The sequence below is a fragment of the Sphingobium sp. LMA1-1-1.1 genome (genome assembly GCF_040676365.1).
Lineage (GTDB): Bacteria > Pseudomonadota > Alphaproteobacteria > Sphingomonadales > Sphingomonadaceae > Sphingobium.
Window position 1 is genome coordinate 396,252 of the sequence record NZ_JBEGHS010000034.1, and the last position, 54,197, is coordinate 450,448.

Annotated in this window: 55 protein-coding genes and 1 pseudogene (2 of these 56 cut by a window edge); 28 read left to right on the plus strand and 28 right to left on the minus strand. The window is 64.7% G+C overall.

Going from position 1 to position 54,197, the window contains the following annotated elements:
• Both purT and purL read right to left on the minus strand, forming a co-directional pair.
• Window positions 1-662 carry the 5' portion of a formate-dependent phosphoribosylglycinamide formyltransferase gene (purT, locus tag MRBLMA1_RS15980; protein WP_363738003.1) on the minus strand. Its footprint begins 508 nt before the window's first position, so 662 of the gene's 1,170 nt are visible here — the first part of the coding sequence; it begins with the start codon at window positions 660-662; its stop codon lies off the left edge, out of view.
• Window positions 663-733: 71 nt separating this feature from the next.
• On the minus strand, window positions 734-2,911 hold the full coding sequence (purL, locus tag MRBLMA1_RS15985; RefSeq protein WP_363738004.1) for a phosphoribosylformylglycinamidine synthase subunit PurL: 2,178 nt from the start codon (window positions 2,909-2,911) through the stop codon (window positions 734-736).
• Window positions 2,912-3,025: 114 nt separating this feature from the next.
• Here purL and MRBLMA1_RS15990 point away from each other — a divergent pair, with 114 nt between their 5' ends.
• Entirely contained in the window at window positions 3,026-3,445 is a 420-nt protein-coding gene (locus MRBLMA1_RS15990) for a DUF805 domain-containing protein (RefSeq protein ID WP_363738233.1), read from the plus strand.
• 164 nt (window positions 3,446-3,609) lie between these two features.
• Here the strand turns inward: MRBLMA1_RS15990 and MRBLMA1_RS15995 are convergent, their stop codons facing one another.
• Entirely contained in the window at window positions 3,610-3,990 is a 381-nt protein-coding gene (locus MRBLMA1_RS15995) for a hypothetical protein (RefSeq protein ID WP_133653286.1), read from the minus strand.
• Between the two features lie 168 nt (window positions 3,991-4,158).
• Here MRBLMA1_RS15995 and MRBLMA1_RS16000 point away from each other — a divergent pair, with 168 nt between their 5' ends.
• The 6 genes from MRBLMA1_RS16000 to aat all read left to right on the plus strand — a co-directional run bounded on the left by MRBLMA1_RS16000 (window position 4,159) and on the right by aat (window position 8,705).
• The gene (locus tag MRBLMA1_RS16000; RefSeq protein ID WP_133653287.1) at window positions 4,159-4,419 is read left to right on the plus strand and encodes an exodeoxyribonuclease VII small subunit; all 261 of its coding nucleotides are present in this window, start codon (window positions 4,159-4,161) and stop codon (window positions 4,417-4,419) included.
• Window positions 4,420-4,445: 26 nt separating this feature from the next.
• Entirely contained in the window at window positions 4,446-5,366 is a 921-nt protein-coding gene (locus MRBLMA1_RS16005; protein WP_363738006.1) for a polyprenyl synthetase family protein, read from the plus strand.
• Between the two features lie 4 nt (window positions 5,367-5,370).
• Window positions 5,371-5,883: a pantetheine-phosphate adenylyltransferase gene (gene coaD, locus MRBLMA1_RS16010; protein WP_363738008.1), complete on the plus strand. Its 513-nt coding sequence runs from the start codon at window positions 5,371-5,373 to the stop codon at window positions 5,881-5,883.
• Window positions 5,884-5,978: 95 nt separating this feature from the next.
• On the plus strand, window positions 5,979-6,746 hold the full coding sequence (locus MRBLMA1_RS16015) for a peptidylprolyl isomerase (RefSeq protein WP_363738010.1): 768 nt from the start codon (window positions 5,979-5,981) through the stop codon (window positions 6,744-6,746).
• Window positions 6,747-6,773: 27 nt separating this feature from the next.
• A complete protein-coding gene (queA, locus tag MRBLMA1_RS16020; protein WP_363738012.1) occupies window positions 6,774-7,808 on the plus strand; it encodes a tRNA preQ1(34) S-adenosylmethionine ribosyltransferase-isomerase QueA in 1,035 nt (344 codons plus the stop codon).
• Between the two features lie 132 nt (window positions 7,809-7,940).
• Window positions 7,941-8,705, plus strand: a complete 765-nt coding sequence (gene aat / locus MRBLMA1_RS16025) for a leucyl/phenylalanyl-tRNA--protein transferase (RefSeq protein WP_363738014.1) — start codon at window positions 7,941-7,943, stop codon at window positions 8,703-8,705.
• 35 nt (window positions 8,706-8,740) lie between these two features.
• On the opposite strand, the pseudogene MRBLMA1_RS16030 reads toward aat, so the two are convergent.
• The 4 genes and pseudogenes from MRBLMA1_RS16030 to MRBLMA1_RS16045 form a co-directional block, all read right to left on the minus strand.
• Window positions 8,741-9,160, minus strand: a pseudogene (locus MRBLMA1_RS16030) (DUF2155 domain-containing protein); the annotation flags it as partial.
• On the minus strand, window positions 9,139-9,537 hold the full coding sequence (locus MRBLMA1_RS16035) for an NADH:ubiquinone oxidoreductase subunit NDUFA12 (RefSeq protein WP_363738016.1): 399 nt from the start codon (window positions 9,535-9,537) through the stop codon (window positions 9,139-9,141). The pseudogene MRBLMA1_RS16030 and the gene MRBLMA1_RS16035, both read right to left, overlap by 22 nt.
• Window positions 9,538-9,586: 49 nt before the next feature.
• A complete protein-coding gene (locus MRBLMA1_RS16040; RefSeq protein ID WP_363738234.1) occupies window positions 9,587-10,096 on the minus strand; it encodes a DUF192 domain-containing protein in 510 nt (169 codons plus the stop codon).
• Between the two features lie 83 nt (window positions 10,097-10,179).
• Entirely contained in the window at window positions 10,180-10,704 is a 525-nt protein-coding gene (locus MRBLMA1_RS16045) for a regulatory protein RecX (RefSeq protein ID WP_363738018.1), read from the minus strand.
• Between the two features lie 150 nt (window positions 10,705-10,854).
• On the opposite strand from MRBLMA1_RS16045, the gene MRBLMA1_RS16050 reads away from it, so the two are divergent.
• Together MRBLMA1_RS16050 and MRBLMA1_RS16055 are read left to right on the plus strand one after the other, a co-directional pair.
• Window positions 10,855-12,615, plus strand: a complete 1,761-nt coding sequence (locus MRBLMA1_RS16050) for a fatty acyl-AMP ligase (protein WP_363738019.1) — start codon at window positions 10,855-10,857, stop codon at window positions 12,613-12,615.
• Window positions 12,616-12,771: 156 nt separating this feature from the next.
• Entirely contained in the window at window positions 12,772-15,072 is a 2,301-nt protein-coding gene (locus tag MRBLMA1_RS16055; RefSeq protein WP_363738021.1) for a putative bifunctional diguanylate cyclase/phosphodiesterase, read from the plus strand.
• A 72-nt stretch (window positions 15,073-15,144) separates the two neighbouring features.
• Here MRBLMA1_RS16055 and MRBLMA1_RS16060 read toward each other — a convergent pair whose 3' ends face one another.
• The 4 genes from MRBLMA1_RS16060 to cysS all read right to left on the minus strand — a co-directional run bounded on the left by MRBLMA1_RS16060 (window position 15,145) and on the right by cysS (window position 19,497).
• Window positions 15,145-15,894 carry a ParA family protein gene (locus MRBLMA1_RS16060; RefSeq protein WP_363738022.1) on the minus strand — a complete coding sequence of 250 codons (750 nt, stop codon included), beginning with the start codon at window positions 15,892-15,894 and terminating at the stop codon, window positions 15,145-15,147.
• Between the two features lie 163 nt (window positions 15,895-16,057).
• On the minus strand, window positions 16,058-17,428 hold the full coding sequence (locus MRBLMA1_RS16065; RefSeq protein ID WP_363738023.1) for a class II 3-deoxy-7-phosphoheptulonate synthase: 1,371 nt from the start codon (window positions 17,426-17,428) through the stop codon (window positions 16,058-16,060).
• A 91-nt stretch (window positions 17,429-17,519) separates the two neighbouring features.
• Window positions 17,520-17,837: a Rap1a/Tai family immunity protein gene (locus tag MRBLMA1_RS16070; RefSeq protein WP_363738024.1), complete on the minus strand. Its 318-nt coding sequence runs from the start codon at window positions 17,835-17,837 to the stop codon at window positions 17,520-17,522.
• A 124-nt stretch (window positions 17,838-17,961) separates the two neighbouring features.
• Window positions 17,962-19,497, minus strand: coding sequence for a cysteine--tRNA ligase (cysS, locus tag MRBLMA1_RS16075; RefSeq protein ID WP_363738026.1), 1,536 nt, complete (start codon window positions 19,495-19,497; stop codon window positions 17,962-17,964).
• Window positions 19,498-19,817: 320 nt separating this feature from the next.
• Between cysS and MRBLMA1_RS16080 the strand changes: the two genes are divergently transcribed.
• The 3 genes from MRBLMA1_RS16080 to MRBLMA1_RS16090 all read left to right on the plus strand — a co-directional run bounded on the left by MRBLMA1_RS16080 (window position 19,818) and on the right by MRBLMA1_RS16090 (window position 22,372).
• Window positions 19,818-20,510 (plus strand): Bax inhibitor-1/YccA family protein, encoded by a 693-nt coding sequence (locus MRBLMA1_RS16080; RefSeq protein ID WP_363738236.1) that lies wholly within the window; start codon window positions 19,818-19,820, stop codon window positions 20,508-20,510.
• Between the two features lie 6 nt (window positions 20,511-20,516).
• Window positions 20,517-20,789 carry a zf-TFIIB domain-containing protein gene (locus MRBLMA1_RS16085; protein WP_363738028.1) on the plus strand — a complete coding sequence of 91 codons (273 nt, stop codon included), beginning with the start codon at window positions 20,517-20,519 and terminating at the stop codon, window positions 20,787-20,789.
• 122 nt (window positions 20,790-20,911) lie between these two features.
• Window positions 20,912-22,372: a mannose-1-phosphate guanylyltransferase/mannose-6-phosphate isomerase gene (locus tag MRBLMA1_RS16090; protein WP_363738030.1), complete on the plus strand. Its 1,461-nt coding sequence runs from the start codon at window positions 20,912-20,914 to the stop codon at window positions 22,370-22,372.
• A 142-nt stretch (window positions 22,373-22,514) separates the two neighbouring features.
• On the opposite strand, the gene polA is transcribed toward MRBLMA1_RS16090, so the two are convergent.
• From polA to aroQ, 7 genes are all read right to left on the minus strand, one after another.
• Window positions 22,515-25,301, minus strand: coding sequence for a DNA polymerase I (gene polA / locus MRBLMA1_RS16095; RefSeq protein WP_363738032.1), 2,787 nt, complete (start codon window positions 25,299-25,301; stop codon window positions 22,515-22,517).
• Between the two features lie 379 nt (window positions 25,302-25,680).
• Window positions 25,681-26,901, minus strand: coding sequence for a cytochrome P450 (locus tag MRBLMA1_RS16100; RefSeq protein ID WP_166666371.1), 1,221 nt, complete (start codon window positions 26,899-26,901; stop codon window positions 25,681-25,683).
• 129 nt (window positions 26,902-27,030) lie between these two features.
• Entirely contained in the window at window positions 27,031-27,759 is a 729-nt protein-coding gene (locus tag MRBLMA1_RS16105; RefSeq protein WP_363738034.1) for an alpha/beta fold hydrolase, read from the minus strand.
• 293 nt (window positions 27,760-28,052) lie between these two features.
• Window positions 28,053-28,397: an arsenate reductase (glutaredoxin) gene (gene arsC / locus MRBLMA1_RS16110; RefSeq protein ID WP_363738036.1), complete on the minus strand. Its 345-nt coding sequence runs from the start codon at window positions 28,395-28,397 to the stop codon at window positions 28,053-28,055.
• Window positions 28,398-28,410: 13 nt separating this feature from the next.
• Window positions 28,411-29,763, minus strand: coding sequence for an acetyl-CoA carboxylase biotin carboxylase subunit (gene accC / locus MRBLMA1_RS16115; RefSeq protein WP_133653305.1), 1,353 nt, complete (start codon window positions 29,761-29,763; stop codon window positions 28,411-28,413).
• A gap of 14 nt (window positions 29,764-29,777) precedes the next feature.
• The gene (gene accB, locus MRBLMA1_RS16120; RefSeq protein ID WP_363738038.1) at window positions 29,778-30,257 is read right to left on the minus strand and encodes an acetyl-CoA carboxylase biotin carboxyl carrier protein; all 480 of its coding nucleotides are present in this window, start codon (window positions 30,255-30,257) and stop codon (window positions 29,778-29,780) included.
• 84 nt (window positions 30,258-30,341) lie between these two features.
• A complete protein-coding gene (gene aroQ, locus MRBLMA1_RS16125) occupies window positions 30,342-30,782 on the minus strand; it encodes a type II 3-dehydroquinate dehydratase (protein WP_133653307.1) in 441 nt (146 codons plus the stop codon).
• A gap of 110 nt (window positions 30,783-30,892) precedes the next feature.
• Between aroQ and thiS the strand changes: the two genes are divergently transcribed.
• The 5 genes from thiS to MRBLMA1_RS16150 all read left to right on the plus strand — a co-directional run bounded on the left by thiS (window position 30,893) and on the right by MRBLMA1_RS16150 (window position 35,839).
• Window positions 30,893-31,894 (plus strand): sulfur carrier protein ThiS, encoded by a 1,002-nt coding sequence (gene thiS / locus MRBLMA1_RS16130; protein WP_363738041.1) that lies wholly within the window; start codon window positions 30,893-30,895, stop codon window positions 31,892-31,894.
• A 131-nt stretch (window positions 31,895-32,025) separates the two neighbouring features.
• The gene (locus MRBLMA1_RS16135; RefSeq protein ID WP_363738043.1) at window positions 32,026-32,736 is read left to right on the plus strand and encodes a CoA transferase subunit A; all 711 of its coding nucleotides are present in this window, start codon (window positions 32,026-32,028) and stop codon (window positions 32,734-32,736) included.
• Window positions 32,736-33,371 carry a CoA transferase subunit B gene (locus MRBLMA1_RS16140; RefSeq protein WP_363738045.1) on the plus strand — a complete coding sequence of 212 codons (636 nt, stop codon included), beginning with the start codon at window positions 32,736-32,738 and terminating at the stop codon, window positions 33,369-33,371. The genes MRBLMA1_RS16135 and MRBLMA1_RS16140 overlap by 1 nt, the downstream gene beginning before the upstream one ends.
• A 108-nt stretch (window positions 33,372-33,479) precedes the next feature.
• Window positions 33,480-33,920, plus strand: coding sequence for an HIT family protein (locus MRBLMA1_RS16145; protein ID WP_363738047.1), 441 nt, complete (start codon window positions 33,480-33,482; stop codon window positions 33,918-33,920).
• A gap of 269 nt (window positions 33,921-34,189) precedes the next feature.
• Entirely contained in the window at window positions 34,190-35,839 is a 1,650-nt protein-coding gene (locus tag MRBLMA1_RS16150; protein WP_363738049.1) for a beta-3-deoxy-D-manno-oct-2-ulosonic acid transferase, read from the plus strand.
• Between the two features lie 42 nt (window positions 35,840-35,881).
• Here MRBLMA1_RS16150 and MRBLMA1_RS16155 read toward each other — a convergent pair whose 3' ends face one another.
• Together MRBLMA1_RS16155 and modB are read right to left on the minus strand one after the other, a co-directional pair.
• Window positions 35,882-36,490, minus strand: coding sequence for an ATP-binding cassette domain-containing protein (locus MRBLMA1_RS16155; protein ID WP_363738051.1), 609 nt, complete (start codon window positions 36,488-36,490; stop codon window positions 35,882-35,884).
• Window positions 36,480-37,178 carry a molybdate ABC transporter permease subunit gene (gene modB, locus MRBLMA1_RS16160; RefSeq protein WP_363738053.1) on the minus strand — a complete coding sequence of 233 codons (699 nt, stop codon included), beginning with the start codon at window positions 37,176-37,178 and terminating at the stop codon, window positions 36,480-36,482. Before modB ends, MRBLMA1_RS16155 begins: the two co-directional genes overlap by 11 nt.
• A 122-nt stretch (window positions 37,179-37,300) precedes the next feature.
• Between modB and MRBLMA1_RS16165 the strand changes: the two genes are divergently transcribed.
• Window positions 37,301-38,047 carry an HAD-IIB family hydrolase gene (locus MRBLMA1_RS16165; RefSeq protein WP_363738055.1) on the plus strand — a complete coding sequence of 249 codons (747 nt, stop codon included), beginning with the start codon at window positions 37,301-37,303 and terminating at the stop codon, window positions 38,045-38,047.
• A gap of 38 nt (window positions 38,048-38,085) precedes the next feature.
• Here the strand turns inward: MRBLMA1_RS16165 and modA are convergent, their stop codons facing one another.
• The 3 genes from modA to MRBLMA1_RS16180 all read right to left on the minus strand — a co-directional run bounded on the left by modA (window position 38,086) and on the right by MRBLMA1_RS16180 (window position 40,832).
• Window positions 38,086-38,859 (minus strand): molybdate ABC transporter substrate-binding protein, encoded by a 774-nt coding sequence (gene modA, locus MRBLMA1_RS16170; RefSeq protein ID WP_363738057.1) that lies wholly within the window; start codon window positions 38,857-38,859, stop codon window positions 38,086-38,088.
• Window positions 38,860-38,962: 103 nt separating this feature from the next.
• Entirely contained in the window at window positions 38,963-40,138 is a 1,176-nt protein-coding gene (locus tag MRBLMA1_RS16175; RefSeq protein WP_363738059.1) for a glycosyltransferase, read from the minus strand.
• Window positions 40,139-40,268: 130 nt separating this feature from the next.
• Window positions 40,269-40,832 (minus strand): helix-turn-helix domain-containing protein, encoded by a 564-nt coding sequence (locus MRBLMA1_RS16180; protein WP_133653944.1) that lies wholly within the window; start codon window positions 40,830-40,832, stop codon window positions 40,269-40,271.
• Between the two features lie 96 nt (window positions 40,833-40,928).
• Between MRBLMA1_RS16180 and MRBLMA1_RS16185 the strand changes: the two genes are divergently transcribed.
• The gene (locus MRBLMA1_RS16185) at window positions 40,929-41,381 is read left to right on the plus strand and encodes a DUF6456 domain-containing protein (protein WP_363738061.1); all 453 of its coding nucleotides are present in this window, start codon (window positions 40,929-40,931) and stop codon (window positions 41,379-41,381) included.
• A 124-nt stretch (window positions 41,382-41,505) separates the two neighbouring features.
• Here MRBLMA1_RS16185 and MRBLMA1_RS16190 read toward each other — a convergent pair whose 3' ends face one another.
• Entirely contained in the window at window positions 41,506-42,276 is a 771-nt protein-coding gene (locus tag MRBLMA1_RS16190) for a CsgG/HfaB family protein (RefSeq protein WP_363738063.1), read from the minus strand.
• A gap of 188 nt (window positions 42,277-42,464) precedes the next feature.
• Between MRBLMA1_RS16190 and lepA the strand changes: the two genes are divergently transcribed.
• The 3 genes from lepA to MRBLMA1_RS16205 all read left to right on the plus strand — a co-directional run bounded on the left by lepA (window position 42,465) and on the right by MRBLMA1_RS16205 (window position 45,618).
• Complete coding sequence (gene lepA / locus MRBLMA1_RS16195; protein ID WP_363738065.1) at window positions 42,465-44,270, plus strand: translation elongation factor 4; 1,806 nt, start codon at window positions 42,465-42,467, stop codon at window positions 44,268-44,270.
• Between the two features lie 104 nt (window positions 44,271-44,374).
• Window positions 44,375-44,761, plus strand: a complete 387-nt coding sequence (locus MRBLMA1_RS16200) for a PH domain-containing protein (RefSeq protein ID WP_044660367.1) — start codon at window positions 44,375-44,377, stop codon at window positions 44,759-44,761.
• Between the two features lie 173 nt (window positions 44,762-44,934).
• Window positions 44,935-45,618: a hypothetical protein gene (locus tag MRBLMA1_RS16205; protein WP_363738237.1), complete on the plus strand. Its 684-nt coding sequence runs from the start codon at window positions 44,935-44,937 to the stop codon at window positions 45,616-45,618.
• An 83-nt stretch (window positions 45,619-45,701) separates the two neighbouring features.
• Here the strand turns inward: MRBLMA1_RS16205 and MRBLMA1_RS16210 are convergent, their stop codons facing one another.
• The 3 genes from MRBLMA1_RS16210 to rnd form a co-directional block, all read right to left on the minus strand.
• A complete protein-coding gene (locus MRBLMA1_RS16210) occupies window positions 45,702-46,091 on the minus strand; it encodes a DUF1801 domain-containing protein (RefSeq protein ID WP_363738067.1) in 390 nt (129 codons plus the stop codon).
• A gap of 338 nt (window positions 46,092-46,429) precedes the next feature.
• On the minus strand, window positions 46,430-46,726 hold the full coding sequence (locus MRBLMA1_RS16215) for an I78 family peptidase inhibitor (protein ID WP_363738069.1): 297 nt from the start codon (window positions 46,724-46,726) through the stop codon (window positions 46,430-46,432).
• 12 nt (window positions 46,727-46,738) lie between these two features.
• Window positions 46,739-47,905 carry a ribonuclease D gene (rnd, locus tag MRBLMA1_RS16220; RefSeq protein ID WP_133653938.1) on the minus strand — a complete coding sequence of 389 codons (1,167 nt, stop codon included), beginning with the start codon at window positions 47,903-47,905 and terminating at the stop codon, window positions 46,739-46,741.
• Between the two features lie 128 nt (window positions 47,906-48,033).
• Here rnd and aspS point away from each other — a divergent pair, with 128 nt between their 5' ends.
• From aspS to MRBLMA1_RS16250, 6 genes are all read left to right on the plus strand, one after another.
• Window positions 48,034-49,818 carry an aspartate--tRNA ligase gene (gene aspS, locus MRBLMA1_RS16225; RefSeq protein ID WP_363738071.1) on the plus strand — a complete coding sequence of 595 codons (1,785 nt, stop codon included), beginning with the start codon at window positions 48,034-48,036 and terminating at the stop codon, window positions 49,816-49,818.
• 108 nt (window positions 49,819-49,926) lie between these two features.
• The gene (locus MRBLMA1_RS16230) at window positions 49,927-50,736 is read left to right on the plus strand and encodes an APC family permease (protein ID WP_363738073.1); all 810 of its coding nucleotides are present in this window, start codon (window positions 49,927-49,929) and stop codon (window positions 50,734-50,736) included.
• A complete protein-coding gene (locus tag MRBLMA1_RS16235; RefSeq protein WP_363738074.1) occupies window positions 50,691-51,305 on the plus strand; it encodes a hypothetical protein in 615 nt (204 codons plus the stop codon). Before MRBLMA1_RS16230 ends, MRBLMA1_RS16235 begins: the two co-directional genes overlap by 46 nt.
• Complete coding sequence (locus MRBLMA1_RS16240; RefSeq protein WP_363738076.1) at window positions 51,302-52,084, plus strand: polyphosphate kinase 2 family protein; 783 nt, start codon at window positions 51,302-51,304, stop codon at window positions 52,082-52,084. Before MRBLMA1_RS16235 ends, MRBLMA1_RS16240 begins: the two co-directional genes overlap by 4 nt.
• A gap of 86 nt (window positions 52,085-52,170) precedes the next feature.
• On the plus strand, window positions 52,171-53,484 hold the full coding sequence (locus tag MRBLMA1_RS16245) for a methyl-accepting chemotaxis protein (RefSeq protein ID WP_363738239.1): 1,314 nt from the start codon (window positions 52,171-52,173) through the stop codon (window positions 53,482-53,484).
• 67 nt (window positions 53,485-53,551) lie between these two features.
• A complete protein-coding gene (locus tag MRBLMA1_RS16250; RefSeq protein ID WP_133653934.1) occupies window positions 53,552-53,737 on the plus strand; it encodes a hypothetical protein in 186 nt (61 codons plus the stop codon).
• 41 nt (window positions 53,738-53,778) lie between these two features.
• Here the strand turns inward: MRBLMA1_RS16250 and greB are convergent, their stop codons facing one another.
• A protein-coding gene (greB, locus tag MRBLMA1_RS16255) for a transcription elongation factor GreB (protein ID WP_363738077.1) crosses the window boundary here: on the minus strand, window positions 53,779-54,197 show its 3' portion. 67 nt of this gene lie beyond the right edge of the window; the window shows 419 of its 486 coding nt (coding positions 68-486); the start codon falls outside the window, past its right edge; it ends in the stop codon at window positions 53,779-53,781.

Sequence of the window (54,197 nt, forward strand, 5' to 3'; positions counted from 1 at the left end):
TCGCCGCGCTCCTGCCGGTGGCCGATCGGCGGGCAGAAACTGACGCCTTCCCGGCTGCGCACGGTCAGCAGCGTGATCTCATAGTCGAAGGCGATGAACTCCTCGACGATGACCCGGCTGCGGTCGCCGCGCATATTGGCGACGGCATAGTTCCAGGCGGCCTTCAGCTCCTCCGGCGCGCGAACCGTGCTCTGCCCCTTGCCGGAAGAGGACATGACCGGCTTGATGACGCAGGGAAGGCCAGTGTGCTCGGCGCCGGCCAGCACTTCCTCCAGCGTCTCGGCGTAGCGATAGCGCGAGGTGCGCAGCCCCAGTTCGACCGCCGCGACTTCACGGATGCGATCGCGGTTCATGGTCATGATCGTCGCACGGGCGGAAGGCACGACGGTGACGCCGCGGGCCTCGAAATCGGCTAGGACTTCGGTCCTGATCGCCTCTATTTCGGGCACCACGAAATCCGGCTGGTGCTTCTCGATGGCCTTGGCGAGCAGGTCGGCATCCAGCATCGAGAAGACTTCATGCCCGTCCGCCACCTGCATGGCCGGCGCTCCTTCATAGCTGTCGCAGGCGATGACCTGGGCACCCAGCCGCTTGGCCGATATCACGAACTCGCGACCCAGTTCGCCTGAGCCAAGGAGGAGGATCTTCGCGGTGAAAGCCATGGGGTTTCCTCAACAGCCAACGACAAATGCCGTCATGCTCCTGCCCGCGCAGGAGCATGCGCAATGCATCTTTAAAGTTCAGCGTCCATCAACGCCGGGAAGAAGCCCTCATGGGCGCCGCGCAGGTCGGTCAGGGGGACGCCCGCAACCCTGTCGCCGCCCGTTGTGCCGATCTTCGCAGCGCCCGGAATATCGACGCCCCCAGCGGCGGTCACGATGTAGCGGCCCTGATCCTCGCCAAAGGCGCCTGCCGTCGTCAGGGCGATGCTCAGTTCTGCCCCGATGCCGCTGGCCAGCGCCATTTCTGCCACCGCGACCAGCAGGCCGCCGTCCGAAATGTCGTGTACTGCGTTGACCTTGCCTTCCGCGATCAGCGACCGGACGGTTTCGGCATGGGCGCGCTCCGCCGCCAGATCGACCTTCGGCGCCTCGCCCGCCTCCCGGCCGGCGATTTCACGCAGCCAGATCGACTGGCCGAGATGGCTGCCTTCGCCGCCGATCAGCCAGATCGCGTCGCCTTCATTCTTGAAGGCCACGGTCGCCATTCCATCGATGTCCTTGAGCAGGCCGATGCCGCCAATGGCGGGAGTCGGCAGGATGGCGGAGCCGCCGCCGGTCGCCTTGGATTCATTGTAGAGGCTGACATTGCCCGACACGATAGGGAAATCCAGTGCGCGGCAGGCCTCGCCCATCCCATCCAGGCAGCCGGTGAACTGCGCCATGATCTCCGGACGCTGCGGATTGGCGAAGTTGAGGCAGTTGGTGACGGCGAGCGGCGTGGCGCCGACCGCGCTGATGTTGCGATAGCATTCCGCAATGGCCTGCTTGCCGCCCTCATAGGGGTCGGCATAGCAATAGCGCGGGGTGCAATCAGTGCTGATCGCGATCCCCTTCTGCGATCCGTGGACCCGAACCACCGCCGCGTCGCCGCCTGGGCGCTGCACCGTGTCGGCGCCGACCATGTGATCATATTGCTCCCAGATCCAGCGGCGCGAAGCGATGTCGGGCGATCCCATCAGCTTGACCAGATCCGCGCCGATATCGGCACTTTCGGTTATCTCGCCCAGAGGCTGTACGCCGGACCAGACCTTGTACTCGTCCCTCGCCATGGCCGGGCGGTCGTAGAGCGGCGCATCGTCCGCCAGCGGGGCGAGCGGAATGTCGCACACCGTCTCGCCCTTGTGGACCAGCACCATGCGGCCCGTATCGGTCACATGGCCGATCACCGCGAAGTCCAGTTCCCATTTGCGGAAAATGGCTTCGGCAAAGCCTTCCTTGCCTGGCTGGAGCACCATCAGCATGCGCTCCTGGCTTTCCGACAGCATCATTTCATAGGCGGTCATGCCGGTTTCGCGCTGCGGCACCTTGTCCATGTCGAGCTGGATGCCGACGCCGCCCTTGGACGCCATTTCCACCGAGGAAGAGGTCAGGCCGGCCGCGCCCATGTCCTGAATCGCGACGATCGCGTCGGAGGCCATGAGCTCGAGGCAGGCTTCGATCAGCAGCTTTTCGGTGAAGGGGTCGCCAACCTGCACGGTGGGGCGCTTCTCGTCCGAATCCTCGCCGAAATCTGCCGAGGCCATGGTTGCGCCGTGAATGCCGTCACGACCCGTCTTGGAGCCGACATAGACGATCGGATTGCCGACGCCCGAAGCCGCCGAATAGAAGATCTTGTCTGTTTCCGCGACGCCCACGGTCATCGCGTTGACCAGGATGTTGCCGTCATAGGCCGGGTGGAAATTCACCTCGCCACCCACGGTCGGCACGCCCACGCAATTGCCGTAGCCGCCAATGCCACGCACCACGCCGCTGATGAGGTGCTTCATCTTCGGGTGATCGGGCCGCCCGAAACGCAACGCGTTCATGTTTGCCACCGGCCGCGCGCCCATGGTGAAGACATCGCGCAATATGCCGCCCACGCCCGTCGCCGCGCCCTGATAGGGCTCGATATAGGACGGATGATTGTGGCTCTCCATCTTGAAGATTGCTGCCTGACCGTCCCCGATGTCGACCACGCCGGCATTCTCGCCGGGACCGCAGATCACCTGCGGCCCTTCGGTCGGCAGCTTCTTCAGATGGATTCGCGAGGATTTGTAGGAGCAATGCTCCGACCACATCACGGAAAAGATGCCAAGTTCGGTGAGATTCGGTTCCCGGCCGAGTGCGTTCAGGACGCGATCATATTCTTCCGGGGAAAGCCCATGGTCAGCAACGACCTGGGGCGTGATCTGGGATGCGGTGCTGGACATGTGCGCGCCTTTAGCGGGGGAGCGTCCGATAGACAATGCTGAGGCTCGCGCGTGCGCGAAAACATGATAGCTTTGCCGGGCTGGTCGACATGAGGAAGCTTGCCTGTGGAATGGATGCTGTTGCCGTTGCGCCGCTACGCCAAATTCTCTGGCCGGGCGCGACCCCGGGAATATTGGATGTTCGTTCTGTTCCTGCTGCTCTGCTACGTGGCTATCGCGATCGTCGAAGGCGCGCTGGGCCTTGGCGCGACGCATCGCTGGTTCCAGCACGGCCCCTGGTGGGCGGCTGCCGGTTACAGCACCCGTGGCGGTCCGCTGACCGGGCTGTTCACGCTGGCGATGATCATTCCCCATGTCGCGCTTTCGGTCCGCCGGCTGCATGACACGGACCGCAGCGGCTGGTGGCTGCTGATCCTCTTCTTTCCCATCATCGGCAGCATCGTCCTGCTCATCTTCTTCATCATGGGCGGCACACGCGGACCCAATCGCTTCGGCCCCGATCCTGTCGAGGTGGGTGAGCCCGAATTCCGCTGAGGGCATTGTTTGGGCAGAAGGCGGGGATGCGGGATGCCGGACGGAAAGTGCGCCCTGCTGCTGCCGGTGAGCGCCGATGCGCCGCCTGATCGGCATCGCCAAAGAAAAGGGCCGGCCTTCCGCAGGGGAAGGGCCGGCCCGGATGTGCAGGAAAATGAAAGGTGTCAGGCCTTGCAGCTCAGCGCGCTCTTGCCCGGCAGGGTGGCGGTGATCTGCTTGCCCGTGCCCTCGACCTTGAAGCCGCCGCCTTCGAAGGGCTTGCCGGCTTCGGCCGCCGTCAGCTTGGTGGGGGCGCCATCCTTTTCGGTGCGCACGTTGACCGTCTTGTCGTCGCTCATGAAGTCGACGAAGATCAGGCTGTTGTCCTTGCAGCGATATTGATGGCTTTCCTTCACCATCGGCGGCAGCTCGACGGGAGCGGCGTTCGCCAGCTTTTCGGCCATGGGGTCGGCGGGGCCGCCCACGACTTCAGGTTCGTCATTCTTGTTGCAGGCGGAAAGCAGCGCAAGCGCCGCCACGGGGATCAGGGGGAGATAATGTTTCATAGCGGTCCTTCTATGTGCACTAGCCATGCCCAGCGTCAACGCAAAACTGCCACAAGTCCGCCAGCCTGTGGCGCGACGTCATGACGTTTTTATGAACAACCGCCGGAATCGGCCGCCGCGGGCCCATGCGGGCTTGACCGGGCGGACGGGGGCCGCCAATGCAGGGACATGGCGCAAGACAGCATGACCCAGCAGGGCGATCCGTTGCAGATGTCGTTCGAAGATGCGTTGCGCGCGCTCGAATCGATCGTCCGTCGGCTGGAGAGCGGGGATGTGCCGCTCGACGAATCCATTTCGCTCTATTCGCAGGGCGAGGAGTTGCGGAAACGCTGCATGGAACGGCTTCAGGCGGCCGAAGCGCGGATCGCCAAGCTGACCATCGATGCCAGCGGTGCGGTGACCGGCGCCCAGCCCTTCGGTTCGGACTGAGCGTGCAGCGTGCGGGAGAGGCGGCCATGAGCGGAGCCGACTCCGTCTTGCCCCCGGCGATCGGCCTGGTGGCTGACCGCGCCGCGGCGGTGGCGGCCGACATCGACCGGCTGTTCGACCTGCTGCTGGCGGTTCCCGAGGATCCGCGCGCGCGCCTGTACGAGGCGATGCGCCATGCCGCCATGGGCGGGGGCAAGCGGCTGCGCCCGCTGCTGGTGCAGGCGGCCAGCGACCTGTTCAACATCTCGCGGGTTTCGGCGCTCCGCGTCGGCCTCGCGGTCGAGTGCATCCATGTCTATTCACTGGTGCATGACGATCTGCCGGCGATGGACGATGACGATCTTCGCCGGGGAAAGCCGACCGTGCACAAGGCGTTCGACGAGGCGACGGCGATCCTGGCGGGCGATTGCCTGCACGACCTGGCCTTTGAAGTGCTGGCGGATGAGGAGACGCATCCCGACCCCTTTGTCCGGGTGGAACTGGTGAAGGCGCTGGCCCTCGCCAGCGGCACCAGCGGGATGGCGGGCGGCCAGATGATGGACCTGGAGGCGGAAAAGACCAGCTTCGACCTGCCGACCGTCACCCGGCTCCAGCAGTTGAAGACCGGCGCGCTGATCGGCTTTTGCGTGGATGCGGCGGCGATCATGGCCCGTATCCCGCCGGAAGGGCGGACGCGCCTGCACGGCTATGCGCGCGACATCGGCCTTGCCTTCCAGATCGCGGACGACCTGCTTGATGTGGAGGGGGACGCTGCGCTGGCCGGCAAGGCGCTGGGCAAGGACGCGGCGGCGGGGAAGGAAACCTTCGTCTCGCTGCTGGGGGTGGATCGGGCGCGGGAACAGGGACGCCTCCTGGTCGAACAGGCAAAGGCGCATCTGCACGGATTCGGGCCGGAGGCCGATCTGCTGCGCGCCATCGCCGACTATATCGTGGAAAGGGATCGCTAGGGGCATGAGCAGGCAGAGGGTGGGGGTCTATCCCGGCACATTCGATCCGATCACCTTGGGTCATATGGACATCATCCGGCGGGGCGCGAAGCTGGTCGACAAGCTGGTGATCGGCGTCACCACGAACATCTCCAAATCCCCGATGTTCACCGACGAGGAACGGTTGGAGATGGTGCGGCGCGAATGCGCCGACATCGACACGGAAATCGTCGTCACCGGCTTCAACTCGTTGCTGATGGACTTTGCCGAATCGCAGGGGGCGAGCGTCATCATCCGAGGCCTGCGCGCCGTCGCGGACTTCGAATATGAATATCAGATGGCGGGGATGAACCAGCAGATCAACGGCCGGGTGGAAACCGTTTTCCTGATGGCGGACGTTTCCTTGCAGCCGATCGCATCCCGCCTGGTCAAGGAAATCGCGCTCTATGGCGGGCCGATCCACAGGTTTGTCAGCCCCGCCGTGCGCGCGGAGGTGGAGGCGAGGGTTGCCGCCATCGGGCGGAAAGGGCAGGGCTGAAGGCTCCACTCAGCCTTCGTTCAGTTGCCAATCGCGAAGAGGGCGCTATCAGGGGCAACTCAGCACCTGGGCAAAATTTGAGGAAAGCTTCATTCATGCGGTTCACGTCGGCGCTCAAGACCGTGGCGATCGGATTCGCCCTCTATGCATCGAGCGGCGCGGCGCTGGCCCAGGGCGGCGGGCGCAATGCCGAGGAAATGAAGAAGGAAGAAGCGGCCGTACGTGCGGAGCAGACCGCCAAGCAGCTCGGCTTGGACCCCGCGTCCAAGCTGCCGCCGGCCACGGTGCCTGTCGACCCCCAGAATATATGGGATCTTGACCTGTCGAGCGGTGGCCGCGTGCGCATCCAGTTGCGTCCCGACATCGCGCCGGCCCATGTCGAGCGGATCAAGGAGCTGACGCGCCAGGGTTTCTATAATGGGCTGAAGTTCCACCGCGTCATCCCCGGCTTCATGGCGCAAGGCGGTGATCCCAAGGGCGACGGGACCGGCGGTTCGACGCTGCCGGACCTGAAGGCCGAGTTCAACCCGATGCCGCATCTGCGCGGCACCGTCTCCATGGCCCGCGCCCAGAGCGAGGACAGCGCGAACAGCCAGTTCTTCATCGTCCTTCTGCCGCGCATGCAACTCGACAAGAAATATACGGTGTTCGGCCGGGTGATCGAGGGCATGCAATATGTCGACGCCATCCATGAGGGCGAGCCGCCCGCCGATCCGACGATCATCCTACAGGCCTCTATCGAAAGCGACGGCAAGCCGCCGGTGACGGCACTGCCGACGCCGCCCGCTCCGCCGGTGCCGTCGATCATCGCGCCCCCGGCCAAGGCGCCCGCGAAGAAGCCGGTGGCGCAGAAGAAAAAATAACTCTCCCCGTCCGGCGGGGCATCAACCATGCGCGTAGACCTGTTCTATTTCGACCTGCCGCCCGATCGCATCGCGCTCCGGCCCGCCTCTCCGCGCGATTCGGCCCGGCTGCTGCTGGTGTCGGGCGATGCGCCGTTCCAGGACCGAATCGTGCGCGATTTGCCGGACCTGTTGCGTGCTGGCGATGTGCTGGTGTTCAACGACACCAAGGTCATACCGGCCCAACTGGAAGGCGTGCGCGGTCAGGCGAAGATTGGCGCGACGCTCCACAAGCGGCTTGGTCTGCGCCAATGGCAGGCCTTTCTGCGCAACGCCAAGCGGGTGCGGGACGGCGACCGGATCGATTTCGGCAACGGCGTCAGCGCTGTGGCCGGCCCGCGCGATGAGGAGGGCGGCGTCACGCTCCGTTTCGAGGGGGATGAGCCGGTCGAACTGTTGCTGGAACGGGCAGGCCGGATGCCGCTGCCGCCCTATATCGCCAGCAAGCGCCCCACCGACGAGCGTGACCGCAGCGATTACCAGACCATGTTCGCGCGGGAGGACGGCGCGGTCGCCGCCCCCACGGCGGCATTGCACTTTACGCCCGAACTGATGGCGGCGGTGGAGAAGGTGGGGATCCGGACTGAAACGCTGACCCTGCACGTCGGCGCCGGCACCTTCCTGCCGGTCAAGGCCGAGGATACGGACGATCACCGGATGCACGCCGAATGGGGACGGATCGACCAGGCGACGGCTGACCGCCTCAACGCGGCGCGGGCGGCTGGCGGCCGGCTGATAGCGGTCGGCACCACCAGCCTTCGCCTGCTGGAAAGCGCAACGGGGGAAGATGGCATCGTCCGTCCCTTCGCCGACGAGACCCGGATATTCATCACACCGGGCTATCGTTTCCGGGCGGTGGACGGGCTGATGACCAATTTCCACCTGCCCAAATCGACCCTGTTCATGCTGGTCAGCGCCTTGATGGGCACGGAAAAGATGCAGTCGGTCTATCGGCATGCCATCGATGGGGATTATCGTTTCTACAGCTATGGCGATTCCAGCCTGCTTCTGCCAAAGCGCTGAGGACGGCGGGCTGGCTGTCGACGCGATGCAGCCCCGTTCCTCCGGCGGGCACGATTTTCTGCGGCGCCGCATTGTTGAACCCTTGAAAGTCGCACTGGCGCGCTGCCATGTCTGGCGTTAAGCTTTTCCTTGATGACGATTGACCCGCTGGTGCTGTTGCAAGCTTACGCGATCGGCGTGTTTCCCATGTCCGATGATCGCGAGGCTGACGAGGTTTACTGGATCGAGCCAAAACAGCGGGCGATCATGCCGCTCGATGGCTTCCACATTTCCCATTCACTGGCCAAGACGATCCGGCGGGAGCGGTTCCGGGTGACCGCCAATCGCGATTTTGCTGCCATAGTCAGGCTCTGCGCCGAAGCCGCGCCGGATCGGCCCTCCACCTGGATCAATCATCCGATCGAGCGGGCCTATCGCCATCTGCATGAAATTGGTTTCGCCCACTCCGTTGAGGTGTGGGAGGGGGAGGAACTGGTCGGCGGCCTGTATGGCGTGGCGCTGGGACGGGCGTTTTTCGGGGAAAGCATGGTGTCGCGGCGCACCGACGCGTCGAAGGTGGCACTCGCCTGGTTGACCGCTCGCATGCGTTTTGGCGGTTTCACCCTGCTGGACTGCCAGTTCATGACCGATCATCTGCGGTCATTGGGCGCGATCGAGATCAGCCAGCGCGACTATCTTCAATCATTGGCCGGCGCGTTGGACGGGGTGGCGCTGGGGGCTGGGCGGGGCGTGCTGGCGACTGGCTCCGGCGTCTGGGCAGAGCTGGCATTCTCCCCGCTGGCGGGGGACGCATTGGCGCGCGCGCCGTCGGGCACGTCACCCTTGTCGCCCAGCTTCACCGTATCGGGGCCGGTTTCGGGCCACGACATCGTGCAGCTCCTGACCCAGACGTCATAGATCGGGTGCTGCACGACGTTGCGGTCCGGTCTTTCCCGGAACAACCAGCCGGAAAAATTGCGGCGCCATTTATTGTCGGCCGTGCTGCGAACGTCGAGCTGAACGAAGGCACCCGTTTCCTTCACATTTTCCCAGGGCGCTGTGGTTTCGCAGGCTTGCAGCCGAACAATGGCATCGCCCACGCGCAGCGCTTCGCCCGGCTTCATCGTCAGGTCGGTGGTGATCCCGTTGCGCTTGTTGAGCAGGCCGATCACCGCCACCCGCTCGTTCATCGGCGTACCGGTGAGGGGAGACTCGTCGCCATTGCGGATTTTCTGCCCCTCGATGCGAACAGGACCGCTCTGGTTCTGTGTCGGCAGGTCGTCGCCGCCGCAACCGGCCAATATCAGGGTACAGCCGAGAATCGGCAGGAAACGTCCCGCCGGGCGCCGCATCATGGTGCGTCGGGGCTCCATGCCTCGTAATCGCCGGTGGCCTTCTGGCGCAGGCCGCCCTTTTCCAGCGCGCCGCTGGGGCGATAGGCCTGGGCGGTGCCGGTGGCGTTGGGGGTGAAATCCTTTTCCCAGATGCGCGGCGGCGGCAGGAAGCTTTCCGGCGCGCCCTCGATCGAATGGTGCAGCCAGCCATGCCATTCGGCCGGCACGCGGCTGGCATCGTTCGCGCCATTATAGATGACCCAGCGACGGATCAGTCCATTGGGGTCCGTACCGCCTTCATAATAGACATTGCCCTGATGGTCCTCACCCACCTTGCTGCCCTTGCGGGAGGTGTAGAGCGCGGTGCCGATGGTCGCGCCATCCCACCAGGTGAAGATCTTGCCAAGGATTCCCATGGGCCAAGCGCTTAGCCGTTGCTGCCAGCGCTTGGCAAGGCGGTTCTGGTCAGCGGGGGCAGAAATTGAGGGGGGTTGCGGGCAGGGACACGGTGCAGTCGCCCCATTGCACATGGTCGCCCTCCCTGATGCCCAGTTCCGCCGCCCTGCCGCCGCGGAGTTCAAGGACGGCGGCGACCGGGATGCCAGCGGAGACCGGCTCGCGGGAATAGGGGGCGGCGTTCGCCTTCAGGAAAGCGATGCTGCCGTCGGTGTGGATGAACAGCATATCGAGTGGGATCAGCGTGTCCTTCATCCAGAAGCTGGCGGTACGCGGTGGGTCCATCGGGAACAGCATGCCAGCGTCAGGAGCGATCGATTGCCGGAACATGAGGCCGCGTTCCTGCTGTCTTTCGGTGAGCGCAACCTCCACCGTGAAACGGTGCGAGCCATCGGCGGTGCGGATGGTGAGGGGCAGGGCGCTGATCTGCCGGGCAGAGGAGGTGTTTTCCGCCTTGGGAGCGTTTGGGGAGCATGCGGCCAGCAGCGTTGCGACAAGGAGAAGGGAAAGGCGCTTCATGATCGGGGAGTAGCGCAGCTTTGCGTTTGAAAACAACATGACTGTCTGGCGGCCGCATGCAAAGCCTGGCTGGTCCGTGCAGCTTATGTCTCCGCTTCCGGTACTTCCCCCGGCGCGGCGTCGACCCAGAGCCGGGCGGTGGCATAATCATGCCCCGCGCGCAGGAAGGCGGCGATCCATTTTTCCCGCTGCCCGGGGTCTGGCCGCTCCTGCGCATAGGGTCCGATCCGCTTGCGGCGGGCAAAGCGGTCGGCGGCGGACCAGCTCTCCTTTTTCGTCTCGGCGTCGGCTTCTTCGCGGTCGGTTTCTGCTATGCCGTCGGCGCGCAGGGCTTCCGCGACCCTGCGCGGGCCATAGCCGCGGCGGCTGAGTGCGCCGCTTTTCATCACCGCATAGCTCGCATCGTCGACATAACGCAGTTCGCTCAACCGATCGACCAGCGCCTGCGGATCGGCGGGCGCCTCTCCCGTCCAGCCGCGTTCCCTGATCTTGCGGCCGAGATAGGCGAGCAGCTTCGCCCGGCTCGTGGCGAAGCGCCCGACATAGCGCAGCGCCAGTTCGCGCAAGGTCTCTTCATCGAGCGGGGGAGGGGAGCGTTTATCGGCCATGGCAATGCTTCATGCCTCCGCCGCCTTGATTATGCCACAGTCGGGCCGGAATTTTACCGCCCCTTATACGGTAAAAGCCCAGGCTGGAATGCAACTATCCGGTGCAAAGAGGCTTGAAAGCTGTTAGCGGCGCGCCGGAATATGACAAACATGACATTGGGTGACACCAATATGACGGGTTCGCAAAGCATGATGGCACCGACGCCGACCACCGACGACCTGCCCCGCCGCTTCTCGGATTTCGAGACGCTGGGGGAAGCGCTGGATTATGCTGCGATCGGGCGGCGGGGTCTGAATTTCCACGATGCCCGTGGAAATCTGGCTCGGCCCTATCCGTTCAGCGAACTGCGGGCCGATGCCGTCGCCTGCGCGCACCGGCTGATCGCCCATGGGGTGAAGCCGGAAGATCGCGTGGCGCTGGTCGCAGAAACGGGCGCCGATTTCGCGCAGCTTTTCTTCGGCATCGTCTACGCCGGCGCCTGGCCCGTGCCGTTGCCGCTGCCGACCAGCTTCGGCGGCAAGGAAAGCTATATCGACCAGCTGAATGTTCAACTGTCAAGCTGTGACCCGATGCTGTTCCTCTTTCCCAAGGAACTGGAGGAGATGGCGGGCGAGTCCGGTCGGCAGAAGAATGTCGAGAGCATCGCCTTCGAGGATTTCATCGCGCGGGATGTCGTGCCCTGCGACCTGCCGCAGGCGAAGGGCGAGGAGATCGCCTATCTGCAATATTCGAGCGGTTCGACCCGTTTCCCCCATGGCGTCGCGGTGACGCATCATGCGCTGCTCAGCAATCTTGCCGCGCATAGCCATGGCATGGAATTGCAGGACAGCGACCGCTGCATCAGCTGGCTGCCCTGGTATCATGACATGGGGCTGGTCGGCTGCTTCCTGTCCGTGGTCGCCAACCAGGTGTCGACCGACTATATGAAGACCGAGGATTTCGCGCGCCGTCCGCTGGCGTGGCTGGACCTCATCAGCCGCAATGAAGGCACCTCGATCAGCTATTCGCCGACCTTCGGCTACGACATCTGTGCGCGCCGCATGTCCAGCCAGACCAAGGCGCAGGATCGCTTCGACCTGTCGCGCTGGCGGCTGGCGGGCAATGGCGCGGATATGATCCGCCCCGACGTGATGCAGAGCTTCGTCGATGCATTCGGCGACGCGGGGTTCAGCCCCACGGCCTTCCTGCCGAGCTATGGCCTGGCCGAGGCGACGCTGGCCGTCACCATCATGCCGCCGGGCGAGGGGATCATCGTCGAACTGGTCGAGGAAACCGACCTCTCGGGCGGCGACGCGACCGAGGGCCGTCCGCAGCGTTTCCGTTCCATCGTCAATTGCGGCAAGCCCGCGCGCGGCATGATCGTGGAGATTCGGGACGAGGATGGCGGCCTGATGAACGAGCGCCAGATCGGCAAGGTGTGGACCACCGGCCCGTCGCTGATGGTCGGCTATTTCCGCGATCCTGAAGCGACCGAAGCCTGCATGGTCGACGGTTGGCTGGACACGGGCGACATGGGGTATCTCAGCGACGGCTATCTCTACATCGTTGGCCGCGCCAAGGACATGATCATCATCAACGGCAAGAATCATTGGCCCCAGGACATTGAATGGGCGGTGGAGCAGCTCCCCGGCTTCAAGCAAGGCGACATCGCGGCCTTCGCGATCACCACGCCGGGTGGTGAGGAAGCGCCCGCGGTGCTGGTGCATTGCCGTACCTCCGACAATGACGAACGCACGCGGTTGCGCGACCAGATCCGTGAACGGGTCCGCGCGATCACCGGCATGAACTGCGTTGTGGAGCTGGTGCCGCCGCGCACTTTGCCGCGCACCAGTTCGGGCAAGCTCAGCCGGTCGAAGGCGCGCAACCTCTATCTGACCGGCGAAATCCGGCCGTACGACATCGCAGCCTGAACCCTTGCGCGGCAGCGCTGGCGGTATCGCTTTTTTCGCCTTCCCGTGCGCCGCTGTTACGGATTGCTAACTGCTTGCTGCTAATCCGACCGGGTGAAACGCGGGCAAGGGCCATCTTCTGAACCGATTTCTCGGGAGCGGATATCGCTTCGAGCCATGATGGGTCTCGTCATTGTGCCGGGCGACGCCGCCGAGCGCGTGCTCGCCGCACAATTGCGCTCGGCCGATGATGTTGCGCTTCTCCGGCAGGCAATGAACGTCTTTGGCCTGCTGTTCCTCTGGCAGGTTTTCGGCCATCATGGATCCGTGCGGGGGCTGACGCTGTGGAGCGCGGCCTTGCTCTTCTCCATGGTCACCGGCGCCTTTTTGCGGCGCAGACGGAATGGCGCGGCCGCAAGCGTTGCCGATCTCCGGCTCCATGGCTTTACCGGGCTGCTTCATGGCCTCATCTGGGCGACCTGCATGATGACGCTTTCCTCGGGGCACGGTGCTTCCCTGCTGGTGGCGCACTGGACGCTGATCAGCTGCATCATGGTTTGCGGCGCGATCAGCTATGCGGCCACTCCGCTGGCGGCGACAGGCTTCCTGCTGCCCTGCATCGTCGGCCTCTGTTTTCTCTTCGATGCGCGGGATCAGACGCCGCTGCTTGCCCTTGCCACCAGCTACGCCCTGTCGCTTCTGGTCGGCTGCTTTCTTTATGCGCGGACTTTCGCCCGGCAGCATAGCGCCAGCGTGCAGTTGGAGGAAAAGAGCGAGGTCGTCAGCCTGCTGCTGCGCGAATATGAGCATGGCGCGTCCGATTGGCTGTGGCAGACCGATCCGGCGCGGCGGTTGAGCGACGTATCGCCGCGCCTCGCCGAAATGCTGGGCCGTACCCCGGCCGAGGTGGAAGGGTTGTTGCTGGTGCAATTGCTGGCAGGCAGTGCGTGGGAGAGCGGCCTGTTCCCCACCGAGCTGCATGCGCTGGCGGGCCATCTGATGCAGCGGGAAAGCTTCAGCAATATCGTGCTGCCGGTTGAGCAGGATGGCGCGGTGCGATGGTGGGAACTGTCCGCCTCCCCACGTTATGACGAGGGCGGTGCCTTTCTCGGTTTTCGTGGTGTCGGCTCCGACATTACCGAGCAGCGGGAATCGGCGGATCGGATCGCGCAGCTCGCCAGGTTCGATCCCCTGACTGGCTTGCCGAACCGGACTCATCTGCGCGACGTGCTCGATCAAAGCATGAGCGGCGCGGCATCACGGGGGCCGGTGCGTGCTGGCTGCTGCGCTTTCCTGATGATTGACCTCGATCGGTTCAAGGCGGTGAACGACACCTTGGGTCACCAGATCGGCGACCAGCTGCTGACCCAGGTCGCGCGCCGGTTGCGATATATTTGTTCCGGCGCGGAATTTTGCGGGCGGGTCGGCGGCGATGAATTTGCCGTGGTCATCACGCAATTGGGAGACAATCAGGACGTCGAAAAGCTGGCTGCCAGGATCATCAATGGCCTTTCCGCCCCCTATCAGGTCGACGAACATACGCTTTACGTGGGCGCGTCTGTCGGATCGGCGGTGTCGCCGCAGGACGGTCATGAATCAGAAGCGCTGATCCGGAGCGCGGACCTTGCCCTTTATCGGGCGAAAGGCGACGGGGGCGGCGTGCATTGCCCCTATGAACCGCAATTGCATGCCCAGGCGGAGGAGCGGCGCCAATTGGAATTGGCGCTGCGGGATGCGCTGGAAAAGAATCAACTGCATGTGCTGTTCCAGCCGGTGGTGGAAGCGCGGCAGGGGAGTGTCGTCGGGTTCGAGGCGCTGGTGCGCTGGACCCACCCGGACATGGGACCGATCTCACCGGCAAAGTTCATTCCGGTCGCGGAAGAGGCGCGGCTGATCGGACCGATCGGCGAATGGGTGCTGCGGACCGCATGCAAGGAAGCGGCATGCTGGCCTGAGGACATACGGATCGCGGTCAATGTCTCGGCCCAGCAGCTTACCCATCCCAGCTTTGTCGGCGCCGTGGTGTCGGCGCTTGCCCAAAGCGGCCTGGAGGCGCGGCGGCTGGAGCTGGAAGTGACCGAAAGCGTGTTCGTCAACGCTGATACCGGAGCGCTCAAGATCCTGGACCAATTGCGAGGGTTGGGCGTCCAACTGTCGCTCGACGATTTCGGCACTGGCTATTCCTCGCTCGGCTATCTCAGCCGAACGCGGTTCGATACGATCAAGATCGATCGCAGCTTCGTGGTGGGCGCATCGAACAACAAGGCCGAGAGTCTCGCGATCATGCGCGCGGTGGTCACGCTGGCCGAAAGCCTGGACATGGCGACCACCGCGGAGGGTGTCGAAACCGAGGCCGAACTGGCGATGGTCCGTGGTTTGGGCTGCCACAAGATTCAGGGCTTCTATTTCGGGCGGCCCATGCCGGCGGCCGAAGCGGCGGCGCTCTTTCCGGCACGTCAGGCACGGGCCAGCGCCTAGAGCGATTTTCGAGCGATCGGAACCGATTGCTGGTTAAAAGCGCGGAAAACAAGCGAACCTGCTCTCAACCTCCTAACGTTTCTGAACCTGCCGCTCGATCATCGTCCAAAGTCCCGCAAAGGCCTGAGCGGGCGGGGACGAACTCGCAAAAGCGCCAAGCGGCTTGCGACGAACAGCCATTTGCTCAACCGCGCTGGCCATGGGAATGGCTGGCCAGCCGGGTTGCGCTTCCAGCGCAGCGCGGTGCAGCGCGCGGCGGCGATCGACCATGGAATAGACCGGCATGATCGGTGGGTGGTTGCCGCCGCGCTGCACCAGATAGCGGGCGACTTCTCCCATGGCCCGCTGGGCCAGGGGAGAGGGGATGACGGGAATAACGATCATGTCGGCCGCCCGCAACACCTGCTCGCTGGTTTCGGTCAGGCCGGGCGGACAATCCAGGATGATGCGGTCATAATCCTTGCCCAGGCTCTCGATCAGCTTGGCGAGACGTTTCTTCTTGTCCATCTCCCGGAACAGATGGTCGAGGCTGCGCAGCGAGGTGTCCGCGGCGATCAGGTCCAGGCCCGGCACGGTGGACCGCTGGATCAGCTTGCGAACCTCCACATTCTTGCTGAAGATCGCGTGCGCGGCATCGCGGCTTTCGTTGTCGGTGGAGATCAGCCAGCTTGACGCGGCTTGCGGATCGAGATCCCAGAGCAGCGTTCGCCGCTTCGAGATGCTGGCCGACGCCCAGGCGAGGTTGATCGCGAAGGTGGTTTTCCCAACTCCGCCCTTCAGGCTGTAAACGGCGATGGTCGCCACTTGCGGTTCCTTTGCCATGTGCGGAGGCTATCTTGCTGCACCGCCAAAGCAAGGGCTGAATCACGGCAATGTTACAGCGTCGTGACAGGGTGGGTCATGTCCGACGACACGGCGGCGACGGCATGAAAAATCCCGCCGCGCGGCAAAGGCACGGCGGGATAAGATGGTTCGTTGCGAAGGATCAGGCAGCCGCCCGGCGTTCCTTCAGCTCCTCGTTCAGCATTTCCGCGAGCAGGAACGCGAGTTCCAGGCTCTGCGCGGCGTTGAGGCGCGGGTCGCAATGGGTGTGATAGCGGTCGGCCAGCCCCTCGTCCGTGATGGCGATCGCTCCGCCGGTGCATTCCGTCACATTCTGCCCGGTCATTTCGGCATGGATGCCGCCGCCGAAGCTGCCCTCCGCCCGGTGAACGGCGAAGAAGCCACGCACTTCCGCCAAAATGCGGTCGAACGGCCGCGTCTTGTACCCGTTGGCTGCCTTGATGACATTGCCGTGCATCGGATCGCAGGACCAGACCACCGGATGACCTTCGCGAAGGACAGCGCGGACCAGTTTGGGCAGGCCGGCTTCGATCTTGTCATGACCATAGCGGGTGATGAGCGTGATGCGACCGGCTTCCCGGCTCGGGTTCAGCACGTCCAGCAGGCGGATCAGCGCATCCGGCTCCAGGCTGGGGCCGCATTTCATGCCGATCGGATTGCCGATGCCGCGCAGATATTCGACATGCGCCGATCCTTCGAACCGGGTGCGATCGCCGATCCACAGCATATGGGCGGAGGTGTCGAACCAGTCGCCGGTCAGCGAATCCTGCCGGGTCAGCGCCTGCTCATAGGGCAGCAGCAGCGCCTCGTGGCTGGTATAGAAGCTGGTTCCGCCAAGCTGGGGCACGGTGTCGGGCGACAGGCCGCAGGCGCGCATGAAATCGAGCGCCTGGCCGATCTGGTCGGCCATCGCCTCGAATTTCGCGGCCCAGGGGCTGCGACCCATGAAATCCAGCATCCAGCCATGGACCCGGTCCAGGCTGGCATAGCCGCCGGTCGAAAAGGCGCGCAGCAGGTTTAGCGTCGCCGCAGACTGGTTGTAGGCGCGGATCATGCGCCCTGCGTCGGGTTCGCGCGCCTCCGCCGTGAAGGCGATGTCGTTCACATTGTCGCCGCGATAGCTGGGCAGTTCCACGCCGCCGATCGTCTCCGTATCGGAGGAACGCGGCTTGGCGAACTGGCCCGCCATGCGGCCGACCTTCACGATCGGCAGCTTGGACGCGAAGGTCAGCACCACGGCCATTTGCAGCAGCACACGGAAGGTGTCGCGGATATTGTTCGGGTGGAACTCCGCGAAGCTCTCCGCACAGTCGCCGCCCTGCAGCAGGAACGCCTCGCCTGCGGTCACCTTGGCAAGTTCGGCCTTCAGGCTGCGCGCTTCGCCGGCAAAGACGAGCGGGGGAAACTGGCTGAGCTGCGCCTCCACGGCGCCAAGCGCCTGGGCATCACGATAGACGGGCATCTGAATGCCCTTTTGGCTGCGCCAGCTTTCCGGCGTCCACTTCGCCGCCACGTCGAGTCTCCCAAAGATCGTAAAATAGGGGCCGCACCTACGCGCAACCAGTGGCCAACGCAAGTTTATAGCAGTTGTGGGCCGGGGGGCGTCATTTCTGGCAAGGATAATGTTCGTTGAGCGCCACGCTGACAAGGACGGAGGCGGGCGCCTGGCGTTGGTCGGGGTAGCGGGCGAGATAGGCCAGGACGATACGCTTCACTTCCTGCGCATCCATTTGGGCTGGCCAGCAATTGGGCTGAGCCCGGCCGATGAACACGTCTTTCTTGATGCCGTCCACCGCACCGACAATATAGGCGGTGCAGGCGAGCGCATATTCCGGCGCCTTGTTGCGGCATTTGGCGAGCAGGGTCGTGCCCGTCTCGAACATATAGCTTTGCGCCGGGGCAACGGGGGGCATTGTCGCCATGGCGCCAATCCCCATGAACGCTGCGGTTGCGGCTTTTAGCATGGGCGGAATATGCCCGCTTGCCTGACATAAGTACAAACGGGCGGGCTGATCCGCCGCACGCTCTGCCTCAGTGGTTGGAACCTTAAGCCGCCTCGAGTGTCAGGCGCCAGTCCCAGCGCAGCGGATCGCCGTCCATGACCTCCACCCCCCGCTCTATCAGGGCGTCGCGTATCCCGTCCGACAACGCGAACTCCTTTTCGGCGCGAGCCTGCTGGCGGCGATCCAGTTCGGCCTCGATCTCTTCGGGCATGATCGCCGCATCCCGGGGCCGGATCCGCAGGTCGGCGCGCCCGATGGTCAGCAGGTTGAGGCCCAGCGCCTGATCGAAAGCCGCGATAAGGCAGAGCTTTTCGTCCACCGGCACCTTCTTCATGGCGATGGTTTCCTCCAGCAGCGGCAGTGCGCGGGGCGTCATCAGGTCATCGCTGATCGCCGCGTCGAACTGTTCGAGCAAAGGCGCGAGCCTGGGATGCAGATTGGCGCGCAGCCAGTCGAGCCGCAGCGACTGCCATGTCACGCCCTCGGCCCGCGCCTTCAGATTTTCCACGCCCATGACAAGGCGTTTCAGGCGGGTGAGCGCGGCGCCGACATTGTCCGCGCTGAACTCCAGCTCGCTGCGATAATGCGCGCCCAGGCAAAGAAGGCGATAGGCGAGCGGATGGACGCCCGCGTCGATCAGCGAGAAGAGGGTGGTGAAGCCGCCCTTCGACTTGCTCATCTTTCCCTGTCGATCCACCAGGAAATTGTTGTGCATCCACCATTTCGCACCGGTGAAGCCTGCGGTCGCCGCGTCCGCTTTGCCGCAGCAGCTGCGGAATGCCTGGTTCTGCGCGATTTCATTGGGATGATGGATTTCGCGATGGTCGATGCCACCGGTGTGGATATCGAACGGATGGCCAAGCCGGGCTTCGCTCATGACCGAACATTCCAGGTGCCAGCCCGGCGCGCCCCTGCCCCAGGGTGAATCCCATTCCATCTGGCGCTGCTCGTCGGGTGGCGATTTGCGCCAGATGGCAAAGTCGCTGGGGTTGCGCTTTCCTGCGACCGGATCGATCCGGGCATGCGCCGCGTCGTCCCGGCCCCCGGCCAGCGCGCCATAATCGGGCACGGTGCTGCTGTCGAAATAGAGGCCCGTTTCCAATTCGTAGCAATGGGCCGGGGCGATCTTCTCCGCAAAGGCTATCATCTGCGGGACATAGTCGGTGGCGACCGTCCATTCGCTGGGAGGGATGATGTTGAGATCGGCGATGTTCTGCTTGAACGCCTGGGTATAATGGGCCGCTATGTCCCAGATGCTCTTGGCCTGGGCACGGGCCGCGGCCTCCATCTTGTCGTCGCCGGCGTCCGCATCCGACGTCAGATGGCCGACATCGGTGATGTTGATGACATGGGTGACGGTGAGCCCCTTCCACTGCAGCGTGCGGCGCAGCGTGTCGGTGAAGACATAGGCGCGCAGGTTGCCGAGATGGGGATAGTTGTAGACGGTCGGGCCGCAGCTGTAGACGCGGGCGTGGTTCGGCTCGATCGGGGCGAAGGGCTCCACGCTGCGCGTCAGGCTGTTGAACAGGCGCAGGGACGCGTCGGCATGCTGCTGGGCGGGGGTGAACTGGTCGCTCATGCGCGCAGCCATGCGGCGATCGGGCCAAGGCGTCAACTGGCCTTGGCATTTGTAATAAATTGTTGCTGGCACGCCCTCCCTCCGCGCCATCCCTTGCATTGGTGCGTCTGCCCACCGATATTGCTGATGCGGGCCGGGCCCCTCTGGTGGTTGGATGATGTGACATCCAGCCGCGATGTCGGACCGCATCGAGTGTGCTCGGTGCAGGTTCGTGTGCCTTTGCCCCCCTCTGACGTTGCACGAAGACCGCGCCGGGCCACTCGATCCGTCAAGACTGGTTTTTTGGATGGAGTGATAACGCCGTGAACAATCGCGTTCCTATGCCGGGCTATGGTGCGAGCCAGACGGCGCAGACCGATGCCGGGCTGCGCGCGCACATGCTGGGCGTTTTCCGCAACATGGGCCTAGGCCTGGTCATCACCGGGCTGGTCGCCGCTTTCATCGGCAATACGCCGGCGCTGGCCGCCGCGATCTTCGGCACGCCGCTCAAATGGGTGGCGATCTTCGCGCCGCTGGCCTTCGTGTTCTTCTTCAGTTTCCGCATCGAAAAGATGACGACCACGGGCGCGCGCATGGCCTTCTACGCCTTTTCGGCGGTGATGGGCGTGTCGCTCGCCAGCATCTTCGTGGTCTTTACCGGCGGATCGATCGCGCAGGCCTTCTTCTCCGCCGCGGTGATGTTCCTGGCGATGGCGCTGTGGGGCTATACCACTGGGCGCGACCTGTCTAAATTCGGATCGTTCCTGATCATGGGCCTGATCGGCATATTGGTCGCGAGCCTGATCAACATCTTCATCGGCTCCTCGGCCATGGCGATGGTGATCTCGATCATCGGCGTGGTGGTGTTCACTGGTCTGACCGCCTGGGACGTTCAGCGCATCAAGTCGGAATATTTCTATTACGCTGGCCATGAAGTGGCGCAGAAGATGCAGGTGATGGGTGCGTTGTCGCTCTACCTGAACTTCGTCAACCTGTTCCAGATGCTGCTCAGCCTGACCGGCGAGCGGGAGTAACAGCCAATGCGGGACCAGGCCGCTGTGTCGGCCATGCTCTGCCCGGTCTGTCATGTGGGGCTCTCCATGACGGACCGGCAGGGGGTGGAGATCGATTATTGCCCTCAATGTCGCGGCGTCTGGCTGGACCGGGGTGAACTGGACAAGATCATCGAGCGTTCGTCAGGCGGCATCCCGGCTCCGCCGGCAAGCTACCGCCCGGACCGGGGCCGCCAGGACGATGGCCGATATTATCAGAAAAAGCGGAAGAAGAGCTTTCTGGAAGAGCTTTTCGACTGACAGAAGCGGCCCTGGTTGCGGACCGTTTTTTTCGGGGCTGCGCCATAGGTGCTTTCATGGAATGCCGCTAAGAGGTCGGATACGGTCCCATCACGACGGATCGCCTTGTTCGAGTGAGTTGCATGCCGCGTATTGACGAAAAGGAATTTCAGCAGGTTACGCCAGTCATATTGGCCGGTGGATCAGGGACGCGGCTTTGGCCGCTTTCGCGCAAATCCTATCCCAAGCAGTTCGTGCCTTTGCTGGGCGAGGAGACGTTGTTCCGCTCTGTCGTGCGGCGACTTTCGGGGGAAGGGAAGGGTTTCTCCTTTGGCCGCCCCGTCGTTCTGACCAACGCGGCCTTCCGCTTCATCGTTGCGGAGCAACTGGCGCAGGAGGGCGCCGATCCGCGGGCCATCATGATCGAGCCTTCGGTGCGCAACACGGCGCCCGCCATATTGGCGGCCGCGCTGCACCTGATGGCGGGCGATCCGGAGGCGGTGATGCTGGTCGCACCCTCCGACCATGTGGTACCCGACGCAGAGGCCTTCCGCGCGGCGGTGAGTCAGGGGCTGGCGGCGGCGCGTGCCGGTGATCTGGTGACTTTCGGCATTCAGCCGACGCGGCCGGAAACGGGCTATGGCTATCTGCAGGTTGTCGCCCGGCCGGATGGATCGGGTGAACCGATCAAGTTGGCGCGCTTTGTCGAAAAGCCGGACGCGCTGCGGGCGGCCGAGATGTTGGCGAGCGGCGATCATCTCTGGAATGCGGGGATTTTCCTGTTCGCGGCGAAGGATCTGATCGCCGCCTTCGAGGTGCATGCGCCTGACGTGCTGGCTGCGGTGCGGCCGGCGGTCGAGGCCGCGGAGGGCGATCTGGGCTTCCTGCGGCTGGCGGCGGAGGCGTGGGACGGCGCGCCGGATATTTCCATCGACTATGCCATCATGGAACGGGCCGACAATCTGTCGGTCGTGCCCTATGGATCGGCATGGTCGGACCTGGGTGGCTGGGACGCGGTGTGGAGCCATGCCGGCCCGGATGCGGTCGGCGTGACGCTAAGCGGCGGCGCGACGGCTATTGATTGCAGCGATACGCTGTTGCGGTCGGACAGCGAGGGCATGGAACTGGTCGGCATCGGGCTCAGCAACATCATTGCGGTGGCGATGAACGACGCGGTGCTGATCGCGGACAAGGCGCGCGCGCAGGATGTGAAGCTGGCCGTCGAGGCGCTGAAGCAAAAGGGCGCAGCGCAGGCAGAGCGCTTTCCCAAGGATCACCGGCCCTGGGGCTGGGTGGAAGGTCTGCTGGCCGGCGATCGTTTCCAGGTGAAGCGGATTGTGGTGCAGCCAGGGCAGTCGTTGAGCCTGCAGAGCCATTTCCATCGGTCGGAACATTGGATCGTCGTCGAAGGAACCGCCAAGGTCACGGTGGACGACGACGTGACGCTGCTGACGGAAAACCAGTCGCTTTATGTCCCTGCGGGCGCGAGGCATCGAGTGGAGAATCCGGGCAAGATACCCGTGGTCTTCATCGAGGTGCAGACCGGCACCTATTTCGGGGAGGATGACATCGTGCGGTACGAGGATCGATACGCGCGGAAGTGAAGTTCACCCGTCATCCCGGCTTGCGCTGGGACGACGGGTCGGGAAAGGGACTTCGGAGTATTTTTCAAGTTGACCGTTTACGGCCAACGGCTCGGGAAATGCGGCATCAAAAGACTGGAGCGTTTCCTCTCACAGGGAAGCTTTAATGCGCTGCGCCCCAGCTTGGGCCATGGCCGATTTCCACCCCCAGCGGCACGCTGAGCTTCACGATCGGTTCGGCAGCAGTCTCCATCACGCGCTGGATAATGGCGCTCGCCTGCTCCACGTCGCTTTCGGGCAGTTCGAAGACCAGTTCGTCGTGAACCTGCAGCAGCATCTTGACCTGGTGCAGCCCTTGGGCCGCGAGCGCCGGTCCCATGCGGGCCATGGCGCGCTTGATGATGTCGGCGCTGGTGCCCTGGATCGGCGCATTGATCGCGGCGCGTTCGGCGCCCTGGCGCTCGTGCTGGATGGATGCCTTGATGCGGGGGAACCATGTCTTCCGGCCGAACAGCGTCTCCGTATAGCCTTTGGAGCGCGCCTTTTCGATCGTGTCGGTGATGTAGAGGCTGATGCCGGGGAAGCGTTCATAATAGCGGCTGATCATGTCCTGCGCCTCGTCGGCGCTGATCTCCAGCCGTCCGGCGAGGCCCCAGCGGCTGATGCCGTAGAGGATCGCAAAGTTGATGGTCTTGGCCCGGCCGCGCGTGTCGCGATTGACCTCTCCGAAAAGTTGCTGCGCGGTGGCGGCATGGATGTCCTCGCCGTTCGCGAACGCCTCCTTCAGCGCGGGTACGTCCGCCATATGGGCCGCAAGGCGCAGCTCGATCTGGCTGTAGTCCGCCGCCAGAATGACATTGCCCGGCTCTGCGACGAAGGCGTGGCGGATTTGCCGGCCGACTTCGGTGCGGATCGGGATGTTCTGGAGATTGGGGTCGGTCGATGACAGGCGGCCGGTCTGCGCGCCGGACAGGCTGTAACTGGTGTGGACGCGGCTGGTGTCCTTGTTGATCTGCGCCTGGAGCGCGTCGGTATAGGTGGACTTGAGCTTGGAAAGCTGCCGCCAGTCGAGGATCCTGCCCGCGATTTCCGCGCCCTGGGCCTTGAGCTGCTCCAATATGGTGACGTCGGTCGAATAGGCGCCGGACTTGCCCTTCTTCCCGCCCTTGTAGCCCATCTTGTCGAACAGGATCGCGCCCAGTTGCTGGGTCGATCCGATGGCGAAGGGCTGGCCCGCGAGGCCATGGATCTCGCCTTCCAGCTTTGCGATCTCGGCGGTGAATTCCGTTGAGAGACGGGAAAGGGCCTCGCGGTCGACCTTGATCCCTTCATGCTCCATCTTCGCGATCACCGCGACGAGCGGGCGGTCCACCAGTTCGTAGACGCGACTGGCGCCTTCGTTCGCGACGCGGCTCTTGAACAGCCTCCACAGGCGAAGCGTGACGTCGGCATCCTCCGCCGCATATTCAGTCGCCTTGTCGAGCGGGACTTCGGCGAAGCTGATCTGGCTCTTGCCGGTGCCGCAGACGTCCTTGAAGCTGATGCATGTGTGCCCCAGGTGAACCTTCGCCGCCTCGTCCATGCCGTGGCCTGCCAGGCTCTGCCCCGCGTCGAGGTCGAAGCTCATGACGATGGTGTCGTCATAGGGGGCGATCTCTATCCCGTGGCGGCGCAGGACGGTGATGTCATATTTGAGGTTCTGGCCGATCTTGAGGACGCTGTCGTCCTCCAGCAGCGGCTTCAATCTGGCGAGGACGAGATCCTTGGGAAGCTGTTCGGGCTTCTCCGCGAACATGTCCTTGCCGCCATGGCCGACCGGAATGTAGCAGGCCGCGTTGGGACCGACGGCGAGGCTGACGCCCACCAGCGCGCAGGACACGCAGTCGAGCATGTCCGTCTCCGTATCGACGGCGACCAGCCCCTCGGCCCGGGCGGCGGCGATCCAGCGGTCGAGCGCGTCTTCCGTCACCACCGTTTCATAAAGGCTGCGGTCGATCGGCGGTTCTTCCTCCAGCACCGGGGCCGAGGGGGCGGCGCGTTCGGTGACGGCGGCGGCTGCGGTCGCGACCGCCACGGCCGCGGCGGGAGCGCCGGCGCGGGCGAGCAGCGATTTGAAGCCGTGATGTTCGAGGAAGGCCTGCAGCGGTTCGAGCGGAATCCCTTTGAGCGTCAGGTCGTCGAGCGGTTCGGGCAGGTCCATGGCATCATGCAGCGCCACCAGCCTGCGCGACAGGCGGGCCATGTCCGCATGCTCGATCAGGTTTTCCTGCATCTTCGACTTCTTCATGCCCGGCGCGGCTTCCAGCGCGGCTTCCAGGTCGCCATATTCGGTGATCAGCTTGGCAGCGGTCTTGGGGCCGATGCCCGGAATGCCGGGAACATTGTCGACGCTGTCGCCCATCAGGGCGAGGACGTCGCCCAGCTGATCGGGCCGGACGCCGAATTTCGTCATCACATATTCCGCCCCGCGCCGCTCGTTCTTCATCGTGTCGTACATGTCGACGCCGGGTTGGATGAGTTGCATCAGATCCTTGTCGGAGCTGACGATCGTGACGTGCCAGCCCGCCGCGACGGCCGCCTTCGTGTAGCTGGCGATGATGTCGTCGGCCTCGAAGCCGGCTTCCTCTATGCAGGGCAGGGAGAAGGCGCGGGTGGCGTCGCGGATCATCGGGAACTGGGGGACCAGATCCTCCGGCGCCGGGGGACGGTTCGCCTTGTAGGCGTCATACATGTCGTTGCGGAAGGTGTGGCTGCCCTTGTCCAGCACCACGGCAAGATGGGTCGGCCCTTCGGCCTTGCCCAGTTCATCGGCCAGTTTCCAGAGCATGGTGGTGTAGCCATAGACCGCGCCGACGGGCTGGCCATGCTTGTTGGTAAGGGGCGGAAGCTGGTGATAGGCGCGGAAGATATAGCCGCTGCCGTCGACCAGATAGAGATGATTCTGAGGCATGGGGGAGGGGATAGCGGGTTATGCGGGGGGCCTCCAGTGGCGTTGTTGGTTGCCGGCGGTGCGGCCGTCCCCCTCATGCCCGGCGAGCGGGCGTCCGGTTTGTTGATCCAAAGGAAATTGGATGCCGGCCGAAGCGGACAGGCCGGCGGAGAGGGCGGATTTACGTCATTTTTGCCGAAGTTCACACCATATGCGCGCGCATGCCCGCGCGCGCGTGGACGGCAGGCCATGATTTTTCACGATGTTTCAAAGAGCGGGCGGGATAGGCCCGCCCGCCTGCTGTAGGACAGCCAAAAGCGGCCCTTGTTGGAGAAATAGGACGTTTTTCGGCCGCTCTGTAGCTTTCCGGTCACGCCATGGGGCGAGGTCGAACTATCTGCTACCAGCTGAGCGGCAGGCTATCGACGGTGATGTTGACGCCCGTCGTGATCTTCGGCCGTGCTTCGGGATCAAGGCCGAAGTCAGGGATGCGTTTCAGCCATTCCTGCAGCATGACCTTGATTTCCGCGCGGGCCAGCATGGAGCCGGGGCAGACATGCGGCCCCGCGCCGAAGGTCGCCTTGGTGGGTGATTTCCGCGCGAAGTCCACCGTAAGAGGGTCGGCGTAAATGGTCGTGTCGACCGCGCCGGTGGGGGTGGACAGCATCACCATGTCCCCCGCCCGCATCGCCACGCCATGGAAATCCATGTCCCTGGCGGCCGACCGGGCCGGGTTGGTGAGCGAGAAGCGGCGCAGGAATTCCTCGATCGCGTTCGGCAGGAGATTCTCATCGGCCAGAAGCGCATGGCGATGTTCCGGCCGCTGGGCGAGGAACCACATGATCTGGCTCATCATCGTTGCCACCGTGTCCAATCCGCCGATCAGCAGGAGCAGGCAGACGCCGACGGCATCCTCGATCCTGATCAGGTCGCCTTCGACCTGCGCCGTCGCGATGTGGCTGATCAGGTCGCTGCCCGGCGCGGCGCGGCGTTCGGCGACACGCTGGCCGATATATTGCGCCAGTTCCGCCATGGCCGCGCCCTTGTCGGCGCTGGCCTGCACCTGCTTGGCGGCGAGCGGCAGGAGGCGCAGCCTGTCCTCCTCCGGCAGGCCGAGCATCCGCATGAAGATGCGGATGGGCAGATGCTGGGCAAATTCCGTCACGAATTCGCAGCGGCCCCTGGGTGCGATCTCATCGATCAGTTCGATCGCCAGCGACCGGGCGTCCTTTTCCAGGTCCTTCACGCGGACAGCGGTGAAGGCCGAGGCGAACAGCTTGCGATAGACCTGCTGGCGCGGCGGATCTTCCTCGATCGGGATCAGCCGGGGACGCAGGCCCATATTGGCCTGAAAGCGCGAATCCACCGAGACGCCGTTGCGCGAGGTGAAGCGTTCCGGATCGGCAAAGGCTTCCATGATGTGGTCGCGGCGCTTCAGCACCCAATGGCCGCCATTATAGGGGGACCAGAATATATCCGGTATGGCCGCATCGTTGAGCCGGCTGAATGCCGTCTGATAATCTTCATCGGCCAGGATCGGGTGGTAGGCGTCGAAATCCGCCACCAGTTCCGCTGGCACATGAGGCGGAATGTCACTGACCTGTGCAGGCTGCGTTGCCATGGGTGTCTCCATCATTTGGACGAAGAGCTAGAAAGGCGGCGCAGGATCGTAAATCCGGCCCATCGTCAAATCACATGGCCGATGCGACGCGCCGCGCGGGATGGCGGCTGCGTCGCAAGGGACAGGCTGTCAGCGGCCCACGCGGTCGAGCAGGGCGGTGAGATCGTCGGGGGCGGAATAGAAGGGCGAATGATCGGTGTCGAGGGATGCGGTCGCGCAGGGCTGCGCCGTCACCATCGCGCGTTGCAGTCCGGGCAGGACCGATTCATCCCGTTCGCAATGAATATAGGTGCGCGGCACCGTGCCGTAGCGTGCCGCCGTCAGATGGATGGGCGCGTCGCGCATGGAGGTGGGTTCGGGCGTCAGGCGCGCGAATGCCGCCGCCGCCTGGGCTTCGGACGTCATGCCGTAGAAGGCGCGCAAGGCCGTATCCTGGTCATGCCAGAGGCTGGTGCGGCCGTCCTGCGCCATGCTGATGGAGCCCGCGACATGGGGCGTGCGCGCTTCCGTGCTGTTGTCGAAGATCTCCGCCATGCTTTGCCCCGGCAGGGCCATCACCGCCGCCAGGTAAACGATGTGGGAAACCGCGTCGGGCGCCAGTTCCGCCGCCCGGCTGACGACGATGCCGCCCCGGCTGTGGCCGACAAGGATGGCCGGTTCGTCCGCGGCCCGGGCCATGCCCGCCACGAACATCGCCCATTCCTCGAGCGTGGCGACGTGGCCCGATGGCGCGTCGGCACCCATGCCCGGCAGGTCGGGCGCGCGAACATCATGTCCGAGCGCTTGCAGCCGTGGCGCGATCTCTTCCCAGCACCAGCCGCCATGCCAGGCGCCATGGATCAATATGTAGCGCGCCATTCTGCCATCCTCCGATTGCCTGACCAGCGCCCGGCACCAATCGTCCGGAAATCGGCGCAGGTTCTTGTTGTCGCACCATTTCGGAAGGAGCCGGTTCCGACCCTTTCCGAGCGATGCTTCCAATAGAGGCGACAGGTCGCAGCCCGCAATGTCCAGCGGCGGTCATCGCATATGTGGACAGGAGCGGCGTCCTGGAGCGATTTCCAAGCGATCGGAACCGATCGCTGATCAGGAAATCGCGAAAAACAAGGAATCCAGAGCGGCGATCTGATTCAATCAGATCGAAACCCGTTCTAGAGAATCTCATGGACCCGTTCGGGAGGGCGGGCGATGACGACGCCCTTGTCCGTGATGACGATGGCGCGCTCGATCAGGATCGGGTGCGCGGCCATCGCGTCCAGCACGGCCTTGTCGTCCTGCACATCAAGGCCGATTTCCTTGACGACGCCTTCGCCCTTGCGGACCGCTTCGGAAGGGCGGACGCCCGCCCTTTTCAGCACGGCCTCGATTTCGACGCGGCTGGGCGGGGTCTTGAGATATTCGACGACCTCCACATCGACGTCCGGCGCCTCCTCCAGGATCGCGAGCGCCGCCCGCGACTTGGAGCAGCGCGGATTGTGCCAGATGGTCGCCCTCATGCCGCCATGGCCTTCACTGCGCCTCGTCCCTTGCCAGCCATTCTTCCAGCCACTTGATGGTATAGTCGCCGTTGAGGAAATCGGGATCGGTCAGCAGCTTCTGGTGGAGCGGGATGGTGGTCTTCATCCCCTCGATCACATATTCCTCCAGCGCGCGCTTCAGCCGCATGATGCAGCCCTCGCGGGTGCGGCCATAGACGATCAGCTTGCCGATCATGCTGTCATAATAAGGCGGCACCCTGTAGCCCTGATAGAGGCCGCTATCGACGCGGACGTGCATGCCGCCGGGAACATGATAGCTGGTGACGGTGCCCGGAGAGGGGGCGAATGTCCTGGGATCCTCCGCATTGATGCGGCATTCGATGGCATGGCCGGTAAAGACCAGATCCTTCTGCTCGACCGAGAGCGGCTTGCCCTCCGCCACGCGGATCTGTTCGCGCACCAGGTCGACGCCGGTGATCATCTCCGTCACCGGATGCTCCACCTGAAGGCGGGTGTTCATCTCGATGAAGTAGAATTCGCCGTCTTCCCAGAGGAACTCGATCGTGCCGGCGCCGCGATAGGCCATGTCGGCCATCGCCTTGCGCACGACTTCGCCCATGCGGTTGCGCTCGGCGGCGGAAAGGACGGGGGAGGGCGCCTCCTCCAGCACCTTCTGGTGGCGGCGCTGGAGCGAGCAGTCGCGCTCGCCCAGATGGATGGCGTTGCCGTTGCCGTCGCCGAACACCTGGAATTCGATATGCCGGGGATTGCCCAGATATTTTTCCATATAGACGGTGTCGTCGCCGAAGGCGGCCTTCGCCTCGCTGCCTGCCTGCTTCATCAGCGTTTCGAGCTGGTCTTCGGAGGGCACGACCTTCATGCCGCGCCCGCCGCCGCCCGATGCCGCCTTGATAAGGACGGGGTAGCCGATCTTCGCGGCCACCTCCTTCGCTTCCTCGACGCTGGTGATCGCGCCGTCGGAACCGGGGACCAGCGGCAGGCCGAGCGCGCCGGCGGTGCGCTTTGCCTCCACCTTGTCGCCCATGATGCGGATATGTTCGGGCTTCGGCCCGACAAAGGCGATGTTATGCGCCTCCACGATCTCCGCGAACTGGGCGTTTTCCGACAGGAAGCCGTAGCCCGGATGGATCGCGTCCGCGCCGGAGATTTCGGCGGCGGAGATGATCGCGGCGACGTTGAGATAGCTGTCCTTCGCGGCCGGCGGGCCGATGCAGATCGCCTCGTCGGCAAGGCGCACATGCATGGCGTCGGCGTCGGCGGTCGAATGGACGGCCACCGTCTTGATGCCCATTTCATGGCAGGCGCGGTGGATGCGGAGCGCGATTTCGCCCCGGTTCGCGATCAGCAGCTTTTCAATGGCCATGTGTGAAGCGGCCCTTATTCGATGACGATCAGCGGCTGGTCATATTCGACCGGCTGGCCATTATCGACCAGGACGGCCTTGACCGTGCCCGCCTGGGGGGCGGTGATAGCGTTCATGACCTTCATGGCCTCGACGATCAGCACGGTGTCGCCTGCCTTCACGGTGGAGCCGACGGCCGCATAGGGCGCGGCGCCCGGTTCGGCGGCGAGATAGGCGGTGCCGACGATGGGCGAGCGGATGGCGTTGGTCGCGGCCGGCGCCTCCGCCGGAGCGGCAGCAGCGGCAGGCGCGGCGACCGGAGCGGCCGCGACCGGAGCCGGGGCGGCGATATAGGCGGGTGCGGCGTTGCCGCCCGCCTTGCGCGCGACGCGGATCTTCCGGTCGCCGTCTTCCACCTCGATTTCCGTCAGGTTGGTGTCGTCGAGCAGCGCAGCGAGATCGCGCACCAGTTGAACGTCCACCTGCATTGCGCCCTTTTCAGCCTTGTCGTTCATTTTCATTCCCTGGACGGTGAATTTCGTGTTCCGATGCCCGCGCCTATGCGCATTTGCGCCGGAGCGCAACTTATGTGCGTCGAGTTACAGTTCGAGCGCCGCTTCCAGCGCCAGCATGTAGGACAGGGCGCCAAAGCCCGCGATGGTGCCCTTCGCCGCCATGCCGATATAGCTTTTATGGCGGAATTCCTCGCGCCGGTGCGGGTTGGACAGATGCACCTCGATCACCGGGACCGTGATGGCCTTGATCGCGTCGTGCAGCGCGACGGAGCTGTGGGTAAGGCCGGCGGCGTTGAGGATGACGGCGTGCGCGCCCTCCGCATGGGCCTCCTGCAACCAGTCGATGAGATGGCCTTCATGGTTGGACTGGCGGAAATCGATCTCCACATGGGCGCGGTTGGCGGCGTCCTCCATTCGCTCGGCAATGTCGTCCAGCGTGTCATAGCCGTAGATTTCCGGCTCCCGCGTGCCGAGCATGTTGATGTTGGGACCGTTCAGGACATAGATTTTGCGCGTTTCGGTCATGACGGTCCCCTTGAGGTTGCGGGTGGGGCGTTGACGCCCCTATATGCGCGCTGATCTTTAGCCCTTCGTGTCGCGCCAAGTCGAGACACCTTGTTTGACAGGACCGGATAGTGAGCGTCGACGGAACCATCTCCATCCATATCAATGGCGAGCATCGCCGCATCCGCGCGGGCATGACGCTGGCGGAACTGGCGAGCGAACTGGGTTTCGTGCCGGAAAAGGTGGCGGTGGAACGCAATCTGGAGGTGGTGCCGCGATCGACCCTGGCGCAGGTGTGCGTCGAGGATGGCGACGAGCTGGAGATCGTGCATTTTGTGGGCGGCGGCGATGTGTCGCCGGTGGATGAGGATAGCTGGACCGTGGCGGGCCGGACCTTTCGATCGCGCCTGATCGTCGGCACGGGCAAGTACAAGGATTTCGAGCAGAATGCGGCGGCGGTCGCGGCTTCGGGGGCGGAGATCGTCACCGTGGCGGTGCGGCGCGTCAATGTGTCGGACCCCAAGGCGCCGATGCTGACCGACTTTATCGATCCCCGGAAGATCACCTATCTGCCCAATACGGCGGGCTGCTACACGGGCGAGGAGGCGATCCGGACCTTGCGCCTGGCGCGTGAGGCGGGCGGATGGGATCTGGTGAAGCTGGAAGTGCTGGGCGAGGCGCGGACGCTCTATCCCGACATGGTGGAAACGCTGCGGGCGACGGAGATATTGGCCAGGGAAGGCTTCAAACCGATGGTCTATTGCGTCGATGATCCGATTGCGGCGAAGCGGCTGGAGGATGCAGGCGCGGTGGCGATCATGCCGCTGGGCGCGCCGATCGGGTCGGGCCTGGGCATCCAGAATCGGGTGACCATCCGGTTGATCGTGGAGGGAACCAGGCTGCCGGTGCTGGTCGATGCGGGCGTGGGAACCGCGTCCGAAGCGGCGCAGGCGATGGAACTGGGCTGTACCGGCGTGCTGATGAACACCGCGATTGCCGAGGCGAAGGATCCGGTGCTGATGGCGGCGGCGATGAAGGCGGGGGTCGAGGCGGGCCGCATGGCCTATCGCGCCGGCCGCATGGGCAAGCGCATGTATGCCGATCCGTCGAGCCCGCTGGCGGGGCTGATCTGATTTTCTGAAGTCCGAACTGGGCTCCTGCCTGTGCAGGAGCACGGCCGCATGTTTTCGCGATCGCAGCAAATTGACCCATTGCCGGGTTGCTTCTATCTCCTTGGGCGGATTCCCGGACAGGAGGACTGGCGATGGTGAACAAGCTTTACCCCGATGCTGCGCGCGCGTTGGAGGGGCTTCTCTTTGACGGGATGCATTTGTGCGCGGGCGGATTTGGGCTGTGCGGGATACCGGAACGGCTGATCGACGCGATCCGCGACAGCGGGGTCAAGGACCTGACGATTGCCTCGAACAATGCGGGGATTGACGGGGAGGGTCTGGGCAAGCTGCTGCGCACGCGGCAGGTGAAGAAGATGATCTCCAGCTATGTGGGGGAGAACAAGGAGTTCGAGCGGCAATATCTGGCCGGCGAGCTGGAGGTGGAATTCTGCCCGCAGGGGACGCTGGCGGAACGGTGCCGGGCGGGCGGCGCGGGGATTCCGGGCTTCTATACCAAGACCGGCGTCGGCACGGCGGTGGCCGAGGGCAAGGAGGTCAAGGTCTTCGACGGGCAGGATTATATCCTGGAGCGCGGGATTTTTGCCGATGTGGCGATCATCAAGGGCTGGAAGGCCGACGAGAGCGGCAACCTCATCTTCCGCAAGACGGCGCGCAACTTCAACCAGCCCATGGCGACGGCGGCGAAGATCTGCGTTGCCGAAGTGGAGGAGGTGGTGCCCACCGGCGCGCTTGATCCGGATGCGATCCATCTGCCCGGCATTTACGTCAAGCGCATGATCGTGGGCGCGCCCTATGACAAGAAGATCGAATTCCGCACCGTCCGCCAGAGGGAGGCCGTCTGATGCCCTGGAGCAGAGATGAAATGGCCGCGCGCGCGGCGCAGGAACTGCGCGACGGTTTCTACGTGAACCTGGGGATCGGCATACCGACGCTGGTGGCCAATCATATCCCCGCCGGCGTGGAAGTGACGCTGCAGTCGGAGAACGGCATGCTGGGCATCGGCCCCTTTCCCTATGAGGGGGAGGAGGATGCCGACCTCATCAATGCGGGCAAGCAGACGATCAGCGAACTGCCGCAGAGCTGCTATTTCTCCAGCGCGGACAGCTTCGCGATGATCCGGGGCGGGCATATCGACCTCACCGTTCTGGGCGCGATGGAGGTTGCGGAAAATGGCGACATCGCCAACTGGATGATCCCCGGCAAGATGATCAAGGGCATGGGCGGCGCGATGGACCTGGTCGCGGGCGTCAAGAAGATCATCGTCGTCATGGAACACACGTCCAAGGATGGCAGCCCCAAGTTCATCCCGGCCTGCACCCTGCCGCTGACCGGCAGGAATGTGGTCGACATGATCGTCACCGACCTCTGCGTCTTCCAGCGGCCCGACCATGACAGCCCCTTCCGCCTCGTCCAGCTCGCTCCGGGCGTGACAGAAGACGACGTCGCCGAAAGGACAAGCGCGCATTATCTGGCTTAGGGCTTCGATCGGATTCATTCGCATCGAAGCGCCAAGCTTTTTTGTTTACCGCGATTCCCCGATCGGCGATCCAGTCGGATCAGTTGGAAATCGCTCTGAGGAAGCACGATGAGCCTCGACGGCACTTATGACGAGGGCAATGTCTTTGCCCTGATCCTGGCGGGGAAGATCCCTTCGATCAGGCTTTACGAGGATGAGCACAGCTATGCCTTCCTCGACATCCAACCGCAGTCCAAGGGGCATAGCCTGGTCATTTCCAAATGGTCGAAGGCGCGGAACATATTGGAAGTCGAGGATGAGGCGCTGGCGCAGGTGATTGCGACGGTGAAGAAGGTCGCCAACGCCACCCGCAAGGCGCTGGATCCCGACGGCATCCATGTCGCGCAGTTCAACGGCGCACCCGCCGGGCAGACCGTGTTCCACCTGCATTTCCATATCGTGCCGCGCTGGGAAGGGCAGCAGCGCGGCTTCGTCGCCCATGCGCAGGGCGATTTTGCCGATCCGGTGGAACTGCAGAAGCTGGCCGAAGAGATACGCGCCCAGTTCTGATGCGCCAAATGCTCGTGAAAGCGCGCTGACATGGCGCTCAGGCCGTTCAAGGTTCCGGGCTGGAGCGGATCGCGGCATGGCGGGCATCGACATGGCGGGATTATCTCGACATCGTCACCGGCATGCGGGACGAAATGACGCTTCGCGCTTCCGCTTGACGTCCTTGTCCCGGGCCATCACAGAAGCTGTTGTATGGATTGCGTTTTCGAGTGGCTGAAGCGTCGCTCCATTCGCGCTAATATAGTCGTGACGGGGGACGGCTTTTCAACGTGAACGCGACACCATTTCTGCGCTCTCCCCCCTTTCCGGGCGTCGCGCCCGCGAGTGCGGCGATAAGCCGCGTGCGGCGGCATGGGGAAGGCGTCGTCGCCGTCCCTGACGCGCTGCTTGATGCCGTTGCGGAGGCGCGGGTCGGCGGCACCTTCTGGGGGCACAGGCCCGACGGTATCAGGCTGGTGGCACGGGCAGGCGTGGCTGTCCCGCAGGCCCTGATGGACGGACTGGCGCGGCGGGAGATCGGGATAGTGGGGAAATCGGGGGGCGGTGCCGGCCCCGGCGCCGATCCCGATCCCGGCCATGCCCTGCCGGAACCCACCGACCTTTGGACCCTGGTCGCGGGCGCGCGCTCTGTCCATGCCGCGGCGGACGACGAACTGGCGATCATCGCCGGGCTGCTGCATGTGCCGGTCTTCGGCGCGGACGGCGCGGCCATCGAGCCGGCGACCCTGCGCGACAGCGCGCGCGCGGCGATCGCGGCGGCGACCTATCACGACTGTTTCAGCGGGGAGGATGTCGACGCCGCGCAGGCGGTCGCGCAACTGGCCGACTGGCGACGTCATCTGGACGGCAATCACGGCATTGCGGCGGCAAGCGGCATGGCGCTCTGGAAGCGGGAGGCGATCCGGCGGTTCCTGTGGGACGGTGTGGGGTCACCGCCCTTCCTGCCTGCGCGCAAGGGTTTGCGGCGGGCCGCCAGGCGGGATGGCGTGCTGGCGGTCTGGCCATCGCGCGTGACGCCGGACATGCTGGAGGAAGCGCGCCGGCAGGGCGTGGCCATCGCCCGGGTGGAGGATGGCTTCCTGCGGTCGAAGGGGCTTGGCGCGGCGCTGCATCCGCCCGGATCGGTGGTGATCGACCGGACAGGCATCTATTATGATGCGCGTTCGGCCAGCGATATGGAAAGGCTGTTGTCGACCACGGTCTTCACGCCCGCGCTGGAACGGCGGGCGGCACGGCTTCTGACGATGATCCAGGCGTCGGGCGTCACGAAATATGGCGCGGGCGGGGGGCAGATGATCGATCTGCCTCACGGTCGCCGCACGGTGCTGGCGGTCGGGCAGGTCGAGGATGATCTGTCGGTCGAATATGGCGGCGCGGGGGTGACGGGCAATCTCGACCTGTTGGAGCGGGTGCGGGCGGCCGAGCCAGATGCCTATATCGTTTATCGCCCGCATCCCGACGTGCAGGCGGGCCTGCGCAAGGGGCATCTGAGCGATGCGGCGGTGCTGGGGCACGCCGATGCCATCGATACCGGGTCGCCGCTGATGGAGCTGGTGCAGACGGTGGACGAGGTCCATGTCCTCTCCTCCCTCACCGGGTTCGAGGCGCTGATGCGCGGCCGGCCGGTGACGGTCCACGGCATGCCCTTCTATGCCGGCTGGGGGCTGACGCGTGATCTGGCGGTGCCCAATGAACGCCGCGGGCGCCGGCTCACGCTCCATCAGCTCGTGGCGGGAGCCTTGATTCTCTACCCACGCTATCTGGACCCGGTCACGCGTTTGCCATGCGGACCTGAAATCATGGTCGAGCGCTTGGCAAGCGGGGCGCCGTCCCCGACGTCATGGTTGATCCGGCTGCGTACCTTGCAGGGGAAGTTGCAGAGATTCATGACTTTGTCCGCGGATTATTTCCATCGTTGATGCCCGGCGCAGGACCTTGCTCTTCCTCCGTCGCCTTTCCCGTCAAAGGGCGATGATCTGATCGGCCAGCCGGTCGACTTCGTAGCGGTCGTGGCTGACATAGAGCATCGGCATGGCGAGATCGCGCTTCATCCGTTCGATCACGGTCAGGATTTCCTCGCGCCGTCCCGGATCGAGCGAGGAGAGTGGCTCATCCAGCAGCAGGAACCGGGGCCCGGACAACAGCGCCCGCCCGATCGCCACGCGCTGCGCCTCCCCGCCCGAGAGGGTCGTCGGCCAGCGGTCGAGCAGATGGCCGATGCCCAGAAAGTCCAGGACCGCGTCGAACGATAGCGGTGCGTCGCCATGGCGGCCGTAGAGCAGATTGGCGCGCACGCGCATATGCGGGAACAGGCGTCCGTCCTGGAAGACATAGCCGGCACGCCGCCGGGCAACGGGAATGTCGATGCCCGCGCTGCTGTCGAACAGCGTCTCGCCGTCCACCGCGATCCGGCCGTTATCGGGCGTCAGGATGCCCGCGACCATGTTGAGGATGCTGGTCTTGCCCGCGCCGGAGGGGCCGAAAAGGGCGACAAGGCCTGCGCCGGCCTGTGCCCGCAGGTGGATGAGACGGTCGCCGATGCGATGGTCGATGGCAATTTCAAAGGACATGGTTGGTCCGTCCGCCGCTCGCCCGACGCGCCAATGCCTCCGATGTCACGAGCGCGCCGAGTGACAGCAGGATCGAAATGACGGCAAGCCGGGTCACCGCCGCTTCCGCGCCCGGCAACTGCAAGGCGGAATAGATGGCGATGGGCAGGGTGCGGGTTTCGCCCGGAACGTCGGAAACGAAGGTGATGGTGGCGCCGAATTCCCCGATGGAGCGGGCGAAGCCGAGCACCAGTCCCGCCACTATGCCGGGCAGCGACAGCGGCAGCGAAATGGTGAGGAACACGCGCCGCCGGCCCGCGCCCAGCGTCTGCGCTGCCTGTTCCAGCCGCCGGTCTATGCCCTCGATCGACAGCCGCATCGCGCGCACCATCAGCGGCATCGCCATGATCGCGGAGGCAAGCGCCGCGCCGGTCCAGCGGAACATGAAGCTGAGGCCGAACGCCTGTTCGAACAGCCTGCCCAAAGGACCGTTCGCGCCGAAGAGGACGAGCAGCAGCCATCCGGTGACGACCGGCGGCACGACCAGCGGCAGGTGGACGAGCGCGTCGACGAGCAGCTTGCCGGGAAAGCGCCAACGGGCAAGCAGCCAGGCGAAGGCGAAGGCGACCGGCAGCATCAGCCCGACGGCCACCAGGCTGACCCGGAGCGAGAGCGTAACGATGCCCCATTCTTCGGGAGAGAGGATCATGCCGCCCTCTTTCGGGCAGGATAGGGGAAAACACCAGCCCCCATCATCAACCCCGTCATCGGCATTGCGTCGCAGGGAGCCAGAGGGCAAAGGCGAACGGCCCTTCAGACCGGAGCATGCGCATGAAAGACCTGATCGCCTTCGACCTTGACGGAACGCTGGCGGAGAGCAAGCAGCCGCTGGGCGAGCCGATGGGCAACGCGCTGGCGCGGTTGTTGCAGGTGGCGCATGTCGCGGTGATTTCCGGCGGCGACTGGCCGCAATTCGACAAGCAGGTGGCGAGCCGACTGCCGGAGCGTGCCGACCGTTCGCGCCTGTGGCTGATGCCGACCACGGGCACCAAGCTGTACACCCATCGCGAAGGGCGTTGGGCGCCGGTCTATGCCGAGCTGTTCGAGGAGGCGCAGAAGCAGGCGATCCTGGCGGCGTTCGACGCCTCGCTGGAGGCGACGGGCTTCGTGCCGGAAGAGGTGTGGGGCGAACGGATCGAGGATCGCGGCAGCCAGATCACCTTTTCCGCGCTCGGCCAGCAGGCGCCCATCCATGCCAAGGAAATATGGGATCCTGACTTCGCCAAGCGCAAGGTGATCCAGGCCGACCTGCGCCAGCGCCTGCCGGGGCTGTCCATCAACATGGGCGGCGCGACCTCCATCGACATCACGCGGGAGGGGGTGGACAAGGCCTATGGCCTCAAAAAGCTGCGCGATGCCAGCGGGATCGCGCTGGAGGCGATGATGTTCATCGGCGATGCGATCTTCCCCGGTGGCAACGACTATCCGGCCAAGGAGCTGGGGCTGGATACGGTGCGGGTGCGCGATCCGCAGGAAACGCTGGCGGTGATCGACGCGATCGTCGCCTGCCAGAAATAGGGCATGAACATCCCTCTCGCGCTGGTGGGAGGGTGGGATCAACGCCGGCTGAACCCGTAGCGCGCGAGAATATCCTGTCCCGCCCGCGACAGCAGGAAGCGGCGGAAGCCTTCCGCCTCCGGGTTCCGGCTCGCGCTCAGGCGGGCGAGCGGATAGCGGATCGGCGCGTGGCTGCCCGCCGGAAAGCTGTCGACCAGCACAACCGCCTTCGATGCCCGGGCGTCGGTCGCATAGACGATGCCCAGCCGGGCTTCGCCCCGTTCCACCAGGGTCAGCGCGGATCGCACATTGTCGCCCAGCGCCAGCCGGTTCGCGACGTTGGGCCAAACACCCAGCGCGGTCAGCGCGGCCCTGCCATATTTGCCCGCGGGCACGCTGTCGGGATTGGCCATGGCCAGCCGCGAGCCGCCCAGCGCCCTGGCGATCGGCATGCCGCGCGTGATCCGAAGCTGCAGCGGCGCGCGCGCCGGGGCGATCAGCACCAGGCGGTTGCCCGCCATGTCGGCCCTGCTGCCGCGCTGGACGAAGCCGGCCTTCTCCACATCGTCCATCCACTCTTCATCGGCCGAGACGAACAGGTCGGCCGGGGCGCCGCTCCTGATCTGCCGCGCCAGGGCGGAGGAGGCGGCGAAGGACAGGACCGGCCGGGCATGGCGCTGGGCCGCCCAGGCATTGGCGGCGGCGGTCATCGCCTCCTGCAGGCTGGCGGCGGCCAGCACCAGCGGGCCACGCTGCTGCGCCATGGCCGGCACCCATGATATATGGAAGAATATAGAGATACAGGCGAGAGCGCGGAGAATCAGTTTCGACATGGTCGCGCTTCTGCCAGATTCGCGCCCATTTGTCTCGTTCTGCCATTGGTCAGGCGGAGGCGCATGAAGGTGTCACGACGCCGGCGTGGACGGCAAGGCGTGATCAGCCCGGCTGACCGGCGATGGTGCGGAGATGCTCCAGCAGGGTGTCGCCATTCGCGGCCCAGGTGAAACGCAGTGCGGCCTGGCGCACCGCCTCCCGTTCGGGCGGCTCGACCAGAATTTCGCTTATGGCGGCAGCCAGCGCTTCGGGTTCGCGGGCGACGATCCGCCCGGCCTCCGGACGGTCGAGCAGTTCGCGCGCGCCGCCGACATCGCTGATCACGATGGGGGTGCCGCAAGCCAGCGCCTCGACCCAGGCATTGGCGAGGCCTTCGGACGAGGAGGGAAGCGCCATGACGTCGGCCGCGGCATAGATGCGCGGCAGACGGTCGTGCGGAACCGACCCCAGAAAGCCGATGCGCCGGTCGACGCCCAGCTCCTCCGCCTGCTTTTCCAGCGCCCGGCGATATTGCCCCTGTCCGGCGAACAGCAGCGTGACGCCCGGCAGTTGCGGCAGTGCGCGGACGAGCAACTCCTGCCCCTTGCGGGGAATGAGCGCGCCGACGCACAGCGCCACCGGCCCTTCGAAACCCAGGCTTTCCTTGGCAGCGGCGCGATCGCTTATTTCGAAGCGATCAAGGTCGACGCCGGTATAATGAACCCGGATCTTGTCGGCATCGATGCCCATGTGCGCCATCGATCGGCGCATCGCACCCGACACGGCAAGCAGTCCGGCGGCATCGTCGGCGGCGCGCTTCACCATCTTGCGCGTGCCTCTGCGCGTGCCCCAATAATGGATGTCGGCGCCGCGGGCCTTCACCGAATAGGGAATGCCGAGCGCGCGGGACAGGCGCTGCGCCACCGGGCCGTCGGGGAAGAAGAAGCTGGCGTCGATGACGTCGAAGGGCTGCTGCGCATGGAGGTGCCTGACCAGCGGCAATATGGCGCGCGTCATGCTGTGGACGTTGAAACGGCCGCCGAATTTGGGAACGATCGGGAAGACCGGGCGGTGGACGGTCAGGTCCTGCCATCTCTCCTTGGCGGGCAGGGCGCGCAGGGCGGCGTAGCGCTTCGCCATCGACAGCGGCCATGGCGGAATGCCGAGCGGCGCGACCACGGTGACGCTGACGCCGTCCCGGCTCGCCAGTTCGCGTGCCTGCCGTTCCACGAAGACCCCGAAATTCGGGCGGCTCATGTCCGGGAACAGGGTCGACAGCATCAGGACGTTCAGGGTCATCGCATCCAACTATCTCTTTTTCCCGCATTGTCCGAATCGTCAGGCAAGGCGGCCTGACGTGAAAATGCATGGGCGGATCTGTTTTCGGCAGACATGATCAGGACAGGGTTAAGGATGAAACCACCTTTGTCTACAGTCGTCTGACCAGTTGGACCGCCACGGCGCCCCAAGGTGGGTCACTTATCACCTGCTGGCGCGTGCCGCTGCCCAGCGGGAGGATGTGCAGCCGGTCATCCTCCCGCCCGATCAGCCGCCCGAACAGGAAGCGTCCGGCGTGGCGCGGCAGCAGCAGGTCGCGGTTCAGCACGCTGGAAAATTCCTCCGGCGTGATGCGGCGGCACCAGATTTCATCACCGCTGCGGTAATCCCCGATGCTGCCCGACACCTGCACGCCCAGCATCGCATCGGCCGGGGCGGGCGGGGGAAGAGAGAGCGGGCGGGTGGGCGCGCGGGCGCCCTCCGGACCCAGCAGTGCGGCGACGGGAACTACATTCTGGCCGGGCAGGGCGACCAGTTCGGAAGAGGCGACGCCCAGCGCCTGGGCGATGCGGTTCAGCCAGTTGACCGATACGGTTCGGGTGCCGGTTTCCAGACGGCCGATGGTCTGGGCCGTGGTGGGCGGGATGCACAGGGCGCCGACTTGTTCCAGCGTCAGCCCCTTGGCCTTGCGTACCTCCCGGATACGGGTGATCATGATATGTCCTGCTTTACCTATTTGGTTTTAATGCTTTCCTACAAACAGGCCGGCGTGGCAAGCCCCTGGCATCCGATTCCTGCAGGGAGAAGCGCCATGGCCACGCAATGCATCGAACAGACCATAGAGGATCCCTTCGGCCGCGCGCAGAAGGTCGCGGTCAACCTGCACGAATCGCCGCTCGCCTGGCTGCATGCGCGGGGGCATTTGAGCGAGCGGCATTATCTTGCCGGGGACAGGCTGCGGGGCGATTGGGAAAAGGCGGGACTGGGGCCGCGCGTCACGATGCGCTGGGACGCTGCGCCGGGGCGGCAGCGCGGTGGCGCAGCGGCGGCCGAGCCGGGCCTGGCGCAATTGTCCGCCCGGGAGCGATTCGACGGTGCGATTCGCGCTGCGGGTCCGGGCCTGGCCGACGTGCTGTGGCGGGTCGTCTGCGCGGGCGAGGGATTGAGTGCGGCGGAAAGGGCGCTAGGCTGGCCGACGCGCGCCGGCAAGCTGGTGCTGACGCTGGCGCTGGATCGCGTGGCGGCATGGTACCGCATCAGCTGAAGCGATTTCCAGGCGATCTGGTTCAATCAGATCGAAATCTGCCCTTGAAGAAACAGGAAAGGGGCGCTGACCGGGTTCCGGCAGCGCCCCTTTTCCGCGATGGTCGCGGGTGTCGCCAGCCTGCTTACTGGGCGCGCGGCGCCGCCGCCGCAGCATTGGCGGGCAAGCCGCCGAGCTGCGTTACCAGCTTGGTATAGGCGTCCAGATAGGCGAGCACGATCACCTGGCCGATCTCCGTATTCTGGTAGCCGCCGCCGCCGGCCGCGGCGAAACCGCCCCACCAGCCCGCGCCGCCGCCGCCGCCGAAGCTCAGGTCCGACTTGCGGGCATAGCCCTCGGTCAGCGCCTCTTCCTCGGTCGTGCGGGCGTTGACGATCGACAGCGTCACATTGGCCTCGCTCTTCTTGATCGAGATGCCGCCAGCGAGCGCGCCGAAGGTGCGGCCGCCCAGCATTCCGCCCAGCATTCCACCCAGCGCGTTGCCGCCTGAATTCTTGTTGGAGGAGACGATGTCGGGCTGAAGATAATAGTCAGCCGCCTTCACCTGTCCCTTGCCCAGGTTCGACCCGGCCTGAAGCTCGCCGGAGTCGGCCATGGCGCGCTCCATATTGCGGCTGGCCATGGCGCGGCCGCGATTGACGATGCCGAAGCAGCCCGACTGCTGGATGAACACCTTGAGGATCGCCTCCGGGCTGCCCAGGTTCAGTTCCCGCCACCACTGGTTGTCCGGCTCGACGATCGCCACCGTGCCGAGGCGCCGGGTGCAATGAGGAATTTCGGCGGTTTTCTTCGCCTGCTGCTGGCGGGCGGACGAACCCTTGTCGGCGGCCATCGCCGGAGAAGCCACGACAGCCAGGCCGGCTGCGGCAGCGATGAACTTCGCGAACACACGCATTGTCATGCACCCCTGAAAGTTGCTGAACTGGTTTTGATTTGTAGCGCCCCGATATTGGACCCATCCTCTAGCACAACCGCGCAGACGCGCAAGCAATGCAAACGGTTATCGCCGCCATAGCCTTAACGGGCGGGCTCACGGCGAGAGCCTGCTGACAGGCCCGCAAATGACTGCTATCGGCGCGGGCCATGACCGACCTTTCGCACATCCGCAACTTTTCGATCATCGCCCATATCGACCATGGCAAGTCGACCCTGGCCGACCGCCTGATCCAGCGCACCGGGGGCCTGACCGACCGCGAGATGAGCGCGCAGGTGCTCGACAACATGGATATCGAGAAGGAGCGCGGCATCACCATCAAGGCGCAGACCGTGCGCCTCGACTATGTCGCGAAAAACGGTGAGACCTACGAACTGAACCTGATGGACACGCCGGGCCATGTCGACTTCGCCTATGAGGTGAGCCGATCGCTTGCCGCGTGCGAGGGCGCGCTGCTGGTGGTGGACGCCGCGCAGGGGGTGGAGGCGCAGACGCTCGCCAATGTCTACCAGTCGATCGAGCATGATCATGAGATCGTGCCCGTCATCAACAAGATCGACCTGCCCGCCGCCGAGCCGGAGAAGGTGAAGGCGGAGATCGAGGAAGTGATCGGCCTCGACGCATCGGAGGCGGTGCTGGCGAGCGCCAAGGCCGGGATCGGCATTGACGACATATTGGAAGCGGTGGTCGCCAAGATCCCCGCGCCCAAGGGTGATCGCGAAGCGCCGCTGGAGGCGATGCTGGTCGACAGCTGGTACGACCCCTATCTGGGCGTCGTCATCCTGGTGCGCGTCGTCAACGGCGTGATCAAGAAGGGCCAGAACATCAAGTTCATGATCGGCGGCACCGAGCATCTGATCGACCGTGTCGGCTGCTTCCGGCCGAAGATCGAGCAACTGAGCGAGCTGGGGCCGGGCGAGATCGGCTTCATCACCGCGCAGATCAAGGATATCAGCCAGACCCGCGTCGGCGACACCATCACCACGGTCAAGAATCCGGCGAAGGAGCCGCTGCCCGGCTTCAAGGAAGTGCAGCCGGTGGTTTTCTGCGGCCTGTTCCCGGTGGACGCCAATGATTTCGAGAAGCTGCGCGAATCGATCTCCAAGCTGCGGCTGAACGATGCCAGCTTCTCCTTCGAGATGGAGACGTCGGCGGCCCTGGGTTTCGGCTTCCGCTGCGGCTTCCTGGGGCTGCTGCATCTGGAGATCATCCAGGAGCGGTTGAGCCGTGAATATGACCTGGACCTCATCACCACCGCGCCGTCGGTCGTGTACGAAATCCACATGAACGACGGGACGATCCGGCACCTGCACAATCCGGCGGACATGCCCGACGCCAACCATATCGACTATATCGAGGAGCCGTGGATCGAGGCGGTGATCTATTGCCCCGACGAATATCTGGGTTCGATCCTGAAGCTGTGCCAGGATCGGCGCGGCATCCAGAAGAACCTGACCTATGTCGGCGGGCGCGCCCAGGTGACCTATGAACTGCCGCTCAACGAGGTAGTGTTCGATTTCTACGATCGCCTGAAGTCGATTTCGCGCGGCTATGCCAGCTTCGACTATCACCAGATCGGGGCGCGGGAAGGCGACCTGGTCAAGATGAGCATCCTCGTCAACAATGAGCCGGTCGACGCGCTCAGCATGATCGTCCACCGTGGCACCGCCGAATCGCGCGGGCGCGGCATGTGCGAACGGTTGAAGGACCTGATCCCCCGGCACCTGTTCAAGATTCCGATCCAGGCGGCGATCGGCGGCAAGGTGATCGCGCGCGAGACGATCGCGGCGATGCGCAAGGATGTGACCGCGAAATGCTATGGCGGCGACATCACGCGCAAGAAGAAGCTGCTGGAGAAGCAGAAGGAAGGCAAGAAGCGGATGCGGGAATATGGCTCGGTCCAGATTCCCCAGGAAGCGTTCATCGCCGCGCTGCGCATGGGGGATGACAGCTAGGCTGTTCCTTCCGCCGCCAGACGGTTGCAGTTGCAGTGTCCCGCGCCCTTGACGGCGGCGGGGCGTCCATGGTCAATGCAGGCGGCAAGCTATAGGAAACCGGCATGAGCGAGACATGGCTGTATGACGAGCATCCCGCGATGTTCCGCGCCCATCCCTTCCTGTTCATCCTGCTGCTGATTTCCGTTGTCGGCATCCTTGCCATCGGTGTGTGGTGGGTGTTGCACAAGGGGGAGCGGCTGGCGCTTTCCGACCGGGAAGTGCTGCTGGAACGGGGTCTGCTCGCCAAGCAGCGGACGGAGATCGCGCTTTCCAGCATCCGCAGCGTGCGCATCACCCAGACGCTGGGCCAGCGGATATTCAATGTCGGCAATGTCGAGCTGTTCAGCGCCGGCGACATGGCGGAAATCGCCATCAAATCCATGCCGCGGCCCGACCGCATCCGGGCGATCGCCGCATCGCGCAACCTCGACCTGCTGCCCCAGCGGTAGGAGATCGGTGAGCAGCCTCTTGACTTGTCCGCATTTATTCCAACGATAGCGCAATAGCGAGAAGGGGCGCGTTGGAGCGCCCACGGCCAGCAGGAAGGACGCCGGAGGAACGCCGGTCCGCAGTGGCGCGGGCAGGCGATAGCAAGGGGTCGTCGTGCATGGGCTTGCGTGTGATGCCGTCGCTGCCAGAACTGACCGCGCAGCAGCAGGACGAGATACGTCAGGCTTGCGGTTTCGCCTGCGTCCGGTGCGGCGTGACCATCTACCGCTATCTTCGCCTGCCCGAAGGTCATGGGGTGACGCTGCTCTGCCCGACCTGTCACGGGCTGGTCGAGGAAGGTCGCCTGACGCCGATGCAGGTGCAGGGGTTCCACGCCAATCCGGTGGTGCGGCAGCGTCATTTCGCGCGGGACCGCCTGCCCTTTTCACCGGATCTGCCATCGCTGATCATGGGCGGATCGCAACTTTTGAGGGATACGCCGATTCCGCTGACGCTGGAGGGAGAGCCGATCCTGATCTTCGCTCCGCCCCGCCGGAGCAATGGCGCGACGCGGATCAGCGTGCGCATGGGCGGCGCGGATGGCGAGCCGGTTCAGGTGGTGAACGGCAATGAATGGATACCGACCGACGGTAGCTGGCATTTCCTGCTGCGCGGCGACCGTTACAGCATGATGGCGGCGCGTGGCGAGGGGCTGGCGGTGTTGCGCATCGTCGCGCGCAACCGGATCGCCGTCGAGCATCTGCGCACCACCATTCGCGGTCGCCGGCTGGAGGTGACGCCGGACTGGCTGGAGATTGACGGCAAGCGCTATGTCGGCCGGATCGGAAGCGGGACGTTGATAGGGCTGGAATGTTGATCAGGCGCGCGCTGCATTCTCGCAGCATGTGATCGACCCTGAGATGCGTGCGCCAGCGAGGAGAGGAGCGCCGGCTCCCGATCTCAGCCCTTCTTCTTCTGCTTGCTCCGGTTGAGGGCGACTGCGGCGTGGATCAGCGCCTTGAACGCGTCCGCATCGATCGGCTCATCCTCCCTCAGATCGATGGCGCGGCGCACATTGCCGTCGAGGCTGGCGTTGAACAGGCCCGCCGGGTCCGCCAGCGCCGCGCCCTTCGCGAAGGTCAGCTTGACCACCGCCTTGTAGCTTTCGCCGGTGCAGAGGATGCCGTCATGCGACCAGACAGGAACGCCGCGCCATTTCCATTCCTCGACCACCTCGGGATCGGCTTCCCTGATCAGCGCGCGAACATGGGCGAGCGTTTCGCCGCGCCAGTCGCCGAGTTCCGCAATGCGTTGGTCGATCAATGCGGAGGGAGTGGGGGTGTCGTTCATCGAGCGGTCCTTTCGCCGGCTGCGCAAGGCGATTTCATCAGCCGGAAGAACGCTTTAGAGCGATTTCCAGGCGATCGGAACCGATCGCTGGTTAAGAAATCGCGGAAACAAGGAATCCGGAGCGGCGATCTGATTCAATCAGATCGAAACCCGCTTTGGACCGATCGCGGCGAACGAAAATGGCGTAGCGATGGTGCCGGGAGGGGCCTGCCTCCCGGCCCCACCGCTACGCTGCCCTTTGGGGACCACCCGTGGGGACGGCCGGCCGCGATCGGGAGGATTGCGACCGGCACCACATCGAATACGGTTGTGCGTAAAGTTTTATTCCATCGCGATCTTCAGCCGCATCGCGCGGTCGTGATCACCATCTTGCCGTCATAGCTGACCGTCAGCCGGTCGGGGCGGAAATCCATGGTCATCGCCATGCCCGGCGCGCCCCAGCGCAGCGTGCGTGCGCCGGAAGCCCTGAGCATGTCCGCGCCGATCGCCGCACTCGCGGTCTGGCCGATGAAGCGGTCCAGCCCCTCGTTGCGGCATGGCCCTTCAGCGGTGGGTGGAGGCGTGGCGGGGCCCTGGCCGCTCGCGCCCGCACAGGCGGCAAGCAGGGAAAGAAGGGGCAGCACGGCGGTCCGCATCGTCCTGAACTCCTATTGCGTGCGCGTCATCTTGAGACGGCCATTCTTGACCGCGAAGGCCAGGCGCCCCTCGACCAGGTCGACTGCATCGCGGCCGAACTGTTCATAGCGCCAGCCTTCCAGTATGGCGAGGTCGTCCCGCACGCCCGCCGCCAGTGCGTCGATGTCGTCGCTGCGGGCGATGAGGCGCGCGGCGACATTGATGTCGCGCGAACGGATTTTCAGCAGCAGCTTCAGAAGGTCCGCCACCAGCGCGCCGTCCTTGCCCAGGCCCGGCCTTTTGGGGTCGCGCTCGGGCATTTCGTCCTTGCCCAGCGGCTTGTGTTCGGCAAGGGCGAGCATCAGGCGGTTGCCGATATCGTTGGTCTTCCAGGTGGCGGACAGGCCGCGCACCTTGCCCAGATCCTCCTGCGTGCGGGGCGGGTGGCTGGCGATGTCGGCCAGCGTCTCGTCCTTGACGATGCGGCCGCGCGGCAGGTTCTTGTCCTGCGCCTCCAACTCGCGCCAGGCGGCAAGCGCCTTGAGCCGGCCCAGCACATCGGCCTTGCGGCTGGCGATGCGCACGCGCTGCCAGGCCTCGTCCGGCTTGTTCTCATAATTGGAGGGGTCGCTGATCCGCTCCATCTCCTGGTCCAGCCAGTCGCCGCGGCCGGTGCGGCGCAGCTCCTCCAGCATCTTGGGGAATATCTGGATCAGGTAAGTGACGTCGCCGATCGCATAATCGATCTGCCGCTTGTCGAGCGGGCGGCGCGCCCAGTCGGTGAAGCGCGCGCCCTTGTCGAGCTGCACGCCGAGCCAGGCGTCGACCAGATTGCCATAGCCGATCTGCTCGCCCAGCCCCAGCGCCATCGCCGCGATCTGCGTGTCGAACATGGGATGGGGCGTCTTGCCGGTCAGGTTGTAGATGATCTCCAGATCCTGCCCGCCCGCATGGAAGACCTTCAGCACATCCTCATTGTCGACCATCAGGTCGAGCAGGGGCGAAAGGTCGAGGCCGGGCGCCTTGGGATCGATGGCCGCCGCCTCATGTTCGTCCGCGACCTGCACCAGGCAGAGATCGGGCCAATAGCTGTTTTCGCGCATGAATTCGGTATCGACCGCAATATAGGGCGATTTGGCGATCCGGGCGCAGAATTGAGCGAGAGTCTTGCTGTCGGTAATCAGCGGATGGATTTGCATATGGTCTTCGATCTTATTATGGGCTGGCCCGTCGCGCACGGGCTCGTCAATGCTTGACAGCACTGCCCATAGCGGCGCCGCAACAATTTGTCATTTCCGTAAAACGAAGCTGAAAGACCAAAAACGCCATGCATGCCTATCGCACCCACACCTGCGGCGCCCTTACGACGGAGGAGGTCGGCAATGAGGTGCGGGTGTCCGGCTGGGTGCATCGCAAGCGGGACCATGGCGACCTGGTCTTCATCGACCTGCGCGACCATTATGGCATGGTGCAGATCGTCACCGAGGTCGACGGCCCGGTGTTCAGGGTGATCGAATCGCTGCGGGCCGAAAGCGTCGTGACGGTGACGGGCAAGGTCGTCGCCCGCGCGCAGGAAGCGGTGAACCCGAACCTGCCCACCGGCGAGATCGAAATCCGCGCTCTGGACGCCGTGCTGCTGTCCGCTGCCGCCGACCTGCCGCTTCCCGTGGCGGGCGAGCAGGAATATCCTGAGGATATCCGCCTGCGCTACCGCTTCCTCGACCTGCGGCGCGAGACGCTGCACGCGAACATCGTCAAGCGCACGCAGATCATCCGCGACATGCGCCGCCGCATGGAGGATGCGGGCTTCACCGAATATTCGACGCCGATCCTGACCGCTTCCTCGCCAGAAGGCGCGCGCGACTTCCTGGTGCCGAGCCGCATCCATGCGGGCAAATTCTACGCGCTGCCGCAGGCGCCGCAGCAGTACAAGCAGCTGTTGATGGTCGCCGGCTTCGACCGTTATTTCCAGATCGCGCCCTGCTTCCGCGACGAAGACCCGCGCGCCGACCGCCTGCCGGGCGAATTCTACCAGCTTGACCTGGAAATGAGCTTCGTCACGCAGGAAGACGTGTGGAACACGATGGAGCCGGTGATCGCCCAGGTGTTCGAGGCGTTCGCCGACGGCAAGCCGGTGACGCCCGCGGGCAGCTTCCCGCGCATTCCCCATGCCGAGGCGATGATGAAATATGGGTCGGACAAGCCTGACCTGCGCAACCCGATCATCATCCAGGACGTGACGGAGCATTTCCACGGCAGCGGCTTCGGCATTTTCGCTTCGCTGGTGGAGAGCGGCAGCGTGATTCGCGCCATTCCCGCGCCGGGTGCGGGCGCGGGCAGCCGCAAATTCTTCGACGACATGAACAATTGGGCGCGCAGCGAAGGCTTTTCGGGGCTGGGCTATATCAACATCAAGGACGGCGTGCCCGGCGGCCCGATCGCCAAGAATCATGGTGAGGAACGGACGGCAAAGCTGATCGAGGCGCTGGGCCTTGGCCCCAATGACGGCGTGTTCTTCGCCGCGGGCAAGGAAAGCCAGGCGGCCAAGCTGGCGGGCCTTGCGCGCATCCGCGTGGGCGAGCAGCTCGACCTGATCGACAAGGATCGTTTCGAGCTGTGCTGGATCGTCGACTTCCCCTTCTACGAATATGACGAGGATACGAAGTCGATCGACTTCGCGCACAACCCCTTCTCCATGCCGCAGGGCGGGCTGGATGCGCTGGAGAACCAGGACCCCCTGAGCCTCAAGGCCTATCAATATGACATGGTCTGCAACGGTTATGAGATCGCTTCGGGTTCGATCCGCAACCAGTCGCCGGAACTGATGGTCAAGGCGTTCGAGAAGGTCGGCCTGTCGCAACAGGATGTGGAGGAGCGCTTCGGCGGCCTCTATCGCGCCTTCCAATATGGCGCCCCGCCCCATGGCGGCATGGCGGCCGGCGTGGATCGCGTCGTCATGCTGCTGTGCGGGGCGCAGAATCTGCGCGAGATCACGCTGTTCCCGATGAACCAGCGCGCGGAAGACCTGCTGATGGGTGCACCCAGCGCGGCAGAGTTCAAGCAGCTGCGCGAACTCAATATCCGGGTCGTGGAGCCGCAGGCCAAGGCCTGATTGCCCCGATTTGAGGAAGCTGTGCTCCTGCCCTCGCGGGAGCATGTCGTGCGTGGGGCTTGTCTCTTCTCCTTCCCTTCTATGTAAGGGAGGAGAGGGGACCAGATCATGCTCGACGAACAGATGCTGCCGGACAAGCCGCCGGCCCTGGCGCGCAGCCTGGGCGTGGCGGGCGTGCTGTTCCTGACCCTGTCCGCGACCACCCCGGCATCCTCCGTCTTCGTCATCATTCCCGGCATGTTGCAGGCGGCCGGGACGGGCGCGATCTGGGCGATGATCCTGGCCAGCCTGATCTGCGTCGCCACCGCCTTCATCTATGCCGAGCTCTCCTCCGCCTGGCCGGTGGCGGGCGGGGAATATGTCGCGGTGGCGCAGACGCTGGGCCCCATGGCCGGTTTTGTCATGCTGGGCGTCAATGTCTTCAACAATGTGCTCTTCCCGCCCGTCGCGGCGCTGGGCATCGCCTCGGTCATGGCGACGGTGGTGCCGGGACTCCCCGCCGTGCCGGTCGCCGTCGCGGTGATGATCGGGTCGACGCTGGTGGCGATCCTCAACATCCGCGTGAATGCGGTCATCACCGGGCTGTTCCTGCTGGTCGAGCTGGCGGCGGTGGCGGTGGTGATGGTGCTGGGCTTTGCCGATCATGCGCGGCCGGCGCTGCAATTCCTGACCCATCCAATGGTGGCGACGGGGCAGGGTTTTGCCCCGGCCAGCGCGGCCTCCGTCGGGGTGGCGACGACGATCGCGATCTTCGCGCTCAACGGCTATGGCATGGCGGTCTATTTCGGCGAGGAGATGCACGAGGCGCGAAAAGGATCGCCCGGACCATCCTCGCCGCCCTGGCGCTCGCGCTGCTGTTCGAAGGGGTGCCGTTGCTGGCGCTGCTGCTGGCGCGGATCGACCTTGCCACCCTGCTGACCGTCGATGATCCCTTTGGCCTGCTGGTGCGGCACCGGGGAAGCGCTGGCCTTTCGGCGCTGGTGTCGGTTGGCATCGTGCTCGCCATCGTCAACGCCATCATCGCCTGCATCCTGGCCTGCGCGCGCTTCTTCTATTCGACGGGGCGGGACCGCGCCTGGATTCCGCGCATCGACGACTGGCTGGTGGCGATCCATCCGCGTTTTGATTCGCCCTGGATCGGCACGCTGATCGTCGGCGGGATGGGGACGCTTGCCTGCTTCCTGCCGATGTCGATGCTGCTGGTGCTGAACGGTACGGGGCTGGTGGCGATCTATGGCGGCATCGCGCTGGCCGCCATGGCCGGGCGGCGCGGCGGGGCGAGCGCCCATGCGCCCTATCGCATGCCGCTTTATCCGCTTGCACCGGCCGTTACCCTGCTCGCGCTGGCCTATGTCGTCTGGACGAGCTGGCTGGACGTCGGGGAGGGGCGGCCAGGACTGATTGCAACCGCCGCGCAGATTGCGGGTTCGGTCCTTTGGTATAAGCTCGTGCTTTGCCGCCGTGGCCAATGGAAGGTGCAGACATGACCATCGACCTTGCCGATTATGAGAAGGGCGCGACGTTCAAGGGCGATTATGAGGCGAAGCTGGCCGAATTGCAGCAGCGGCTCGCCAAGATCCAGGTCGCGCACATCATCCACGACCGGCGCAGCGTCATCCTGCTGGAAGGGTGGGACGCAGCGGGCAAGGGCGGCATCATCAAGCGCATGACCGCCGACTGGGATCCGCGCTATTACAAGGTGCACCCCATTTCCGCCCCGACCGAGGAGGAGCGGGACAGGCATTTCCTCTGGCGCTTCTGGACGCGGCTGCCGGCGGGACGCAACATCGCGATCTTCGACCGGAGCTGGTATGGCCGGGTGCTGGTCGAGCGGGTCGAGGGCTTTTGCTCCAAGGGCGAGTGGAAGCGCGCCTATGAGGAGATCAACGCCTTCGAAAAGCAGCAGGTCGATGCCGGGACCAATATCGTCAAGCTGTTCGTCCACATCACCCAGGAAACGCAGGACGAGCAGCTCGCCCAGCGGCTCGACACCCCCTGGAAACGGTGGAAGACCGGCGCGGACGATTATCGCAACCGCGCCCGGCGGGCCGATTATCTCGACGCCATGCACGACATGTTCCGCAAGACCGACACCAAGGCAGCGCCCTGGCAGGTGATCGACAATAATCACCGCCGGGCGGGACGGATCGCGGCGCTTTCCCATGTCGCCAAGCGATTGGAAAAGCTGGTGCCGATGAATTTTCCCGAAGCCGATCCGGAAGTGGTGAAGCTGGCCGCCAAGGCCTATGGCTATAAGGTGCCATAGAAAAATCTCTTTTAATCAGTGACTTGTAACAAAACTGTCATCAAATGCTAACGGCTCATTTACCATTGGGGGCTTAATCGGTGCCCATGTACGCGCCGTCCTTGCTCGACCGTTCCCTGGCCCATTCGGCTGGTCCGACCCTGGTGACGCCCAGCCCCGCGATTCGGCTGGGGCGGCCGCTGTGCGAGGCGGTCGACCATTTCCAGCATGACCCGGCGCTGCGCCTGTTGCCGGTGCTCGATGCCACCGACCGGCCCGTGGGGGCGATCTATGAACGGGACATGCGGCGCATCCTGTTCAATCCCTTCGGCCATGCCCTATTGCGCAATCCCAGCTTTGGCGGGCGGCTGGACGATCATGTCCGGCACTGCGCCACGGTCGAGCGGTGCGCCAGCATAGAGGCGCTGATCGATCTCTATGCGGCGCAGGGGCAGGGTTGCGAGGGGCTGATCGTGGTCGATGGTGATCGTTATGCCGGAATTGCGGGAGGGCAGCTTCTGCTCAAGCTGGCGGCGGAGCGCGATGCTCGGGTGGCGCTCGCGCGGGTGGAGCGGCTGGAACGGGTGACGCGCGAGAGCGCGGTGTTCCGGGGTGATATCCGGGCCCTGATCGGCGACATGGTGGCGATAGCGGACATGCTGTCGCGCCTGTCCGAGGATGCGGCAGGGCGGTCCGCGCATAATGGGCGTGCCTCGGCTGGGATGGCCGTGGCGGCGGCGCAGACGGCGGACAATCTGGCCGGCATCGCCGCATCCGGGCGGGAGCTGGGGCTGCTGTTCCAGGCGATGGAGGATGAAGTGCGAGAGGCGGGCGCCGCCATTCGCGCCGCCGTCGACCAGACGCAATCCGGCGCGGCGCAGACACGGACGCTGAGCGCGCAGGCCGACGGCATTGGGGAAGTGACCGCGCTGATCGATGCGATTGCGCGGGCGACGACGACGCTGGCGCTCAATGCGGGGATAGAGGCGGCGCGGGCCGGCGATGCGGGTCGAGGCTTTGCGGTGGTCGCGCGGGAGGTGAAGACGCTGGCGGGACAGACCCGCGACGCGGCGGCGGAGATTGCGCGGCGGATCGACCATATCCGTACCACCGTCGGCCAGGTGGCGGAGGGGCATGCGCATATGGATGCCGCGATCGCGACCGCGGACCGGCTTTCCGCCTCCGTGTTCGAGGCGGTGGCGCGGCATGGCGCGTTCAGCCGGGCCATTGCGGACAGCGTGGCGGAGGCGGGTGAGGCGAGCGGGCATGTTCGCGCCAGCGCCAGCCAAATCAGCGTCAATGCGGGATCGGCGGTGGAGGATGCCCAGGCCATGCGCGACGCGGCGACCCGCCTGTCGGAAGAGGCGCATCGGCTGGATGATCGTGCCAGCGCGTTCATCCAGGCTATTCAGGCGGCATGAAGGGAAAAGGGCTGGCGTCGGGAGGAATTCGGGCTAGGCTCTTCTTCCAGAAAGAAGGAGAGGATGCATGCTTGTCATGTTCGTGGGCGCCGACCGGACCGAAACCGCCGTCAATGCCGCGCAGGTCACCTTCGTGTCATCGGTGACCGACGGCACCCGCATCCGCTTTGGAGAGGGACGCAGCGTCACCGTCACCGAACCGATCGGGGAAGTGATGGAACGGCTCAACCATTCGCTGAGGCCGCATGATTAGAGTGGGAAGGCGCGCCGCGCGCCTGTTTCCGCAAAGGGCGATCACGCCGGATAGCTGATCGCCATCACCTCATATTCCCTCTCGCCCGCGGGCAGCATCACGCGGCGCAGGTCGCCCACGGCGGCGCCTCGCAACGCGCGGGCTATCGGCGTGCTCCAGCCGATGCGGCCCGCAGCGGCATCCGTCTCGTCATTGCCGACCAGTGTCACGGTGCGGTGCCGGTCATCCTCGTCCGCGATGGTGACGGTCGCGCCGAAATAGACCTTGCCCTTGTCCGGTTGCTGGCGCGGGTCGACGACCCTGGCGTCCTTCATCTTGCGGGAAAGGCGCTTCAACTGGCCATCGATCTCCCGCATCCGCTTGCGGCCGTAGAGATAGTCGCCATTTTCGCTGCGATCGCCATTGCCTGCGGCCCAGCTCACCACCTCCACGATCCGGGGGCGCTCGACGCCGAGCAGAT

What these genes read in the sequence shown, in the direction of transcription:
- purL (WP_363738004.1), bottom strand. Translation starts at nt 2,911, where the DNA reads ATGTCCAGCACCGCATCCCAGATCACGCCCCAGGTCGTTGCTGACCAT.
- MRBLMA1_RS15990 (WP_363738233.1), top strand. Translation starts at nt 3,026, where the DNA reads ATGCTGTTGCCGTTGCGCCGCTACGCCAAATTCTCTGGCCGGGCGCGA.
- MRBLMA1_RS15995 (WP_133653286.1), bottom strand. Translation starts at nt 3,990, where the DNA reads ATGAAACATTATCTCCCCCTGATCCCCGTGGCGGCGCTTGCGCTGCTT.
- MRBLMA1_RS16000 (WP_133653287.1), top strand. Translation starts at nt 4,159, where the DNA reads ATGGCGCAAGACAGCATGACCCAGCAGGGCGATCCGTTGCAGATGTCG.
- MRBLMA1_RS16005 (WP_363738006.1), top strand. Translation starts at nt 4,446, where the DNA reads ATGAGCGGAGCCGACTCCGTCTTGCCCCCGGCGATCGGCCTGGTGGCT.
- coaD (WP_363738008.1), top strand. Translation starts at nt 5,371, where the DNA reads ATGAGCAGGCAGAGGGTGGGGGTCTATCCCGGCACATTCGATCCGATC.
- MRBLMA1_RS16015 (WP_363738010.1), top strand. Translation starts at nt 5,979, where the DNA reads ATGCGGTTCACGTCGGCGCTCAAGACCGTGGCGATCGGATTCGCCCTC.
- queA (WP_363738012.1), top strand. Translation starts at nt 6,774, where the DNA reads ATGCGCGTAGACCTGTTCTATTTCGACCTGCCGCCCGATCGCATCGCG.
- aat (WP_363738014.1), top strand. Translation starts at nt 7,941, where the DNA reads ATGACGATTGACCCGCTGGTGCTGTTGCAAGCTTACGCGATCGGCGTG.
- MRBLMA1_RS16035 (WP_363738016.1), bottom strand. Translation starts at nt 9,537, where the DNA reads ATGGGAATCCTTGGCAAGATCTTCACCTGGTGGGATGGCGCGACCATC.
- MRBLMA1_RS16040 (WP_363738234.1), bottom strand. Translation starts at nt 10,096, where the DNA reads ATGAAGCGCCTTTCCCTTCTCCTTGTCGCAACGCTGCTGGCCGCATGC.
- MRBLMA1_RS16045 (WP_363738018.1), bottom strand. Translation starts at nt 10,704, where the DNA reads ATGGCCGATAAACGCTCCCCTCCCCCGCTCGATGAAGAGACCTTGCGC.
- MRBLMA1_RS16050 (WP_363738019.1), top strand. Translation starts at nt 10,855, where the DNA reads ATGACATTGGGTGACACCAATATGACGGGTTCGCAAAGCATGATGGCA.
- MRBLMA1_RS16055 (WP_363738021.1), top strand. Translation starts at nt 12,772, where the DNA reads ATGATGGGTCTCGTCATTGTGCCGGGCGACGCCGCCGAGCGCGTGCTC.
- MRBLMA1_RS16060 (WP_363738022.1), bottom strand. Translation starts at nt 15,894, where the DNA reads ATGGCAAAGGAACCGCAAGTGGCGACCATCGCCGTTTACAGCCTGAAG.
- MRBLMA1_RS16070 (WP_363738024.1), bottom strand. Translation starts at nt 17,837, where the DNA reads ATGGCGACAATGCCCCCCGTTGCCCCGGCGCAAAGCTATATGTTCGAG.
- cysS (WP_363738026.1), bottom strand. Translation starts at nt 19,497, where the DNA reads ATGAGCGACCAGTTCACCCCCGCCCAGCAGCATGCCGACGCGTCCCTG.
- MRBLMA1_RS16080 (WP_363738236.1), top strand. Translation starts at nt 19,818, where the DNA reads ATGCCGGGCTATGGTGCGAGCCAGACGGCGCAGACCGATGCCGGGCTG.
- MRBLMA1_RS16085 (WP_363738028.1), top strand. Translation starts at nt 20,517, where the DNA reads ATGCGGGACCAGGCCGCTGTGTCGGCCATGCTCTGCCCGGTCTGTCAT.
- MRBLMA1_RS16090 (WP_363738030.1), top strand. Translation starts at nt 20,912, where the DNA reads ATGCCGCGTATTGACGAAAAGGAATTTCAGCAGGTTACGCCAGTCATA.
- polA (WP_363738032.1), bottom strand. Translation starts at nt 25,301, where the DNA reads ATGCCTCAGAATCATCTCTATCTGGTCGACGGCAGCGGCTATATCTTC.
- MRBLMA1_RS16100 (WP_166666371.1), bottom strand. Translation starts at nt 26,901, where the DNA reads ATGGCAACGCAGCCTGCACAGGTCAGTGACATTCCGCCTCATGTGCCA.
- MRBLMA1_RS16105 (WP_363738034.1), bottom strand. Translation starts at nt 27,759, where the DNA reads ATGGCGCGCTACATATTGATCCATGGCGCCTGGCATGGCGGCTGGTGC.
- arsC (WP_363738036.1), bottom strand. Translation starts at nt 28,397, where the DNA reads ATGAGGGCGACCATCTGGCACAATCCGCGCTGCTCCAAGTCGCGGGCG.
- accC (WP_133653305.1), bottom strand. Translation starts at nt 29,763, where the DNA reads ATGGCCATTGAAAAGCTGCTGATCGCGAACCGGGGCGAAATCGCGCTC.
- accB (WP_363738038.1), bottom strand. Translation starts at nt 30,257, where the DNA reads ATGAACGACAAGGCTGAAAAGGGCGCAATGCAGGTGGACGTTCAACTG.
- aroQ (WP_133653307.1), bottom strand. Translation starts at nt 30,782, where the DNA reads ATGACCGAAACGCGCAAAATCTATGTCCTGAACGGTCCCAACATCAAC.
- MRBLMA1_RS16135 (WP_363738043.1), top strand. Translation starts at nt 32,026, where the DNA reads ATGGTGAACAAGCTTTACCCCGATGCTGCGCGCGCGTTGGAGGGGCTT.
- MRBLMA1_RS16140 (WP_363738045.1), top strand. Translation starts at nt 32,736, where the DNA reads ATGCCCTGGAGCAGAGATGAAATGGCCGCGCGCGCGGCGCAGGAACTG.
- MRBLMA1_RS16145 (WP_363738047.1), top strand. Translation starts at nt 33,480, where the DNA reads ATGAGCCTCGACGGCACTTATGACGAGGGCAATGTCTTTGCCCTGATC.
- MRBLMA1_RS16155 (WP_363738051.1), bottom strand. Translation starts at nt 36,490, where the DNA reads ATGTCCTTTGAAATTGCCATCGACCATCGCATCGGCGACCGTCTCATC.
- modB (WP_363738053.1), bottom strand. Translation starts at nt 37,178, where the DNA reads ATGATCCTCTCTCCCGAAGAATGGGGCATCGTTACGCTCTCGCTCCGG.
- MRBLMA1_RS16165 (WP_363738055.1), top strand. Translation starts at nt 37,301, where the DNA reads ATGAAAGACCTGATCGCCTTCGACCTTGACGGAACGCTGGCGGAGAGC.
- modA (WP_363738057.1), bottom strand. Translation starts at nt 38,859, where the DNA reads ATGTCGAAACTGATTCTCCGCGCTCTCGCCTGTATCTCTATATTCTTC.
- MRBLMA1_RS16175 (WP_363738059.1), bottom strand. Translation starts at nt 40,138, where the DNA reads ATGACCCTGAACGTCCTGATGCTGTCGACCCTGTTCCCGGACATGAGC.
- MRBLMA1_RS16180 (WP_133653944.1), bottom strand. Translation starts at nt 40,832, where the DNA reads ATGATCACCCGTATCCGGGAGGTACGCAAGGCCAAGGGGCTGACGCTG.
- MRBLMA1_RS16185 (WP_363738061.1), top strand. Translation starts at nt 40,929, where the DNA reads ATGGCCACGCAATGCATCGAACAGACCATAGAGGATCCCTTCGGCCGC.
- MRBLMA1_RS16190 (WP_363738063.1), bottom strand. Translation starts at nt 42,276, where the DNA reads ATGCGTGTGTTCGCGAAGTTCATCGCTGCCGCAGCCGGCCTGGCTGTC.
- lepA (WP_363738065.1), top strand. Translation starts at nt 42,465, where the DNA reads ATGACCGACCTTTCGCACATCCGCAACTTTTCGATCATCGCCCATATC.
- MRBLMA1_RS16200 (WP_044660367.1), top strand. Translation starts at nt 44,375, where the DNA reads ATGAGCGAGACATGGCTGTATGACGAGCATCCCGCGATGTTCCGCGCC.
- MRBLMA1_RS16205 (WP_363738237.1), top strand. Translation starts at nt 44,935, where the DNA reads ATGCCGTCGCTGCCAGAACTGACCGCGCAGCAGCAGGACGAGATACGT.
- MRBLMA1_RS16210 (WP_363738067.1), bottom strand. Translation starts at nt 46,091, where the DNA reads ATGAACGACACCCCCACTCCCTCCGCATTGATCGACCAACGCATTGCG.
- MRBLMA1_RS16215 (WP_363738069.1), bottom strand. Translation starts at nt 46,726, where the DNA reads ATGCGGACCGCCGTGCTGCCCCTTCTTTCCCTGCTTGCCGCCTGTGCG.
- rnd (WP_133653938.1), bottom strand. Translation starts at nt 47,905, where the DNA reads ATGCAAATCCATCCGCTGATTACCGACAGCAAGACTCTCGCTCAATTC.
- aspS (WP_363738071.1), top strand. Translation starts at nt 48,034, where the DNA reads ATGCATGCCTATCGCACCCACACCTGCGGCGCCCTTACGACGGAGGAG.
- MRBLMA1_RS16230 (WP_363738073.1), top strand. Translation starts at nt 49,927, where the DNA reads ATGCTCGACGAACAGATGCTGCCGGACAAGCCGCCGGCCCTGGCGCGC.
- MRBLMA1_RS16240 (WP_363738076.1), top strand. Translation starts at nt 51,302, where the DNA reads ATGACCATCGACCTTGCCGATTATGAGAAGGGCGCGACGTTCAAGGGC.
- MRBLMA1_RS16245 (WP_363738239.1), top strand. Translation starts at nt 52,171, where the DNA reads ATGTACGCGCCGTCCTTGCTCGACCGTTCCCTGGCCCATTCGGCTGGT.
- MRBLMA1_RS16250 (WP_133653934.1), top strand. Translation starts at nt 53,552, where the DNA reads ATGCTTGTCATGTTCGTGGGCGCCGACCGGACCGAAACCGCCGTCAAT.